At 64.0% G+C, this 54,627-nt stretch carries 57 protein-coding genes (1 of these 57 only partly in view); 31 read left to right on the top strand and 26 right to left on the bottom strand.

What is annotated here, in order from left to right; genetic code table 11:
- Window positions 1-206: 206 nt before the first annotated feature.
- Window positions 207-1,571 (bottom strand): guanine deaminase, encoded by a 1,365-nt coding sequence (guaD, locus tag FJ977_RS11340; RefSeq protein WP_140771430.1) that lies wholly within the window; start codon window positions 1,569-1,571, stop codon window positions 207-209.
- Window positions 1,572-1,706: 135 nt separating this feature from the next.
- Here guaD and FJ977_RS11345 point away from each other — a divergent pair, with 135 nt between their 5' ends.
- The 5 genes from FJ977_RS11345 (at window position 1,707) to FJ977_RS11365 (ending at window position 6,076) form a co-directional block, all read left to right on the top strand.
- A complete protein-coding gene (locus FJ977_RS11345; RefSeq protein WP_140771432.1) occupies window positions 1,707-3,041 on the top strand; it encodes a solute carrier family 23 protein in 1,335 nt (444 codons plus the stop codon).
- A gap of 65 nt (window positions 3,042-3,106) precedes the next feature.
- Window positions 3,107-3,895: an APH(3')-II family aminoglycoside O-phosphotransferase gene (locus FJ977_RS11350; protein ID WP_140771434.1), complete on the top strand. Its 789-nt coding sequence runs from the start codon at window positions 3,107-3,109 to the stop codon at window positions 3,893-3,895.
- Between the two features lie 153 nt (window positions 3,896-4,048).
- Complete coding sequence (gene corA, locus FJ977_RS11355; RefSeq protein WP_140771436.1) at window positions 4,049-5,023, top strand: magnesium/cobalt transporter CorA; 975 nt, start codon at window positions 4,049-4,051, stop codon at window positions 5,021-5,023.
- Between the two features lie 124 nt (window positions 5,024-5,147).
- On the top strand, window positions 5,148-5,618 hold the full coding sequence (locus tag FJ977_RS11360) for a MaoC family dehydratase (protein WP_140771438.1): 471 nt from the start codon (window positions 5,148-5,150) through the stop codon (window positions 5,616-5,618).
- Complete coding sequence (locus tag FJ977_RS11365; RefSeq protein ID WP_140771439.1) at window positions 5,615-6,076, top strand: MaoC family dehydratase; 462 nt, start codon at window positions 5,615-5,617, stop codon at window positions 6,074-6,076. The genes FJ977_RS11360 and FJ977_RS11365 overlap by 4 nt, the downstream gene beginning before the upstream one ends.
- Before the next feature lie 176 nt (window positions 6,077-6,252).
- Here FJ977_RS11365 and FJ977_RS11370 read toward each other — a convergent pair whose 3' ends face one another.
- The 4 genes from FJ977_RS11370 to petA form a co-directional block, all read right to left on the bottom strand.
- Window positions 6,253-6,798 carry an adenine phosphoribosyltransferase gene (locus tag FJ977_RS11370; RefSeq protein ID WP_140771441.1) on the bottom strand — a complete coding sequence of 182 codons (546 nt, stop codon included), beginning with the start codon at window positions 6,796-6,798 and terminating at the stop codon, window positions 6,253-6,255.
- A gap of 96 nt (window positions 6,799-6,894) precedes the next feature.
- Window positions 6,895-7,767 carry a cytochrome c1 gene (locus tag FJ977_RS11375; protein ID WP_140771442.1) on the bottom strand — a complete coding sequence of 291 codons (873 nt, stop codon included), beginning with the start codon at window positions 7,765-7,767 and terminating at the stop codon, window positions 6,895-6,897.
- Window positions 7,768-7,794: 27 nt separating this feature from the next.
- Window positions 7,795-9,096 carry a cytochrome b N-terminal domain-containing protein gene (locus tag FJ977_RS11380; RefSeq protein ID WP_140771444.1) on the bottom strand — a complete coding sequence of 434 codons (1,302 nt, stop codon included), beginning with the start codon at window positions 9,094-9,096 and terminating at the stop codon, window positions 7,795-7,797.
- A 16-nt stretch (window positions 9,097-9,112) separates the two neighbouring features.
- Window positions 9,113-9,673 carry a ubiquinol-cytochrome c reductase iron-sulfur subunit gene (gene petA, locus FJ977_RS11385; RefSeq protein ID WP_140771445.1) on the bottom strand — a complete coding sequence of 187 codons (561 nt, stop codon included), beginning with the start codon at window positions 9,671-9,673 and terminating at the stop codon, window positions 9,113-9,115.
- A 315-nt stretch (window positions 9,674-9,988) separates the two neighbouring features.
- On the opposite strand from petA, the gene FJ977_RS11390 reads away from it, so the two are divergent.
- Window positions 9,989-10,333, top strand: a complete 345-nt coding sequence (locus FJ977_RS11390; protein WP_140771447.1) for a cupin domain-containing protein — start codon at window positions 9,989-9,991, stop codon at window positions 10,331-10,333.
- A gap of 3 nt (window positions 10,334-10,336) precedes the next feature.
- On the opposite strand, the gene FJ977_RS11395 is transcribed toward FJ977_RS11390, so the two are convergent.
- From FJ977_RS11395 to FJ977_RS11415, 5 genes are read right to left on the bottom strand one after another with little or no spacing between them, the layout of a single operon-like run.
- A complete protein-coding gene (locus FJ977_RS11395) occupies window positions 10,337-10,648 on the bottom strand; it encodes a DUF6665 family protein (protein ID WP_140771449.1) in 312 nt (103 codons plus the stop codon).
- A 1-nt stretch (window position 10,649) separates the two neighbouring features.
- A complete protein-coding gene (locus tag FJ977_RS11400) occupies window positions 10,650-11,144 on the bottom strand; it encodes a GNAT family N-acetyltransferase (protein WP_140771451.1) in 495 nt (164 codons plus the stop codon).
- 4 nt (window positions 11,145-11,148) lie between these two features.
- Window positions 11,149-13,032 carry an ABC transporter ATP-binding protein gene (locus FJ977_RS11405; RefSeq protein ID WP_140771453.1) on the bottom strand — a complete coding sequence of 628 codons (1,884 nt, stop codon included), beginning with the start codon at window positions 13,030-13,032 and terminating at the stop codon, window positions 11,149-11,151.
- Window positions 13,029-14,915 carry an ABC transporter ATP-binding protein gene (locus FJ977_RS11410; RefSeq protein ID WP_140771455.1) on the bottom strand — a complete coding sequence of 629 codons (1,887 nt, stop codon included), beginning with the start codon at window positions 14,913-14,915 and terminating at the stop codon, window positions 13,029-13,031. Before FJ977_RS11410 ends, FJ977_RS11405 begins: the two co-directional genes overlap by 4 nt.
- A gap of 29 nt (window positions 14,916-14,944) precedes the next feature.
- Window positions 14,945-15,502 carry a hypothetical protein gene (locus FJ977_RS11415; RefSeq protein ID WP_181179787.1) on the bottom strand — a complete coding sequence of 186 codons (558 nt, stop codon included), beginning with the start codon at window positions 15,500-15,502 and terminating at the stop codon, window positions 14,945-14,947.
- Between the two features lie 284 nt (window positions 15,503-15,786).
- Between FJ977_RS11415 and FJ977_RS11420 the strand changes: the two genes are divergently transcribed.
- From FJ977_RS11420 to FJ977_RS11430, 3 genes are all read left to right on the top strand, one after another.
- Window positions 15,787-16,245, top strand: a complete 459-nt coding sequence (locus tag FJ977_RS11420) for a tRNA (cytidine(34)-2'-O)-methyltransferase (protein WP_140771457.1) — start codon at window positions 15,787-15,789, stop codon at window positions 16,243-16,245.
- A 159-nt stretch (window positions 16,246-16,404) separates the two neighbouring features.
- The gene (soxR, locus tag FJ977_RS11425; RefSeq protein WP_140771459.1) at window positions 16,405-16,848 is read left to right on the top strand and encodes a redox-sensitive transcriptional activator SoxR; all 444 of its coding nucleotides are present in this window, start codon (window positions 16,405-16,407) and stop codon (window positions 16,846-16,848) included.
- A gap of 32 nt (window positions 16,849-16,880) precedes the next feature.
- Window positions 16,881-17,081, top strand: a complete 201-nt coding sequence (locus FJ977_RS11430) for a hypothetical protein (protein ID WP_140771461.1) — start codon at window positions 16,881-16,883, stop codon at window positions 17,079-17,081.
- A 6-nt stretch (window positions 17,082-17,087) separates the two neighbouring features.
- On the opposite strand, the gene FJ977_RS11435 is transcribed toward FJ977_RS11430, so the two are convergent.
- Entirely contained in the window at window positions 17,088-17,345 is a 258-nt protein-coding gene (locus FJ977_RS11435) for a hypothetical protein (RefSeq protein WP_023770299.1), read from the bottom strand.
- A gap of 209 nt (window positions 17,346-17,554) precedes the next feature.
- On the opposite strand from FJ977_RS11435, the gene hemF reads away from it, so the two are divergent.
- Window positions 17,555-18,469, top strand: a complete 915-nt coding sequence (gene hemF, locus FJ977_RS11440) for an oxygen-dependent coproporphyrinogen oxidase (protein WP_140771463.1) — start codon at window positions 17,555-17,557, stop codon at window positions 18,467-18,469.
- 165 nt (window positions 18,470-18,634) lie between these two features.
- On the top strand, window positions 18,635-18,820 hold the full coding sequence (locus FJ977_RS11445; RefSeq protein WP_056578017.1) for a DUF1059 domain-containing protein: 186 nt from the start codon (window positions 18,635-18,637) through the stop codon (window positions 18,818-18,820).
- Window positions 18,821-18,979: 159 nt separating this feature from the next.
- Here FJ977_RS11445 and FJ977_RS11450 read toward each other — a convergent pair whose 3' ends face one another.
- Genes FJ977_RS11450 through FJ977_RS11460 form a run of 3 tightly spaced genes read right to left on the bottom strand, consistent with a single transcriptional unit; the run spans window position 18,980 to window position 21,503 of the window.
- Window positions 18,980-20,245 (bottom strand): CCA tRNA nucleotidyltransferase, encoded by a 1,266-nt coding sequence (locus FJ977_RS11450; RefSeq protein ID WP_140771465.1) that lies wholly within the window; start codon window positions 20,243-20,245, stop codon window positions 18,980-18,982.
- A complete protein-coding gene (locus FJ977_RS11455) occupies window positions 20,242-20,874 on the bottom strand; it encodes a CoA pyrophosphatase (RefSeq protein ID WP_140771467.1) in 633 nt (210 codons plus the stop codon). Before FJ977_RS11455 ends, FJ977_RS11450 begins: the two co-directional genes overlap by 4 nt.
- Window positions 20,874-21,503: a DUF1285 domain-containing protein gene (locus tag FJ977_RS11460; RefSeq protein WP_140772749.1), complete on the bottom strand. Its 630-nt coding sequence runs from the start codon at window positions 21,501-21,503 to the stop codon at window positions 20,874-20,876. The genes FJ977_RS11455 and FJ977_RS11460 overlap by 1 nt, the downstream gene beginning before the upstream one ends.
- 142 nt (window positions 21,504-21,645) lie before the next feature.
- Here FJ977_RS11460 and FJ977_RS11465 point away from each other — a divergent pair, with 142 nt between their 5' ends.
- The 4 genes from FJ977_RS11465 to FJ977_RS11480 are packed head-to-tail and all read left to right on the top strand — an operon-like array spanning window position 21,646 to window position 28,492.
- Entirely contained in the window at window positions 21,646-22,650 is a 1,005-nt protein-coding gene (locus tag FJ977_RS11465) for a MoxR family ATPase (RefSeq protein ID WP_056578023.1), read from the top strand.
- Window positions 22,650-23,591 carry a DUF58 domain-containing protein gene (locus FJ977_RS11470; RefSeq protein ID WP_140771469.1) on the top strand — a complete coding sequence of 314 codons (942 nt, stop codon included), beginning with the start codon at window positions 22,650-22,652 and terminating at the stop codon, window positions 23,589-23,591. The genes FJ977_RS11465 and FJ977_RS11470 overlap by 1 nt, the downstream gene beginning before the upstream one ends.
- Complete coding sequence (locus tag FJ977_RS11475; protein WP_140771471.1) at window positions 23,588-26,410, top strand: DUF4159 domain-containing protein; 2,823 nt, start codon at window positions 23,588-23,590, stop codon at window positions 26,408-26,410. Before FJ977_RS11470 ends, FJ977_RS11475 begins: the two co-directional genes overlap by 4 nt.
- Window positions 26,411-26,413: 3 nt before the next feature.
- A complete protein-coding gene (locus FJ977_RS11480; protein WP_140771473.1) occupies window positions 26,414-28,492 on the top strand; it encodes a hypothetical protein in 2,079 nt (692 codons plus the stop codon).
- Between the two features lie 176 nt (window positions 28,493-28,668).
- Here the strand turns inward: FJ977_RS11480 and clpS are convergent, their stop codons facing one another.
- The 4 genes from clpS to FJ977_RS11500 all read right to left on the bottom strand — a co-directional run bounded on the left by clpS (window position 28,669) and on the right by FJ977_RS11500 (window position 30,179).
- Window positions 28,669-28,974 carry an ATP-dependent Clp protease adapter ClpS gene (gene clpS, locus FJ977_RS11485; RefSeq protein WP_140772751.1) on the bottom strand — a complete coding sequence of 102 codons (306 nt, stop codon included), beginning with the start codon at window positions 28,972-28,974 and terminating at the stop codon, window positions 28,669-28,671.
- 139 nt (window positions 28,975-29,113) lie between these two features.
- Entirely contained in the window at window positions 29,114-29,428 is a 315-nt protein-coding gene (locus FJ977_RS11490; protein WP_056578033.1) for a hypothetical protein, read from the bottom strand.
- 162 nt (window positions 29,429-29,590) lie between these two features.
- Window positions 29,591-29,842 carry a hypothetical protein gene (locus FJ977_RS11495; RefSeq protein ID WP_140771475.1) on the bottom strand — a complete coding sequence of 84 codons (252 nt, stop codon included), beginning with the start codon at window positions 29,840-29,842 and terminating at the stop codon, window positions 29,591-29,593.
- A gap of 37 nt (window positions 29,843-29,879) precedes the next feature.
- Window positions 29,880-30,179, bottom strand: a complete 300-nt coding sequence (locus FJ977_RS11500) for a hypothetical protein (protein ID WP_115142115.1) — start codon at window positions 30,177-30,179, stop codon at window positions 29,880-29,882.
- Between the two features lie 270 nt (window positions 30,180-30,449).
- Between FJ977_RS11500 and FJ977_RS11505 the strand changes: the two genes are divergently transcribed.
- Both FJ977_RS11505 and FJ977_RS11510 read left to right on the top strand, forming a co-directional pair.
- Window positions 30,450-31,166 (top strand): response regulator transcription factor, encoded by a 717-nt coding sequence (locus FJ977_RS11505; protein WP_140771477.1) that lies wholly within the window; start codon window positions 30,450-30,452, stop codon window positions 31,164-31,166.
- Window positions 31,163-32,572 (top strand): ATP-binding protein, encoded by a 1,410-nt coding sequence (locus tag FJ977_RS11510; protein WP_140771479.1) that lies wholly within the window; start codon window positions 31,163-31,165, stop codon window positions 32,570-32,572. Before FJ977_RS11505 ends, FJ977_RS11510 begins: the two co-directional genes overlap by 4 nt.
- A gap of 36 nt (window positions 32,573-32,608) precedes the next feature.
- Here the strand turns inward: FJ977_RS11510 and choV are convergent, their stop codons facing one another.
- The 3 genes from choV to FJ977_RS11525 all read right to left on the bottom strand — a co-directional run bounded on the left by choV (window position 32,609) and on the right by FJ977_RS11525 (window position 35,714).
- Entirely contained in the window at window positions 32,609-33,790 is a 1,182-nt protein-coding gene (gene choV, locus FJ977_RS11515; RefSeq protein WP_140771481.1) for a choline ABC transporter ATP-binding protein, read from the bottom strand.
- Complete coding sequence (gene choW / locus FJ977_RS11520; RefSeq protein WP_140771483.1) at window positions 33,787-34,641, bottom strand: choline ABC transporter permease subunit; 855 nt, start codon at window positions 34,639-34,641, stop codon at window positions 33,787-33,789. Before choW ends, choV begins: the two co-directional genes overlap by 4 nt.
- 137 nt (window positions 34,642-34,778) lie before the next feature.
- Window positions 34,779-35,714: a choline ABC transporter substrate-binding protein gene (locus FJ977_RS11525; RefSeq protein ID WP_140771485.1), complete on the bottom strand. Its 936-nt coding sequence runs from the start codon at window positions 35,712-35,714 to the stop codon at window positions 34,779-34,781.
- 277 nt (window positions 35,715-35,991) lie between these two features.
- Between FJ977_RS11525 and FJ977_RS11530 the strand changes: the two genes are divergently transcribed.
- Window positions 35,992-36,603 carry a thymidine kinase gene (locus FJ977_RS11530; RefSeq protein ID WP_140771487.1) on the top strand — a complete coding sequence of 204 codons (612 nt, stop codon included), beginning with the start codon at window positions 35,992-35,994 and terminating at the stop codon, window positions 36,601-36,603.
- A gap of 22 nt (window positions 36,604-36,625) precedes the next feature.
- Here the strand turns inward: FJ977_RS11530 and FJ977_RS11535 are convergent, their stop codons facing one another.
- A complete protein-coding gene (locus FJ977_RS11535) occupies window positions 36,626-37,522 on the bottom strand; it encodes a DMT family transporter (RefSeq protein WP_140771489.1) in 897 nt (298 codons plus the stop codon).
- Between the two features lie 99 nt (window positions 37,523-37,621).
- On the opposite strand from FJ977_RS11535, the gene FJ977_RS11540 reads away from it, so the two are divergent.
- The 8 genes from FJ977_RS11540 (at window position 37,622) to FJ977_RS11580 (ending at window position 48,122) form a co-directional block, all read left to right on the top strand.
- Window positions 37,622-38,479: a LysR substrate-binding domain-containing protein gene (locus FJ977_RS11540; RefSeq protein WP_140771491.1), complete on the top strand. Its 858-nt coding sequence runs from the start codon at window positions 37,622-37,624 to the stop codon at window positions 38,477-38,479.
- 118 nt (window positions 38,480-38,597) lie between these two features.
- On the top strand, window positions 38,598-38,987 hold the full coding sequence (locus FJ977_RS11545; RefSeq protein ID WP_140771493.1) for a cytochrome c family protein: 390 nt from the start codon (window positions 38,598-38,600) through the stop codon (window positions 38,985-38,987).
- A 310-nt stretch (window positions 38,988-39,297) separates the two neighbouring features.
- Complete coding sequence (locus FJ977_RS11550; protein WP_140771495.1) at window positions 39,298-40,386, top strand: hypothetical protein; 1,089 nt, start codon at window positions 39,298-39,300, stop codon at window positions 40,384-40,386.
- Window positions 40,387-40,426: 40 nt separating this feature from the next.
- Entirely contained in the window at window positions 40,427-41,572 is a 1,146-nt protein-coding gene (locus FJ977_RS11555) for a hypothetical protein (protein WP_140771497.1), read from the top strand.
- Between the two features lie 24 nt (window positions 41,573-41,596).
- A complete protein-coding gene (locus FJ977_RS11560; RefSeq protein WP_140771499.1) occupies window positions 41,597-43,507 on the top strand; it encodes an ATP-binding protein in 1,911 nt (636 codons plus the stop codon).
- Window positions 43,508-43,516: 9 nt separating this feature from the next.
- The gene (locus FJ977_RS11565) at window positions 43,517-44,821 is read left to right on the top strand and encodes a DUF6638 family protein (protein ID WP_140771501.1); all 1,305 of its coding nucleotides are present in this window, start codon (window positions 43,517-43,519) and stop codon (window positions 44,819-44,821) included.
- A gap of 103 nt (window positions 44,822-44,924) precedes the next feature.
- Window positions 44,925-46,049, top strand: a complete 1,125-nt coding sequence (locus FJ977_RS11570; RefSeq protein WP_140771502.1) for a DUF2333 family protein — start codon at window positions 44,925-44,927, stop codon at window positions 46,047-46,049.
- 393 nt (window positions 46,050-46,442) lie between these two features.
- On the top strand, window positions 46,443-48,122 hold the full coding sequence (locus FJ977_RS11580; RefSeq protein WP_140771504.1) for a formate--tetrahydrofolate ligase: 1,680 nt from the start codon (window positions 46,443-46,445) through the stop codon (window positions 48,120-48,122).
- Between the two features lie 67 nt (window positions 48,123-48,189).
- On the opposite strand, the gene FJ977_RS11585 is transcribed toward FJ977_RS11580, so the two are convergent.
- Window positions 48,190-48,834, bottom strand: coding sequence for a cysteine hydrolase family protein (locus tag FJ977_RS11585; protein WP_140771506.1), 645 nt, complete (start codon window positions 48,832-48,834; stop codon window positions 48,190-48,192).
- Between the two features lie 125 nt (window positions 48,835-48,959).
- On the opposite strand from FJ977_RS11585, the gene FJ977_RS11590 reads away from it, so the two are divergent.
- Window positions 48,960-49,955: a helix-turn-helix domain-containing protein gene (locus FJ977_RS11590; protein ID WP_140771508.1), complete on the top strand. Its 996-nt coding sequence runs from the start codon at window positions 48,960-48,962 to the stop codon at window positions 49,953-49,955.
- 52 nt (window positions 49,956-50,007) lie between these two features.
- Here FJ977_RS11590 and FJ977_RS11595 read toward each other — a convergent pair whose 3' ends face one another.
- Together FJ977_RS11595 and FJ977_RS11600 are read right to left on the bottom strand one after the other, a co-directional pair.
- On the bottom strand, window positions 50,008-50,568 hold the full coding sequence (locus FJ977_RS11595) for a cytochrome b/b6 domain-containing protein (RefSeq protein ID WP_140771510.1): 561 nt from the start codon (window positions 50,566-50,568) through the stop codon (window positions 50,008-50,010).
- 5 nt (window positions 50,569-50,573) lie between these two features.
- Window positions 50,574-50,840: a PepSY domain-containing protein gene (locus tag FJ977_RS11600; protein WP_140771512.1), complete on the bottom strand. Its 267-nt coding sequence runs from the start codon at window positions 50,838-50,840 to the stop codon at window positions 50,574-50,576.
- Between the two features lie 168 nt (window positions 50,841-51,008).
- Here FJ977_RS11600 and FJ977_RS11605 point away from each other — a divergent pair, with 168 nt between their 5' ends.
- Together FJ977_RS11605 and FJ977_RS11610 are read left to right on the top strand one after the other, a co-directional pair.
- On the top strand, window positions 51,009-51,668 hold the full coding sequence (locus FJ977_RS11605) for a response regulator transcription factor (protein WP_140771514.1): 660 nt from the start codon (window positions 51,009-51,011) through the stop codon (window positions 51,666-51,668).
- Window positions 51,665-52,996, top strand: a complete 1,332-nt coding sequence (locus FJ977_RS11610; protein ID WP_140771516.1) for an ATP-binding protein — start codon at window positions 51,665-51,667, stop codon at window positions 52,994-52,996. Before FJ977_RS11605 ends, FJ977_RS11610 begins: the two co-directional genes overlap by 4 nt.
- Window positions 52,997-52,998: 2 nt before the next feature.
- Here the strand turns inward: FJ977_RS11610 and FJ977_RS11615 are convergent, their stop codons facing one another.
- Window positions 52,999-53,556, bottom strand: coding sequence for a sugar O-acetyltransferase (locus FJ977_RS11615; protein ID WP_140771518.1), 558 nt, complete (start codon window positions 53,554-53,556; stop codon window positions 52,999-53,001).
- Window positions 53,557-53,696: 140 nt separating this feature from the next.
- On the opposite strand from FJ977_RS11615, the gene FJ977_RS11620 reads away from it, so the two are divergent.
- Window positions 53,697-54,158 carry a DUF4126 domain-containing protein gene (locus FJ977_RS11620; RefSeq protein WP_140771520.1) on the top strand — a complete coding sequence of 154 codons (462 nt, stop codon included), beginning with the start codon at window positions 53,697-53,699 and terminating at the stop codon, window positions 54,156-54,158.
- Window positions 54,155-54,627: the beginning of an FAD-containing oxidoreductase gene (locus tag FJ977_RS11625; RefSeq protein WP_140771522.1), read on the top strand. 904 nt of this gene lie beyond the right edge of the window; 473 of the gene's 1,377 nt are visible here — the first part of the coding sequence; it begins with the start codon at window positions 54,155-54,157; its stop codon lies beyond the right edge, outside the window. Before FJ977_RS11620 ends, FJ977_RS11625 begins: the two co-directional genes overlap by 4 nt.

A 54,627-nucleotide genomic window follows, 5' to 3' on the forward strand; every position in this document is an offset into this window, starting at 1 on the left:
CTCGTATGCCGCCCCCCTGTTCTCGGTGATCGTGCTGCTGCTGGCGGGCTTCGGCGTCTTCCACTGGTCCGTGGCACTCGCTTGCGCGCTGATCACCGTTGGCGCGCTGATTGCCGCCAAGGACATGTTACTCAAGCCGAAAAGAGCGGCCGCAGCCGAGACAGCAGCGCGCGCCTAGTCCAGGTCGATTCGAGCGACGCCACGCTTCATCGCCCCGCCACCATCCGGCCGCTCACCCAGACCGAGGCGATATTCGCCCGCGTCGCGTTGAGCACGATCTTCTGGAAGACATCGTCAAGCGTGTCGTCGGCGGCGTTGATGTGGATGTTCGAGGCGCGCGCCCCGGTATCGATCAACAGCGCGTCGAATTCGTGCCCGACGCGAAAACTGCCTGTCGGCAGGTCGAGCGCTTCGGCACCGCCCGCGGTTGCCAGCCAGAACGCCTCCTGATGCGTGATCGGCTCGCCGGGCGCGCCGCGCTGCTCGGGCGGCAGGCCGGCATGCACGCCGCTTTGCAGCGTCCTCGACGCCGACAGAGCATGCCGGCAGCCGTCCAACAGGGACGGGCTGTAGCCTCCCGAAATATCCGTTCCCAACCCGACATGCATCTGCCGGTCGAGCGCCGCGCGCAGCGGAAACGCCGCATTGGCGAAGTAGACATTGGAGAGCGGGCAATGGGCGACGCCGGCACCCTTCTCCTTGATAAGGTCCATGTCCTGCCCGTCGATGAAATTCGAATGCGCCAGGATGGTGTGCCGGGTGAGCAGGCCGAAACCGTCCAGGCTGGCCGCATCGGTCTGACCGAAGCGCTCCTCCACGAATTGCTTTGCCCAGTCACTCTCCGAGCAATGCGTCTGCACATGGCAGCCGAATTCGGTCGCGAGTTCACCCAGCCCCTGCAAGGCCGCATCCGTGCAGCTCGGGATGAAGCGCGGCGTGATCACCGGCTGGACCAGCGGCCTCTCGCCAGGATCCAGTGACTGGACCGCCACGATGAAGCGCCTGGTGTCCGAAACGGCACTCGCCGCATCGGCGTCGCGGTAGAAGGGCGGGCACTGCTGGGCATCGTCCATCGCCACCTTGCCAACCAGGGCGCGCTGGCCCTTTTCCATGCAAATCCCGGCAAGCGCCAGGCTCGCCTCGACATGGATGGTGGCGAAATAGAGCGCGGTGGTGGTGCCGTTGGCCAGGAGATTGTCGACCAGATCGGCATAGACCTCGCGGGCATAGTCGACGTCAGCGTAGCGGGCCTCGAGCGGAAATGTATATTTCTGCAGCCAGACTTCGAGCGGCACATCAAGCGCCTTGCCCATCTGCGGCCATTGCGGCGCATGGATGTGCAGGTCGACCAGGCCGGGCAGCAGGAACTGGCCGTCAGCAAGCCGCACCAGCCTACCGGACAGGCGGGCATCGCTTTCCCGCACCGCATGGTCCGGATGGCCGGGCGCCAGGATCTCGGCGATCCGCCCCTGCGCATCGATGCTGAAGAGATGATCTTCCAGCACCTCCAGCCTGCCGCGCTCCGGCGTGTGGAAGGCAGTGCCGAGCAGCGTGAAAGGTTCTCTTGTCATCTGTCGCTCCGGTTGCGCTGGCGCGTGAGACCGTCACTGCGTGGCCCACTAAAAAGCAGTTGGCAAACCTTTGTGCCGCTGTCCTTTGCCGGCGACTGATCACATGATCGTGTAGAGATTTCCAGAGGGGACATCATGGAACGCGTTGCGCCAGAAATCACTTTGATCGCCCAGCCGGACGATCCGTTGCCCCTGGGCAAGGCCGCCCTGCTCGGCCTCCAGCATGTGCTGGCGATGGACGTCTACATCGTGCCGTTCATCATCGCATCGGTGCTCGCCTTCAGCGTCGGCGATGCCGGCGCCTTCATCCAGTCGGCCTTCGTGGCGGCGGGCATCGCGACGCTGATCCAGTCGCAGCTCCTGATGCGGCTGCCTGTGGTGCAAGGACCCTCCTTCGTCCCGATCGGGGCGGTGCTGGCGATCGCCTTCGGCGCCGGCGGCGGCATTGGCGGGCTGTCGGCGGTGATCGGCGCGCTCATTCCCGGCGCCATACTGGTCATGCTGCTCGGATCGCCGACAAGGATCTTCCATCGCCTCGTCAACCGTTTCGTGCCGCCCATCGTCGGCGGCGCCATCATCATCGTGGTCGGCGTCGCCTTGATGCCGGTGGCACTCAAGGAAAGCATCTTCGCCGTCCACGGCCCCGCCACCGTCGGCGGCAACATCATCCTCGCCTTCATTGCCGCGGCGGTGCTTGTCGGCTGCATGCTGACCGGCATGGCACTCGGCGCGAAAGGCGCGTGGCTGCGCCTGCTTTCCGTCATCATCGCGCTTGTGGCCGGCAGCGTCGCAGCCGCCTTCATGGGCCAGCTGGACATGACGGGTGTTTCCGCCGCGACCTGGTTTTCCATGCCGCGCATTGCATTCCTCAACCTCGACGTGACCTTCTCGCTGTCGGCGACGCTGACGATGCTGATCGTCTACATCGTCGTCCTTGCCGAGACCACCGGCACCTGGTTCGCGGTCGGCGCCGTCATCGACAAGCCGCTGTCGGATGAGCAGCTCGACAGGGGCGCCACCGGCGAAGGCCTCGGCTGCCTGATCAGCGCCCTGCTGTGCAGCACGCCGGTCACCGGTTACTCGTCCAATGCCGGCATCATCGCCATCACCGGCATCGCCAGCCGCGCCGCCTTTGCCGCGGCCGGCATCTTCCTGGTGCTGTTCGGGCTGATCGGCAAGCTCTCGGCGGTCATCGCCTCGATCCCGGGGCCGGTCATCGGCGGCGTCTTCGGTGTTCTCTGCGTCGTCATCGCCATGAACGGTTTTCGCGTGGTGCGCGGCACGCCGCTGACCGAGAGGAACATGCTGGTGATCGGCCTGCCGATCCTGATGGCACTGTTTGCCACGCTGGCGCCACCGGATTTCGTCAAGACGCTTCCGGATATCGTGCAGTACATTCTGGGTTCATCCATCGCCTTCGGCGCCGTCTGGGCCATCGTGCTCCACCAGATCCTGCCGAACGCCCGATAGAGAGACCGGGAGGCCGGGCACCAGAGGCCCGGCCTCCCCAATCCCCGGCCTCCCGATCCTTGTCGATGAACTTCGCCCCCGAAAATGAACTGCCGCAGGAGCTGAAGAACAGGCTCCCCGGCTATCGCTGGCACCGGCAAACCATCGGCAGATCACAGGCCGGCGTGTTCCGGCTGGTAGCCGACGACAAGTCGGCCCTGTTCCTGAAATGCGAGCGGAACGGTCCCTTTGCCGAACTCGCCGATGAAGCCGCGCGGTTGCGCTGGCTTGCCGGGCAAGGCATCGCTTGCCCCGATGTGATCGCCCTGGAAAGCCATGCCGGTCACGACTGGCTGCTGATGTCGGCCGTCGCCGGCGAGGATTTGGCGTCGGCGCCGATCGATCCGGCTGATGTCATCGAGATCATGGCCAGCGCGCTTCGCGATCTGCACGCGCTGGATATCGGCTCCTGTCCCTTCGACCATCGCCTCTTCAGGCGGATCGCGGCCGCGCGATCCCGCATGGAGGCCGGCGAGGTGGACGAAAGCGATTTCGACGATGAGAGGCAGGGCTGGACCACCGCAAAAGCCTTCGCCGAGCTTGAGGCGTTGAGGCCAACGACCGAGGATCTCGTCGTCGCCCATGGCGATGCCTGCCTGCCGAATGTCATGGCTGCCCGGGGCCGTTTCAGCGGTTTCATCGATTGCGGCCGGCTGGGCGTCGCCGATCGCCACCAGGATCTGGCGCTCGCCTGCTCGAGCATCCGCTATAACATCGGCGAGACCTGGATAGAGCCCTTTCTCGAACGCTACGGACCACCGCAAGCGGAGCCGGCGAAGCTCTCCTGGTATAGGCTCCTCGACGAGTTTTTCTGAGCGGCCGATACCAGCCTGTCCCTGGTGGGGCTTGTCTTGATTTTGTCATGTCACGGGTCTAAGCGGCTGGCACACGGTCGCGCACACGACGAAGAGCCGTGCAATCCGACACGACGCGCAATCCGAACGCACCTTCGCAGGGGAGATCTGGCGATGATCAAGGCATTTGTCGTGGACAATGATCGCCTGCGCGTCGTCGACGACCTGCTGGCGGATGGTGACAGGGTCGTCTGGGCCGACCTGGTCAATCCGACCAAGGAGGAAGAGGCCACCATCGAAAGCTGGCTCGGCGTCGCCATCCCGAGCCGCGAGGAGATGGAGGAGATCGAGATTTCCAGCCGCCTCTACATCGAGGACGGCGCCTACTTCATGACCGCCACCTTGCCCGCGCAGACCGAGGTCGACGATCCCCTGATGTCGCCGGTCACCTTCGCGCTGGCCGGCAACAGGCTGATCACCATTCGCTATCATGAACCCAAGGCGTTCAAGACCTTCCCGCAGCGCGCCGAGAAGGTGGCAACCGGCTGCACCAGCGGCGACACCATCCTGATTGGCCTGCTGGAGGCGATCGTCGACCGTCTCGCCGACATCCTCGAGCGCGCCGGCCGCGACATCGAGGGGGTTTCGCGCGACATATTCCAGGCACGCTCCACCAAGGTGTCGAAGCGCAACCGCGACTTTCAGGAATTGCTCAAAGCCATCGGCCGCAAGGAGGATATCGCCTCTTCCGTGCGCGACAGCCTGATCTCGCTGCAGCGCCTTGCCGGCTTCCTCGCCCATGTCGCCACCCAGACCAAGATGAGCAAGGACGTGCGCGCCCGCATCAAGACCTTGTCGCGCGACGTGCTGTCGCTCGCCGACCACGCCACCTTCCTGTCGCAGAAGATCTCCTTCCTGCTCGACGCCACGCTCGGCATGATCTCGATCGAGCAGAACGCCATCATCAAGATCTTCTCGGTCGCAGCCGTCATCTTCCTGCCGCCGACGCTGGTCGCCTCGATCTACGGCATGAATTTCGATATCATTCCCGAACTGAAATGGGAGCTTGGCTATCCCTTCGCCATCGGCCTGATGATCCTGTCGGCGATCCTGCCCTTCTGGTATTTCCGCCGCCGCGGCTGGCTCTGACCGCTGCCGCCGGCAGCCTTTCCCTGACGCTGGCTTACCAGAAAGGACTTGACCAAATCGCCCGTGGCCTGCATCCGGGTTTGCCGATCCATGCGGGTCGCGCGTTCCGCAGGGATTGCAGACCATGACCGGAAAGACATGGGCCTATGAGGATTTCGTCGAGGGTGCCTCGTTCGACCTCGGCACCAAACAGGTAACCGCCGCCGAGATCATCGAATTCGCCAGCGAATTCGATGCCCAGCCCATGCATCTCGACGAGGAAGCCGGCAAGGCCAGCATCCTGGGCGGCCTCTCGGCCTCCGGCTGGCATACCTGCGCCATGTTCATGCGCATGTGGTGCGACACATTCCTTTTGGACTCCACCTGCCAGGGTGCGCCCGGCGTCGACCAGGTCAGGTGGAAGAAGCCGGTCCTGGCCGGCGACAGGCTGGTCGGCACCATGGTCGTGCTTGCCAAGCGCCTGTCGAAGTCGAAGCCGCATCTCGGTTTCATCACCTTGCGCAGCGAGCTGGTCAACCAGCGTGGCGAAAGCGTCTTCGAGCTTGAGAACTCCGTCATGTTCCTGACGCGTGACGCGGCGGGGAATATGGCATGACCCTGGACGAATTCTTCCGCATCGGCACCACCGTCACGCTCGGCTCACACAAGTTCGAAGCCGAGGCGATCAAGGCGTTTGCCCGCAAATACGACCCTCAGATCTTCCACATCGACGAGGAGGCGGCCAGGAAAAGCCTGCTCGGCGGGCTTTGCGCCTCCGGCTGGCACACCGCCGCCACCTGGATGAAGCTCAACCTCGAAAGCCGGATGGGCGCCGAGTGGACCGGTCCGGGCCCGGCGCCCGAATTCGGCCCTTCGCCCGGCTTCAAGAATCTGAAATGGCTGAAACCGGTCTTCGCCGGCGAGACCGTCACCTTCACCCGCACCGCGCTGTCCCACCGTCCGGTCTCGTCGCGTCCAGGCTGGCGGCTTTTGTCGCTGCGCTCGGAGGCTTTCGATTCGACCGGTGACAAGGTGCTGGAGTTCGAGAGCGCCGTGCTGGTGAAGGTGGAGTAGTGGCAACGCTTCCTCCTTCTCCCCCTGTGGGAGAAGGTGGATCGGCGCGTTAGCGCCGAGACGGATGAGGGGTGTTCCAGCGGAGTGAGACGTTGATGTTCTCTGGAACACCCCTCATCCGACCTCGCTTCGCGAGGCCACCTTCTCCCACAAGGGGAGAAGGAAGAACCGCTCCCTTAATGTCCCTCGAACCCGATCAGCGTCCTCACCGGAACACCCAGCGCCTCGAGCTTGGCGCGCCCGCCCAGATCCGGCAGGTCGATGACGAAGCATGCCGCCAGTATATCGGCGCCGATCTGGCGCAGAAGCCTGACCGCCGCTTCCGCCGTGCCGCCGGTGGCGATCAGATCGTCGACCAGGATCACCTTTTCGCCCGGTGAAACGCCGTCCTTGTGCATCTCCATCTCGTCCAGCCCGTATTCCAGGCTGTAGGCGACGCGCACCGTCTCATAGGGCAGCTTGCCCTTCTTGCGGATCGGCACGAAGCCGGCCGAGAGCTGATGGGCGACGGCGCCACCCAGGATGAAGCCGCGGGCCTCGATGCCGGCGATCTTGTCGATCTTCTGCCCGGCATAGGGATGCACCAGTTCGTCGATGGCGCGGCGAAAGGCGCGCGCATTGCCGAGCAGCGTGGTGATGTCGCGAAACAGGATGCCTGGCTTGGGGTAATCCGGAATGGTGCGGATGGCCGAGAGCAGCGTCTCTTCTAGGGAGGATTTCATGGGCAATTGTTCCGTTGCCTTACAGTTTTGCCGGTAAGCGGCAGAAAAGAAAAGGGCGCCTTTCGGCGCCCTTGCATTTTCAGGTGCCGGCGCTGCTTAGTGCGCCACGCCTTCCCACACCTTGCGCTTGGTCATGTAGACGAGCGCGCCGAACAGAAGCAGGAACACCAGCACGCGGAAGCCCATCTTCTTGCGGGCTTCCATGTGCGGCTCGGCTGCCCATGTCAGGAAGGCCGCCACGTCGCGGGAATACTGGTCGACGGTCTGCGGCGAGCCGTCATCATAGGTCACCTGGCCGTCGGAGAGCGGCTTGGGCATCTTCAGCGACACGCCCGACATGAAGTACGGGTTGTAGTGCGTGCCTTCCGGGATGACCATGCCGGCCGGCGGCGTCTGGTCGTAGCCGGTCAGCAGCGAATGGATGTAGTCGGGACCGCCGGCGTCATACTGGGTGAAGATGTCGAAGACGAACTGCGGAAAGCCGCGCTCGACGCCGCGCGCCTTGGCCAGCAGCGACATGTCTGGCGGGGCAGCGCCGCCATTGGAGGCGGCAGCGGCTTGCTCATTGGCGAACGGCGCCGGGAAATGGTCTGACGGCTTGCCGGGACGGTCGAACATGTCGCCGGCATCGTTGGGGCCGTCATGGATGGTGTATTCGGCCGCCAGCGTCTTGATCTGCGCGTCGTTGTAGCCGAGGTCCGACAGCGTGCGGAACGCCACCAGGTTCATCGAATGGCAGGCCGAGCAGACTTCCTTGTAGACCTTCAGGCCGCGCTGCAGCTGCGCCTTGTCATAGGTGCCGAACGGACCGGTGAAGCTCCAGTCCATTTCCTTCGGCTCGTTGATCGGGAAATGCGTCGGAGCCGCCGCATTGTGCGCCTCCTCGGCCGCGAACGCCCAAGTACCTGCAGCCACAGTACCGGCGGCCACAAGGCCGACCAGCGCAAGCGAGGTGAGAATCTTTTTCATGCCAAATCCCCTTAGATTCTCTACCGCTCAGCCCTTGGTCTGTGGTGCGGCCGTGGCGCCCGCCGGATGCCCGCTGCCACCCTTGTTCTTCTCCAGCACCGCCTCGGTAATCGAGTTCGGCAGCCTGCGCGGCGTCTCGATCAGGCCGAGGACCGGCATGATGATCAGGAAGAAGGCGAAGTAGAACAGCGTTGCCATCTGCGCCATGAACACATAGCTGCCTTCCGCCGGCTGCGAGCCCAGCCAGCCAAGCAGGATGGCATCGGCCACGAACAGCCAGAAGAACAGCTTGTACCAGGGCCGGTAGACGGCCGAGCGCACCTTGGAAGTGTCGAGCCACGGCACCAGGAACAGCATGGCGATGGCGCCGAACATGCACAGCACGCCGCCGAGCTTGGAGTTGATCGGCCCGATGTTGAAGGTGATGGCGCGCAGGATCGCGTAGAACGGCAGGAAGTACCATTCAGGGACGATGTGGGCCGGGGTCTTCAGCGGGTTGGCGACCGTGTAGTTGTCCGGATGGCCGAGATAGTTCGGCAGGTAGAAGACGAAATAGGCGAAGAAGAACAGGAACACGATCATGCCGAACGCGTCCTTGATCGTCGCGTAAGGCGTGAAGGCGACGGTGTCGGTCTTCGACTTGACCTCGATGCCGGTCGGGTTCGACTGGCCCACGACATGCAGCGCCCAGACGTGCAGCACGACAACGCCTGCGATCATGAACGGCAGCAGATAGTGCAGCGCGAAGAAGCGGCCGAGCGTCGGATTGTCGACGGCGAAGCCGCCAAGCAGCAATTGCTGAATCCACTCGCCCACCAGCGGTATGGCGCTGAAGAAGCCGGTGATGACGGTGGCGCCCCAGAAGCTCATCTGCCCCCAAGGCAGCACATAACCCATGAAGCCGGTCGCCATCATCAGGAGGTAGATGATGCAGCCCAGGATCCACAGCAGTTCGCGCGGTGTCTTGTAGGAGCCGTAATAGAGGCCTCGGAAAATGTGGATATAGACGGCGACGAAGAAGAACGAGGCGCCGTTGGCATGCATGTAGCGCAACAGCCAGCCGGAATTCACGTCGCGCATGATCTTCTCGACCGAATCGAAGGCGAGCGTGGTGTCGTTCGAGTAGTGCATGGCCAGCACGATGCCGGTCAGGATCTGCGCCACCAGCATGATCGACAGGATGCCGCCGAAGGTCCACGCATAGTTGAGGTTGCGCGGCACCGGATAGGCGACGAAGCTGTCGTAAACCAGCCGCGGCAACGGCATGCGGGCGTCGAACCAGCGTCCGAGACCGGTTTTGGGCGTATAGGTCGAGTGTCCCTCGCTCATCGAAATATCCCCTGCCTCAACCGATAAGGATTTTGGTATCGGAAATGAACTTGAATACCGGCACAGCCATGTTCTCTGGCGCCGGGCCTCTCCGGATGCGGCCGGCGGTATCGTATTGCGAACCATGGCATGGGCAGAACCAGCCGCCGAAGTCGCCTTCCTGGCCGAGCGGGATGCAACCCAGATGCGTGCAGACCTGAACCATCACCATCCAGGCTTCCTTGCCGGGCGTGGTGCGGTTGGCATCGGTCGCCGGCGCGTCCGCCGGCAGATTGGCGTTGCGGGCGATCGGATCCTTGAGATCGGAAAGGTTGACGGCTTCGCCGTCCTTCATTTCCTTTTCGGTGCGATTGCGCACCACCACCGGCTTGCCGCGCCACTTGACGATCAAGGACATGCCCGGCGTCAGCGAGGCGACGTCGACTTCAACCGAGGCGAGCGCCAGCGTCGAGGCATCGGGGCGCATCTGGTCGATGAACGGCCAGGCGACGGCACCGGCTCCGACCACGGCCGCCATGCCGGTGGCGACGTAAAGAAAATCTCGACGATTGGGATCGTGGATGTCGGTTGCGCTCACGGGTGCCTGATCCTTTCGCCTCTTCCGCGCCGGTGGCCGAGCCTTGTTCCCCGCTCAATCACGCCAACCCGACAGCGCATGGCGAACAGGCTAGCGAATTCCTCCGGCATTTGGACTTCGGTTTATGCGTGAAGCCCGTTTTTGTCCAGACGGGTCAAGGCACAAGGGCAGATTGTCGCGGGGACAAAATCCCCTATTGCGCGGCAAGGCGGGCAACGGCCGCGAAAGGAGGCTAAACAACCGGGAAATATCAGCAAAATCCGGCGTCCTTGTTTACCTCGACACAGGACACCGGTGTGATCTATCTTCCCTGGCATGGCGCACGTCATCGACCGCGAGGAATGGGCCGTTCGTTCCGACCGCTGGAAGGGCGAGCTGCAATGCGGTGCCTACGGCTCCAACTCCTGCCTGATCTTCAACTACCTGCCCGATGTCGGCGGCGGCCCGCGGCTGCACTCCCATCCCTATGCGGAGATTTTCATCATCCGCCAGGGCACCGGCCTGTTCACCATCGGCGACAAGGAAATCGAGGCCTCCGCCGGCCAGATTGTCATCGTGCCACCTCACACGCCGCACAAATTCACCAATCTCGGTCCGGGGCCGCTGGAGACCACCGACATCCACGAGAACGGCAGCTTCATCACGAAATGGCTGGAGTGATCCCTACATCGCGCCAAGCCTGACCAGCACGGCTTTGGGGATGTCGTATTCGCGGATCACGGCGTCGTGCTTTCGCAGGCCGCACAGTTCTCGCTGGATGAAATAGCCATGCACCGCGGCGGCCGCCTCCTTGAGCAGAAGGGGGCGCAACTGCTCGTCGCCATTGTCGCGCAGTCTGGCCAAGGTTTCTTCCACGCGCTGTCCGGCACGGCCGAGCGCGGCCGCCTTCTCGGCCAGGACCTCATGGCCAAGCGCGTCGAAGGCCGCTTCAGCGGCCGAGGTGCCGGCAAGATGAGATGGCGGACGCAAGGACATTTCAGTTCCCCTTTCCGAACACCATGCGGTGGGTGACGAATTCTTCGCCTTCCACGCGCTGAAAGCCAAGCCGTTCATAGAAAATGAAGGCTTCCGGCGGCGCGCGGGTGTTCAACACGGTGAAATAGCGGCGTGCCCGATCGATGACGGTCTCGACCAGCATGCGGCCAAGGCCGGCGCGACGGTGGGGCGCGCCGACGAACAGGTGCCGGACCCGGCCATGCTCCCTGCCCTCGACATAAGGATCGATGTTCAGCCCGCACACACCGGCGAGTTCGGTGCCATGCCATGCCCCGAACAGCGCCTCGCCTCGCTTCAGGAACTTGTTGCGGCCGCCAGAGCTATTCCCCCGTGTCCAGCCATCCGCCAGCCGCACCAGCATCCAATAGCCTTCCAGCCGGCTCTCGTCCTTCAGCCTGTCGAAGGCCGGCGTGGTCGGCCGCAGCCGCTTGATCTTATAACCGATCCCTGGGCTGACCCTGAGCGTTCCACCCATGCGCCTACTCCGCCGGCCGCGTCTCTTCGAGCACGCTTTCCTCGTGATAGAGGAAGCCGCCGGACTGCCGCTTCCACAGCCGCGCATAGAGCCCGTCGAGCGCCACCAGTTCGTCATGCGTGCCTTGTTCGACGATCCGGCCGCCATCCAGCACCACCAGGCGGTCGAGCGCGGCGATCGTCGACAGCCGGTGGGCGATGGCGATGACCGTCTTGTTCTCCATCAGTCGGGTGAGGTTCTCCTGGATCGCCGCCTCAATGTCGGAATCGAGCGCCGAGGTCGCCTCGTCGAGGATCAGGATCGGCGCGTCCTTGAGGAAGACACGCGCGATCGCCACCCGCTGGCGCTGGCCGCCCGACAGTTTCACGCCGCGCTCACCGACAAAGGCCTCGTAGCCGGCACGGTCCCGGTTGTCCCGCAGGCCCAGGATGAAATCATGCGCCTCGGCCTTCCTGGCCGCCGCGATCACCTCGGCATCGGTCGCGTCGGGCATGCCGAGCTTGATGTTGTCGCGCAGCGAGCGGTGGAACAGGGCGGTGTCCTGGCTGACGACACCGATATTGGCGCGCAACGAGTTCTGCGTCACCTGGGAAACATTCTGGCCATCGATGGTGATGGAGCCGCTTTCCAGGTCGTAGAGCCGCAGGATCAGATTGGCGAGCGTCGTCTTGCCCGCACCCGACGGCCCGACCAGCCCGACCTTCTCGCCCGGCCGCACGACAAGGTCGATGCCGTTCAGCACCCCGAACCCCTTGCCGTAGTGGAACTCGACATTCTTCACGTCGATGCGCCCGCCGGCGACGACGAGCTCCTTCGCATCGGGTGCGTCGGTGAGCCCGAGCGGCTGCGAGATCAGCGCCTTGGAATTCTCCAGCACGCCGAGATTCCGCAGAATGCTGTTGAGCTGCATCATCAGCCGCCCGAGCAGCATGTTGAGCCTGAGCACCAGCGACAGCGTGAAGGCGACCGCGCCGACTGTGATCGAGCCCTCGACCCAGAGATAGACGGCAAAACAGCCGATCGCCGTGATCATGATGCCCGACAAGGTCGTCAGCGCCATGCGCACGCCGGTCAGCCTGCGGGTGAAAGGACGCAGCGCGTCGAGATAGATGTCGAAGCCGTTCCTGATGTAACGGTCGTCGCCATCGGCCGCGAACAACTTCAGCGTCTGCACGTTGGAATAGGAATCGACGATGCGCCCATTGATCATCGAGCCCGCCTCGGCGGTCGCCTCGGCGTGCTTGCGGATCGCCGGCAAATAGAGCCTGGCCAGCCAGCCAAAGGCCACGATCCAGATCACCACCAGTGCCGCCAGCCTGAGATCGAGCCCCGCGACCAGCGCCAGCGTCGTGACTGTATAGACGAGCATGAACCAGACGACCTCGATGAAGCTCTCCATCAGGTCGCCGGTGGCCTGGCCCGCCTGCCAGACCTTGGTGGCGATGCGGCCGGCGAAATCGTTCTGGAAGAATGCGTAGGACTGGCGCGAGACGTGGCGATGCGCCTGCCAGCGCACCAGATTGTAGAAACCGGGCGTGATGGTCTGCTCGTCGACCAGCGCCGACAGGCCGACGACGATGGTGCGGATGACCAGCACCACCACGACCATGAAGACAAGCTCCGGGCCGGCGGCGGTCCACAGCGCATGCCAGCTGCGCTCGCCGGGAAGCTGGTCGAGAATATCGACCAGCCGCCCGACGAAGTAGAACAGGCCGGCTTCGACCAGCGGCGCGATGCCGCCGATGACCAGCATGGCGAAGAAGGCGAATTTCGCCTGGCCGACATAATGCCAGAGAAAACCGCCGACGCTCGCCGGTGGCCGAAGATTCGCCGGCTCCCTGAACGGATAGACCCAGTTCTCGAACCAGCGATAGACGGCTGTCATCATTCGGCAGCTTGGCCCTTTGCAATTGCGTCGTTGGCGACTTCGGCCGGTATATCCTCGAGCAGGAACCCGCCCGACTGGCGTTGCCAGAGCTGCGCGTAAAGCCCGCCCTTGGCGACCAGTTCGTCGTGCGAACCTTCCTCGATGACACGACCCTGATCCATCACCACAAGCCTGTCCATCGCCGCGATGGTCGACAGCCGGTGCGCGATCGCGATGACGGTCTTGCCCTGCATGAGCTTGTAGAGATTCTCCTGGATGGCCGCTTCGGCCTCGGAATCCAGCGCCGACGTCGCCTCGTCAAGGATAAGTATCGGTGCATCCTTCAACATAACGCGAGCGATGGCGATGCGTTGCCGCTGGCCGCCGGACAATTTGACACCACGGTCGCCGACATAGGCGTCAAACCCCTTGCGGCCATTGTGGTCCGAAAGTCCGCCGATGAAGTCCAGAGCCTCTGCCCGCCGCGCCGCCTCGACGAGCATCTCGTCGGTGGCGTCGGGGCGGCCATAGAGGATGTTCTCGCGCACCGAACGATGCAAAAGCGAGGTGTCCTGCGTGACCATGCCGATCTGGGCTCGCAGCGAATCCTGTTTCACACCGGCGATCTCCTGGCCGTCGATCAGGATCCGGCCGCCCTCCAGGTCGTAGAAGCGCAGCAAGAGATTGACCAGCGTCGACTTGCCGGCGCCCGAGCGGCCGACAATGCCGACCTTCTCGCCGGACTTCACCGCCAGCGACAGGTTTTCGATGACGCCTTTCTGCTTGCCGTAGTGGAAGCGGATATCCTCGAAACGGATCTCACCCTTGGAAACGGCGATCTCCTTCGCATCCGGCCTGTCCTCGACAAGGCGCGGCAGCGAGATCGAGGCGATGCCGTCATGCACCGTGCCTATGTTCTCGAACAGGCCCGACATTTCCCACATGATCCATTGCGACATGCCCCACATCCTGAGCACCAGGCCGATGACCACGGCGACCGCGCCGATCGTCACCACTTGCCCCATCCACAGCCACAACGAGATGACGGTGACCGAGAACAGGAGCAGCGCGTTCAGTATGTAGAGTGTGCCGAAAAGTACCGTCACCAGCCGCATCGACCGGTAGACCGTGTCGAGGAAGCCCATCATGCCTTCCCTGGCGAAAGTGGCCTCACGGCGCGCATGGGAAAACAGCTTGACCGTCTGGATGTTGGAGTAGCTGTCGACAACGCGGCCGGTCATGATCGAGCGCGCATTGGCCTGCTCCTCGCCGACCTTGCCCAGCCGGGGAATGAAGAAGCGCAGCAGCAGTATGTAGCCGACCAGCCAGACGCCCAGCGGCGCGGCCAGCCGCCAGTCCGCCGAACCGACGATGAACAGCATGCCGAGGAAGTAGACGATGACGTAGTTCAGGACGTCGATCACCTTGATGACGCATTCTCGCACGGCGAGCGCCGTCTGCATCAGCTTGGTGGCGATGCGGCCGGCGAACTCGTCCTGGTAAAAGCTCATCGACTGCTTGAGCAGGTAGCGGTGCACCTGCCAGCGGATGCGCATGGGATAGTTGCCCATCAGCGTCTGCTGGTTCAGCAGCGAATGCAGCCACACCGTGCCCGGCAGCGCGAACAGCACGATGAAGGCCATGCCGGCGAGCTTCCAGCCCTCCGTCTGCAGGAAGGTTTCGCGATTCTGCCCCGACAGCCAGTCGACGATGCGGCCAAGGAAGCCGAACATCCACACTTCCGCGATGGCGATCGCCGTCACCAGCACCGCATCGATGAGGATATAGGGCCATGCCCCGCGCGTATAATGTAGGCAGAAGGCAACCAGGGTCTTGGGCGGCTCGACCGGTTCCGCTGCGGGGAACGGATCGAGCCTTCTTTCAAACCAGCTAAACAACAACATAAGTCATGCCTGTAAAATCTGTTTTCCGCTTACGCGGCTTGGCGACGTACGAAGTCCCCGGCCCGCATGGCGCCGAGGGCCGACGGTCCGGAATCACCCGGACCGTCGGCCCTGCTTCGCGCTATATAGGGGTTCGCGGGCTTTTCGCCGACAGGCTCGTTTGCCGATCCTGACGGCGCGGTATCGACAAGCCGGATTTTCGCACCCGGTCGGATCAGCCGGATGATCCGGCGCACCAGCGAAGGCCGGCTCGGATCGGGAACCGCGCGCGAGAAATCGACATCCGGCAGCATGCCGCGATGCGGGCGGCGGCGGACTTCGGCATGAACCGCCGACGAATAGGTGTCGCCGATCAGCAGCGCCCAGGTCGGCAGCCGGTGGATATGCAGGCTCCTGGAGCCCGGTATTCTGTAGGGATCGAACATCGGTCCGTCCTCCGTGTGAAAATAGAGATAAAAAGGCGAAGCAACATCCTCCGCCGGCATTCGGCCGGAGGCGTGGGTTGCGTCGGTCTGGACACGACGCCAGGCATCGGTCTGGACATGTTCAGATTGGGCGTTCAGCCCTTTTGACTTTTTGAAAAACATCGCAGGATTCCTTCGAGAGCCGAAAAGGTGTTTCGGCGGGAATCGGTGCGATCAAGTCTTAGAGAGTCAGGAGAATCGTCGTACCGAAACCGCCGGCAGGCGTACAAGCCCACGAGAGGGGCGCTGGATGTGCATGGTCATCATGAATTACCCCTCCATCGGTTCGGGTTGACAATGCTGGCCGTATACCCGACTTCGCAAAATATGGCCACCCGCAGGTCCAGGAATTTCCAAAACCGAGAGGCCCCTGTGGCCGATCTGCCACTTATTAGAAGGACGCGGAAATGAACCGTCGTCTCCGCATCGCGCTCTACCAGCCTGACATTGCCGGCAATACCGGGACAATCCTGCGCTTCGCCGCTTGCCTCGGGCTTGGCGTCGACATCATCGAGCCGGCCGGCTTTCCGCTCTCCGACAAGGCGCTCAAGCGCGCCGGCATGGATTATCTCGAAATGGCTGCCCTGACCCGCCATGTCGACTGGCAGGCCTTCGAGGATTGGCGCAAGGCCGGCGCGCACCGGCTGGTGCTGTTGTCGACCAAAGCCACGGCCGCCTACACCGGCTTTACCTTCGCCGACGGCGACATCCTCTTGTTTGGCCGCGAATCCGCAGGCGTGCCGGATCCTGTCCATCAGGTGGCGGATGCGCGGCTGACCATCCCCATGCAGGGCACCGCGCGCAGTATCAACGTCGCGTTGTCCGTCGCCATGGTGGCGGGCGAAGCCATCCGGCAGCTCGGATAGCACCCGTGGCCCATCGACAACGCCCTTGCCGTCGCCGACGACAGTGGTTTCTCCGGTCATTCTCACCCAGGCGCACATCGCCTTCTCCTGTCATTTGCCCGATCAGCATTTCTTCGCTACAAGCTCAACTTAACTTGAGGTCAAGCGGAAAAGTCGGAAATGGCTCCAGTAACGGAATTGACGGTCGGCCAGGTGGCCATGCGCAGCGGCGTCGCGGTGTCGGCGCTGCATTTCTATGAAGCGCGCGGGCTGATCCGCAGCCATCGCACGTCGGGCAACCAGCGGCGCTACGGCCGCGACGTGCTGCGGCGGGTGGCGATCATCCGGATCGCCCAGGAGGTCGGCATCTCGCTCGCCGAGATCGGCGAGGCACTGGCATCCCTGCCGGAAGGCCGCACGCCAACGCGCGACGACTGGAGCCTGCTTTCAACAGCCTGGCGCGATGGGCTCGACCACAAGATCGCTCAGTTGAAGAAACTGCGCGACGGGCTGACCGACTGTATCGGCTGCGGCTGCATGTCTATCGACAAATGCCCGTTGAGGAACAAGGGCGACCGGCTGGCAAGGGAAGGCACCGGCGCGAGACGGCTGGTGGCACGCTGAGTGGAATGCGGCGCGACACAGGAGGTAGGTGAGTGCTGGGACATCTGATTCAAGCAGAGGAAGGGACGCGGCTGATCACGATCTACCGGGTCGACTCCGGCGGCATGCCAACCCTGTACACCTCAGTGAGTTTCGAGGAGGCGCGGAACATGGGGTTCGAGAAATTCGGCCGGCTGCTTGGCGAGAACCTGATCTTGGATTCTCCAGGATTGCGCGACCTGTTCTCGTTGTGACAGCAATCAATCCGCCGCCGGCAACCGCCTGATGGTGAACTCGATCAAATCACCCGGGCGCTCGAACCAGCTTTCGATCTCGGTCCAGTAGGCTTGCTTGGGAAAGCGCTCGAACCATTCCTTGGCCTTGAGCCGCGCATCCGAGCGCGGCAGGACGAAGGTCTCGCGCAGGAAACCGTCGCGCGGCATGCGTGCGCGCTCGGCCCGGCTTTGATCGAGCCTTTTCTTCAAGCCATCCAGCGGCGGTCTAGCCGGGGTGCGCACGAAAAAACTCCTTGCACCGCAGCGCATGATCCGAAGCCAGGTTTCGGAAAGGATCACGCGCAAAACTAAAGTCCCGCAGCCTTCCCTGCGCGTCCAATAGACGCGCGGCGCCGCAGCGGGACTTGACCCTGTTCCTCAAGAGATTAGGGATCGCGCCCGGAAAAGACGAGTCTTTTGTCGACTCACCGCCCCGCAATCGGAGACGGCACTTGGAACGACCCGAAATACCTGCCGGCCTGCCCGCCGACATCGAAGAAAAGAAGATGAAGGCCCGCTTGTGGTTCGAGGCGCTGCGCGAACGCATCTGCGGCGCCTTCGAGCAGATCGAGCAGGATCTCCAGGGTCCACTGGCCTCATGGTCCCCGGGCCGTTTCGAGAAGACGCCCTGGGAGCGTGACCAGGGCAAGGGCGGCGGCGGCACCATGTCGATGATGCATGGCCGCGTCTTCGAGAAGGTCGGCGTCCACACCTCGACCGTTTATGGCGAGTTCTCGCCTGAATTCAGGAAGCAGATGCCCGGTGCCGAGGAAGACCCGCGCTTCTGGGCGTCCGGCATTTCGCTGATCGCGCACCCCTGGAATCCCAACGTGCCGGCCGTGCACATGAACACGCGCATGGTGGTGACCTCGCGCCAATGGTTCGGCGGCGGCGCCGACCTGACCCCGGTGCTCGACCGCCGCCGCACCCAGGACGATCCCGACACCGTCGCCTTCCACCGCGCCATGCAGTTCGCGTGCGAGAAGAACGCCGGCGTCGCCGACCACGCGAAATTCAAGACCTGGTGCGACGAGTACTTCTTCTTAGCCCACCGCAATGAGCCGCGCGGCACCGGCGGCATCTTCTTCGACTGGCTGCATTCGAGCGAGGACAAAGGCGGCTGGAATGCCGACTTCAACTTCGTCCAGGATGTCGGGCGTTCCTTCCTTGTCGTCTACGGCCACCTCGTGCGCGCCAACTTCAACGAGAACTGGACCGACGGCGACCGCGACGAACAGCTCATCCGCCGTGGCCGCTACGTCGAATTCAACCTGCTTTACGACCGCGGCACCATCTTCGGCCTGAAAACCGGCGGCAATGTCGCCTCGATCCTTTCCAGCCTGCCGCCGGAAGTCCGCTGGCCGTAAAGGTCGGGTAAGCGCAAGGCGCACGGAGCTTTGATGCAACCAGACCGCCGCTTCCGTGTTATCGTCTTTGCCCCGCTCATGGTCCAAAGGCCTCACTTGTAATCGACCGTGGGCCAAAGAGTGGCGGAGCCTTGACCGGCTCCACGGAGGAAAAGGAGAAATCCGATGAAGCAATTCCACTGCGGGTCGCTCGTTCCCGGCTGTGACTGGCACACCCGTGCCGACGAGGAAGCCGAAGTGATGCGCCGTGCCGTCGAGCATATGCGCGAGACGCATGGCGAGACTGTCATCCGCGAAACGATGATCGAGGCGATCCGCTCGCGCATCGAAAAAGTCCGCGACGCAGCCTGACTTGAAGCATTCCCCGAGGAATCGCTGCTAGAGCAATTCCAGGAAAAGTGTGAGCGGTTTTCCCCGGACAAGCGCGTAGCGCTTGCCCCTTGGGAATTGCGTCAAAACAAGGGGTTAGAGCGGTTCGCCGTTTCCGTGAAACGGTGAAATACTCTAACCCTATCCGGCGTTCAGGGCTTGCGCGGCGCGTTCGAGCAGCGCGCCGCGGTCCGGCGCAAATCCGGCATCGATCCATTCCGCCTCGAGGTTCTTGAGGATTTCGCCCAGCTTCGGCCCTGGGGTCGCGCCGAGCGCCGTCAGATCGGCCCCTTTCAGCGGAAACACCGGCTTTTCCCATTTGAGCGCGAAGGCCAGCAGGCGGGAAAAGCCGCCGGCCTCCAGCAGCGCGTCATTGTTCTCGACAGCGCGCACCCGCGCCGCCGCAAGCGACAGCCGCAGGCGATCGACAAACCCTTTCCGGTCGCCGCGATAGAGCCGCTTGGCCAGTTCGCCTTCGGTGATCTTCGGCTCGACGGCGGTCGTGAGTGCCCAATGGCGCAAGCGGTGTGCTTCATCAGTCGAAAACCGGAGCCGCTCGGCAAGCGTTTGCATACGCGCGGCATCCGGCGGCACGATCGCCTCCAGCCGCAGCAGCGGATCCGCCGCCCAGCCGAGATCCTTTTCGGCCTTGGTCAGCCCATGGATGGCATCGATGCCCCATTTCTCGCTTTCCGGCAGCGCGGTGGTCAGCACACTTGCCTGCCGCATCCACAGCAGCGCCCGCGACGGGTCAGGTGCCGACAAGAGCTTCTTCAGCTCGGACCAGACGCGCTCCGCCGAAAGCTGGACCAAGCCCTCCTTCAGCCGGGCGCAGGCCTTCAGCCCTTCGGCGTCCGGCCGGCCCTCGCCATACCAGGCGAAAAAGCGGAAGAAGCGCAGGATGCGCAGATAATCCTCACGGATGCGCGCCTCCGGATCGCCGATGAAGCGAAGAAGGCGCGCCTCGATGTCGGCGATGCCGCCGACCAGGTCGACGACCGAGCCATCGGCCTCGGCATAGAGCGCGTTTATGGTGAAGTCGCGCCGCTCTGCGTCCAGCTTCCAGTCGCGTCCGAACGACACCTTGGCGCGGCGGCCGTCGGTCTCTACATCGGCGCGCAAGGTGGTGACTTCATAGGGCTTGCCGCCGGCGACGACGGTGATCGTACCGTGCTCGATGCCGGTTGGCACCGGCTTGAAACCTTCCGCCCCGGCGCGGCGGATGGTTTCCTCGGGTAAACAGGTGGTGGCGATGTCGACGTCGGCGACCGGTTGGCCCATCAGCGTGTTGCGCACCGCGCCGCCCGCGACACGCGCCTCTTCGCCCCCTTCAGCGAGGGCGGCAAGCAGGCGCTGCAAATGCTTGTCGGTGAGCCAGTCGGCCCTTCCCGCGATCGAAACACTCACGCATAAAGCCTTTCATAGAGCGTACGGATGATGCCGGCGGTGACGCCCCAGATGCGCCGGTCGCCATAGGGCATGTCATAGAAGAACCATTCGAGATCGTTCCACATGCGGCTGTCGCGCTTGTGGTTCAACGGGTCCATCAGGAAGTGCAACGGCACTTCAAAGGCGGCATCGACCTCGTCGGCGTTCAAGGTCAGCTGGAAGCCCGGCCGGACGATGCCGAGCACCGGCGCGATCCTGTAGCCGCTGCCGGCGACATAGTCCGGCATGCGGCCGATGATCTCGATGCGGTCCCGGCCAAGCCCGATCTCCTCGAAAGTCTCGCGCAGCGCCGCCGCCTCCGGGCTTGCGTCGGTCGGGTCGATGGTGCCGCCGGGAAAGGCCACCTGTCCCGAATGGCTGCGCAGCTTTTCGGCCCGTTTGGTCAGGAGAACCGTGGCCTCACCATCATGATCGACCACCGGGATCAGCACCGCCGCATTGCGCAGCGCCTTGCCCTGGCTGAGGCGCGGATGGCCCGGATTGAAGCGATGGTCGCCATAGTCGTCACCGGCATGCGCTTGCGGCTGCGCGGCAAAGCGCGCGCGGAAATCCGCCGATGAAAACGGCGCCGGTGACACCTGGTCCATCATGCGCTCAGCCGCTTCAGCTGGCCAGCCGGCATGATTGGAAACACGGCACCCTTCGAGCGGACCGCGAACATGGTCTCGCCGCCGACCTCGCTCTCCTCGCCATGCCCGACCAGTTCGTACATGACAGGCCGCGCCACCAGCGCTTCCAGCCGGCCGCGTACCAGCACATAGGGCTTCAGGCCGCCGGTCTCGTTCTCGTCGACGAAGCGCAGCGGCCGCTCTGGTCCGGCCTCGACCACGTCGCCGACATTGGTGCGGAAGGTGATGACCTGTTCCTTGCCGCTACCCGAAACATCCAGTTCGACGGCGATGAACGGCGCGTCGGCGACGCGGATGCCGACTTTTTCCACCGGCGTCACCAGATAGGTCCTGCCGTCCGCGTCCTTGCGCAGCACCGAGGAGAAAAGCTGCACCAGCGGCATGCGGCCGATCGGCGTTCCCAGGTAAAACCAGGTGCCGTCGGCCTTGATCTCCATGTCGAGATCGCCGCAAAAGTCGGGATTCCAGCGTTCGACGGGGGCCGCGCCCTTGCCGGCCCGCGCCGCGCGCGAGATCAGCGCCTCCAGGCCGCGTGCCTCGGTTGCCTGCGTAAGGCTTTGTTGGCGATGTTCGTCGTGTTCCGTCATCGTCACGAAATAGTCACTGTTGTTCCGCTTGTCAGCCTAAGTCTGTGATTTAAGTTCGACCATAGGCGCTACGCGAGGCCGAATCGCGGCAACCTATGATATGGTGCGGGCCGGTATTTCCAACCAAAGGGATCGATACGACATGAGCGTGATGGTCAAGGAAAGCCCGATCAGCGAAACGGACATGATCGCTGAGGCCGAGAAGGCGCTGGCTGACATTTCCAGGATCCGCGACGGGGTCGGCCGGGTGATCTTCGGCCAGGAGAACGTCGTCGAGCGCACTCTGGTGGCGCTGCTGGCCGGCGGCCACGCGCTGCTGGTCGGCGTGCCGGGCCTTGCCAAGACCAAGCTGGTCGAGACGCTGGGCGTCGTGCTCGGCCTCGATTCGCGCCGCATCCAGTTCACGCCCGACCTGATGCCATCGGACATTCTCGGCTCCGAGGTGATGGAGCAGGACGAGACCGGCAAGCGCTCCTTCCGCTTCATCTCAGGGCCGATCTTCGCCCAGTTGCTGATGGCCGACGAGATCAACCGCGCCTCGCCACGCACGCAGTCGGCGCTGCTGCAGGCCATGCAGGAATATCACGTCACCATCGCCGGCGCCCGCTACGATCTGCCCGCGCCCTTTCACGTGCTGGCGACGCAGAATCCGCTGGAGCAGGAAGGCACCTATCCGCTGCCCGAAGCCCAGCTCGACCGCTTCCTGATGCAGGTCGACATCCTCTATCCCGAAATCGAGGCCGAACGCCGCATCCTCCTGGAAACCACCGGCATCGAGGACGCGAAGGCCCAGAACGTGCTGCAGCCGGCACGGCTGAAGGAGATCCAGACGCTGATCCGCCGCATGCCGGTGCCCGAAAGCGTCGTCGAGGCGATCCTGACCCTGGTGCGCTCGGCGCGTCCGGGCCAGGGCAATGCCGAGACCGACAAGCATGTCGCCTGGGGCCCCGGCCCGCGCGCCAGCCAGGCACTGATGTTGTGCACGCGCGCCCGCGCGCTCTACGATGGGCGGCTGGCGCCTTCGATCGACGATGTGCGGGCCCTGGCCGAGCCGGTGCTGCAGCATCGTATGGCACTGACCTTCGCCGCCCGCGCCGAGGGCACCAGCGTGCGCGATGTGGTGGCGAAGCTTGTGAAAGGGATTTGATGACGCGTATCGGCGAGGTCCAGGCTCCGGCAGCGACGCGCGACGCGCTCGCCCGTGGCCGGTTGCGGGCTTCGCTTGTGCCCGACCTGCTGGTCGAGGCGCGCCGCATCGTCAACACCGTGATCGCCGGCTGGCATGGCCGCCGCAAGCGCGGCATCGGCGAGAATTTCTGGCAGTTCCGGCCCTATGTCGAAGGCGATTCCTCGCGCATCGACTGGCGCCGCTCGGCGCGCGACGACCACACCTATGTGCGCGACCGCGAATGGGAAGCCGCCCATACGGTGTGGCTGTGGGCAGATCCCTCGCCGTCCATGCTCTACAAGTCGACCGGTGCCAGCGTTTCCAAGCAGTCGCGCGCGTTGGTGCTGGCGCTGGCCATGGCCGAGTTGTTGTCGCGCAGCGGCGAGCGCATCGCCTGGCCGGGACTGACCGATCCATTCACGGCCCGCAACGGCGCCGAGCGCATAGCCGCCCAGTTGATGCATGCCGGCGACCTGCCGGCCAAGCCTGATCTGTCGGACATCAGGCGATTCTGCGACATCGTCATCGCCAGCGACTTCCTCGATCCGGTCGAAGAGACGATGGAATGGCTCGACGTGCTTGCCCGCCACGGCGTGCGCGCGCATCTGATCGAGGTCGCCGACCCGGCCGAGGAAACCTTCCCCTATGCCGGCCGCACCGAGTTCACCGATCCCGAGACCGGCGAAAAACTGACCGCCGGGCGTGCCGAAATGCTCGGCGACGAGTATCGCCTGCTCTACACCGCCCGCCGCGCGGAATTGGCCGGCTGGTGCAAGCGGCTCGGCTGGAGTTTCACCGTCAACCACACCGATCGGCTGGCGTCCGACGCACTGGTGCGCCTGCACATGGCGATGACCGCCGATGGCTCCTTTACCGGGCTGAACGCAGGCAGTGGTCAGCCGGGGAAGGCTGTCGCATGAGTTGGCTGCCGCTCTCCTTTGGCGCTCCGATGGTGCTGTGGGGCCTGCTGGCATTGCCGGTGATATGGTGGCTGCTCAGGCTGACGCCGCCCAAGCCGCAGAGCGAGATCTTCCCGCCGCTGAAGATCCTGGCGCGGGTGCTGAAGCGCGAGGAGACGCCGCAGCAGAGCCCATGGTGGCTGACGTTGCTCAGGCTGCTGATGGCCGCGCTCATCGTCGCGGCATTGGCCGAACCGGTCTTCAACCCGCGCGAGAAGTTGCCGGCCGAGGGTGCAGCCCTTGCGCTGGTCATCGACAATGACTGGGCCAGTGCCGCCGACTGGAACAAGCGCGTCGCCACCGCCGAACGGCTGATCGCCGACGCCGGCTCGAACGGCGTGCCGGTCATCATCGCCTTCACCGCCGAAAAGGCCAATGCGGAGATCGGCCCCTTCGATGCCGCCGCCGCACTCGACCGCCTGCGCGCCGCCAAGCCGCGGCCAATCCCGACCGATCGGCCCGCCGTCTATGCCCGCGTCGCCGGCGTTCTGGAGGGCCTGCCCGGCGCCAGCGTCGCCGTGCTGGCCGACGGCCTGGCGGCCAAGGGCGACGAGGCCGCCTTCAACACGCTGTTGTCGAAAAATGCCGCCCGCATCGTCTGGGCAACCGCCGACCGGCTTTCGCTGACCGGCCTGACCGCCGCCGACAACCAGGTCGACGGCTTTGCCCTCACCGCCATCCGCGCCCCGGGCGACCCGGCCCCCGCGCAGGTCACCGCCGGCGCCTTCGACGACAAGGGCCGCCGCATCGCCGATGCGACGCTGACCTTCGCGCCCGGCGAAGCCACCGCCACCGGCACCATGGCGGTGCCGTTCGAGCTGCGCAATGATTTCGCCTCGATCGCGCTCGACGGCGAGCGCCAGGCGGGCGCGGTGCGCGTGCTCGACGAAAGCTCCAAGCGCCGCCGTGTCGGGCTGCTGTCGCAGGCCGAGGCAGACCAGGCGCAGCCGCTTCTGTCGCCGCTCTACTACATCAGGCGCGCGCTGCAGCCTTTCGCCGACCTGGTCGAACCCTCCAGTGCCGATCTCGCCGACGCCATTCCGCAGATCCTCGACCAGAAGCCGGCGATGATCATCATGGCCGACATCGGCACCATTCCCGCACAGGTCCGGCAAAGGCTGGTCGACTGGGTCGACAATGGCGGCACGCTCGTGCGTTTCGCCGGCTCGCGGCTGGCGGCCGCCGGCAATGATGACGATTTGCTGCCGGTTCGCCTGCGCATCGGCGAGCGTTCGCTCGGCGGCGCGTTGTCATGGACGTCGCCGCAGCCGGTCACCGAATTCCCCAAGGCCGGCCCCTTCGCCGATCTGGCGCCTCCCACCGAGGTCACCGTGAGCAGGCAGGTGCTGGCCGAGCCGACACCCGACATCGTCGAGCGCACTTGGGCGGCGCTCGCCGATGGCACGCCGCTGGTCACCGGGCTGAAGAAAGGCAAGGGCACGCTGGTGCTGTTCCACGTCACGCCCGAGGCGACATGGTCGAACCTGCCGATCTCGGGCAGCTTCGTCGAGATGCTGCGCCGCATCGTCCAGCTGTCGCGCAACCAGGGCGCGGCGATCGCCAATGCCGAAGCCGCCGCCACCTCGCTGGCCCCCTACCGCATGATCGCGGCCGACGGCTCGCTGGTGCCGCCGACGCCGGATGCGCGGCCGCTGGTGCCGGGAGCCGGCCCGCTGCCGGTCACCTTCGAGAACCCGCCTGGCCTCTATGGTTCCGAGACCGGCGTCTTCGCCCACAATCTGCTTGATGCCGCAACCACGTTCGAGCCATTGGCGCGCCCGCAAGTCGCCGTTCCGGTCACCACGATCCAGTATGCTTTCGACGAATCCCGCAACCTGAAAGGCGCGCTGGTCGCAGCCGCACTGGTGCTGATGCTGCTCGACACGCTGGCGGTATTCTGGATGGGCGGCCTGTTTTCACGCCGGCCGCGCCGTGCCGGCGCCGTGGCCACCACCGCGGCAGTCCTGATTGCCCTTGGCGCACTGTTCGGCCATGCCGACTACGCCCGCGCCGACGATGCCAAGCCGGGCGACGAGGCAGCGATCGCGGCGATCTCCAAGACCCGCATCGCCTATGTGCTGACTGGCGTGCCGGGCGTCGATTCGATCAGCCGCGCCGGGCTCGAGGGCCTGACGCGCTTCCTGATCGAGAAGACCGCGCTCGAACCGGGCGCGCCGGCCGGCGTCGATATTTCGAAGGACGAGCTATCCTTCTATCCGCTGATCTACTGGCCGATCGATCCGGCGGCACCGATGCCGAGCCAGGCCGCGATCGCCCGCATCGATGCCTATATGCAGCAAGGTGGCACGGTGCTGTTCGACACGCGCGACCAGTTCGCCAACGGCATCGGCGCCGATTCCACCAGCCCGGCGACCGAGCGGCTGCGCGACATCCTCGGCAACCTCAACGTGCCGCCGCTGGAGCCGGTACCGTCGGACCACGTGCTGACCAAGTCCTTCTTCATCCTGCCCGAATTTCCCGGCCGTTTCGCCGGCAGCCCGCTCTGGGTCGAGGCATCGCTCGACGCCAGCAACGCCGATAACCGGCCGGTGCGCACCGGCGACGGCGTCTCGCCGATCATGATCACCGCCAATGATTTCGCCGGCGCCTGGGCGGTCGACGAGAATGGCGACCCTCTGCTGCCGACCGTGCCGGCCGATCCGATGCAGCGCATCTACGCGCTGCGCGCCGGCGTCAACATCATGATGTACATGCTGACCGGCAACTACAAATCCGACCAGGTGCATGTGCCCATATTGCTCGAACGATTGGGGCAATAGCGGATGAACTGGTCCATCTCCCTCGAACCGCTGATCTCCTGGCCGCTGCTCGCCTTGGTGCTGGTGCCTCTGGCACTGCTTGCGCTCATCGGCCTGTGGTTTCGCCAGCGCGGCGGCGTCCTGCGCTTCGTCGCCCTGCTGGCGCTTGCTGCCGCTTTGTTCAACCCGGTGTTCCTCAATGAGGAGCGCGAGCCGCTGAAGAGCGTCGTTGCGCTGATCGTCGACCGCAGCCAGAGCCAGGACATCGGCGACCGCACCAGGCAGACCGATGAGGCGCTGGCCGGGCTGCAGCAGCGTCTTGGCCGCTTCAAGCAGTTCGACGTCCGCGTCGTCGAGGCCGGCAAGTCCGATGCCGCCGAGGAGCGCACCGAAACCCGGCTGTTCGGCGCGCTGGAAGGCGCCTTCCGCGACGTGCCGCCCTCGCGCATCGGCGGCGCCATCATGATCACCGATGGCGAGGTGCATGACGCGCCTTCGGGCGCGCCCGACTTCAACGCCCCGCTGCACGCGCTGATCACCGGCAACGACCACGAAAAGGACCGCCGCATCCGCTTCGAGAACGCACCGCGCTTCGGCCTTGTCGGCAAGCCGCTCGACATGACCTACCGCGTCATCTCGACGGAAAACGAGGCCGGCCCGGTCGATGTGCGCGTTTCCGTCAATGGCGAGCAGGTCGCCGTCGAGCATGCCACTGTCGGCCAGACCATGCCGCTCCAGGTGACCATTCCGGGCGCCGGCCGCAACATCATCGAACTCGCCATCGACCGCGAACCGGGCGAACTCACCGACACCAACAACCGCGCCATCGCGCTGGTCGACGGCATCCGCGAGAATTTGCGCGTGCTGCTGGTTTCCGGCGAGCCGCATGCCGGCGAGCGCACCTGGCGCAACCTGTTGAAATCCGACGCCTCGGTCGATCTCGTCCACTTCACCATTCTGCGGCCGCCGGAGAAGCAGGACGGCACGCCGATCAACGAATTGTCGCTGATCGCCTTCCCGACCCGCGAGCTGTTTGTCGAGAAGATCAAGGATTTCGACCTCATCATCTTCGACCGCTACCAACACCGCGACGTGCTGCCGATCCTCTATTACGACTACATCTCCGAATATGTCGAAAAGGGCGGCGCCCTGTTGATCGCCGCCGGCCCCGAATATGCCGGCGAGGCTTCGATCGCGCGCACCCCGCTGATGTCGGCCCTGCCCGCCATGCCGACCGGCGAGGTGGTCGAGAAAGCGTTCTATCCGCGCCTGACCGACCTTGGCCAACGTCATCCGGTGACGCGCGGCCTCGACGGTTCGGCCACCGAGCCGCCGCATTGGAGCCGCTGGTTCCGCACCATCGGCGTACAGAATCCGCAAGGCGAAGTGGTGATGAAGGGCGCCGACAACCGGCCCCTGCTCCTGCTCGACCGCAAGGGCGAAGGCCGCGTCGGCATGCTGTTGTCCGACCAGGGCTGGCTGTGGGCGCGCGGCTTCGAGGGCGGCGGCCCGCATGTCCAGCTCTACCGGCGCATCGCCCACTGGCTGATGAAGGAACCGGAGCTCGAGGAAGAGCGGCTGACCGCCGAGGGACGCGGCATGGTGCTGGAGATCCGCCGCCAGACGATGGCCGACGATCCCGGCCCCGCGCAGATCATCACGCCCTCCGGCAAGACCGTGACCGTCAAGCTCGACAAATCCGAGCCCGGTGTCTTCCTTGGCAGCGTCCAGACCAATGAGATCGGCCTGTTCCAGGTCGCCAATGGCGATCTCACCGCGCTTGCCCATGTCGGACCGGTCAACGCCCCGGAATTCGCTGACGTCATCTCCACCGAGGACCGGCTGAAGGCGCCGGCTGAAGCCACTGGCGGCAGCGTGCGCCGGCTGGCCTCGTCCACGGCCCCCGGCGGCGGCGTGACTCTGCCTTCCATCGTGCCGGTGCGCTCGGCCGGCGATGCCTCCGGCAGCGACTGGATCGGCCTGCGCACCACCGACGACAGCGTCCTGAAGGCCGTCTCGCGCGTGCCCCTGTTCGGCGGCTTCCTCGGCCTCGGCCTGCTGCTCCTGGCGATGGGCTCGATGTGGTACCGCGAGGGACGGTAGCGGCGCCTTTTTCCTTCTCCCCTTGTGGGAGAAGGTGGATCGGCGCGCAGCGCCGAGACGGTTGAGGGGTGTTCCAGCGGAGTGAGGCGTCGGTGTTCCCTGGAACACCCCTCATCCGACCTCGCTTCGCGAGGCCACCTTCTCCCACAAGGGGAGAAGGGAAGAACCCCTCCTCCTCACTCTTCCGGCTCCGTCGTGAACATCAGGGGATAGCCCTTGGCCTTGCCTGCATCGGTGGCCCGCGTCGCCTTGGTCTCGGCGACATCCTTGGTAAACACCGCGACCACGCAGACACCGCGCCGGTGCGCGGTGATCATGATTCGGTGCGCCTGGTCTTCGCTGAGCTTGAATTCGCCCTTCAGCACCGTCACCACGAATTCGCGCGGTGTGAAATCGTCATTGATGAGGATGACCTTGTAGAGCTTTGGCCGTTCGGTTTGCGGCTTGACCTGGACGCGCGGTTTTGTGGTGATCTCTGGCATCGGAACCGACAGTCTCGCCATCTGGCTTCGCCGCGTATTTTGCCACGGGCGGCAGCGATCGTCCATTTTGATTGGCGTGCGGGCCGCCCGCGGGCGGGCCCGGTCATTCACAATCATGTGGGAGATCGTCGGTCGCGGTTCAACGGCCCTGGCGGCCGAAGACGCGGCGGTTTGCGCCGGCGTCCGCCCGGCGTTCCATCCAGGCCGCGATCGGCCATCCGGCAACGCAGACCAGCGTCACGGCAAGAAGCACGATCAGCAGCCACGCCTGGACAGGTGTGATGTAGTCCCAGTTGCTGGAAATTATCGGCGCGAACAGCGAGGGCTCGGTGCGGCCACTGGCAGGATCGGGCACGGGGCTCGCGGTGAGCAGAATCAGCGCCCTGGCGACACCGGTGGCAACCAGGCCGCCAATCACCATTGAACGCAATATGGACGAAAGCCGCTTCTTCATGCGGATTGTCCTACACGGCCGGCGTTGAAAACGGGTTAAGTCAGATCGAGATTGCTGGCCGTGGGCCGCCGGTGCTCAGCCGCTCGATCGGGTGCCTGACAGAAGGCCGCTCCAGCCAGTGCGGCTGGAGCGGCCTTGATAGGAAGTGTCGTCGGACCCGGATCAGGCCTTCGGAGCAGCCTTGTCCTTGGCCTTCTTCACGGTCTTCTTGGCAGGAGCCTTCTTGTGCTTGACCTTCTTGACGACCTTCTTCACCGGGGGCTTGGCGGTGGCGTCAGCAGCCGGAGCGGTGGTGGTCGTCGTGGTCGAGGCAGCCGGAGCAGCGGTCGTGGTGGCAGCGGCGTTGCCGAGAGCGGGCATCGCGAAAGCCAGGGCAACGGCGAGACCGGTGGCGGACAGGATGGACTTTTTCATGGCTTCATTTCCTTTTTATGCGGGTCGATTCTGAGTGTCACTGGACCGGGTCGTTCGGTGCCACTCCAAGCAGCTTCAAAGCATTGGCGAGCATCCGGATGCCCTGTGCCTGTTTCTTGGCGGCGCAGTACCGGTTGCCCTTTCTCTGAAGTGCCTTTGCCGCGGTGACCTGCGTTGCCGTGGCGTGGGTTTCGAGGGCTTCATCAAATTGGTGGCTGAGATTGGCGCACCGTTCGCTCCGGGTGAGCGGCGCCTTTGCGTCCGATTGTCCAACAGCGGCAGTGACCAGGCCAAGACCCAGCAACGCACCCAACAAACTGATCGACAACCTTGGCATCGGTTTTTCCGTAAACCCGGAGATTAGCGTCGCAGCCGATAACCTGACCGCCACGGCACCGTTATGCCGCCTTACCTTTTCAGGAGTTTTTCCCGATTGTAGAATTTTGTTTCTGGATTGTGTCTGCCGGGACCCCACCGCTTTCCATGTGGAGAAGGCGGAATTCGTTCTCCCTTGAAATCCAAGGCACTGGCCAACATATGGCCCGAATTCTATCGTGTGGCTCACCTGCTAGGAATGGCTTGGCCGGCAACCGGGACAGGGTACCTCGTGAAATCCGACGCACACATACTGATCGTCGACGACGACAAGGGCATCCGCGACCTGCTTCAGGAGTTCTTCCAGAAGCGGGGCCTGCGCACTTCGGTTGCCGCCGACGGCACCGAGATGGAGACCATCCTGCGCCGCTCGCAGGTGGACCTCATCGTGCTCGACGTGATGCTGCCCGGCAAGAGCGGGCTGGAATTGTGCCGCGACCTGCGCGCTCAGTACACGACGCCGATCATCATGCTGACCGCCGTGACCGAGACCACCGACCGCGTGGTCGGCCTGGAGATGGGCGCCGACGACTATGTGCCCAAGCCCTTCGATCCGCGCGAACTCCTGGCCCGGATCCGTGCCGTGCTGCGGCGCAATGGCGCCGCCGAGCCGAAACGCGCCGCGACCAAGCAGATCTACCGTTTCGCCGGCTGGACGATGGACTGTTCGCGGCGACGGCTGACCGCGCCCGACGATGTCAGGGTCGAGCTGACCATGGCCGAATTCAACCTGCTGCAGACCTTCGTCAAGAGCGCCCAGCGCGTGCTGACCCGCGACCAGCTCATCGAGCTGTCCGGTGGCGACAGCGACTATTCCTTCGACCGCAGCATCGACATCCTCGTCAGCCGGCTGCGGCGCAAGATGGAAGATGACCCCAAAACGCCCAAGCTGATCCTGACGGTGCGCAGCGGCGGCTACCAGTTCCTGCCCGAGACGACCTCCGAATGAGACGTCTCCTGCCGCGGACCTTGCCTGCCTGGGTGCTGCTTATTGTCATTGCCGGCCTTCTGATCAGTCAGGTCGCAACCCTCTATATCGTGTCGCGCGACCGCGCCGCCGCCAACGACGTGGTCGACCTCTACCGCCTCAACGACCGCGCCTTCTCGCTGGTGCAGCTGATGAGCGGCGCCACGCCCGAGGAGCGCAAGGCAACCGCGGCAGGCCTGTTCAACTCGACTTACGCCCTTACCGTCTCTGACACGCCCGCCGTCACCTCCTCGATCGCCGGCGACGACGAGCTGGCCGAACTCGAGGACATCCTCGTTGGCCGGCTGTCGAAGTTCGGCGTCACCGACGCGCGCGTGCGGCGGGACCCGGCGACGCGCGAGGCCGACGACGCCAGCGGCACCGCATCCGGCCCCGATATCGGCCAGGTGGAGCGCGACCTTCTGGTGCTCGCCGCCGATTTCGCCCAGAGCGACAAGCTAACGGCCTCCTTGCGCTTCGCCGACGGCCAGTGGCTGAACTTCACCGAGCCGATCACGCCGATTGGCCCGATCCTGAGCTTCGACAGCCTGCCGCTCTATGCGCTTATCGCCGGGCTGGTGGTGATCATGTCGATCTGGTCGCTGCGCCGGCTGACCGCGCCCTACCGGATGATGGAAACCGCCGTGAACAGGATCGGCAAAGACCTGAAGAGTCCGCCGATCGCCGAAAGCGGCAGCCGCGAGGTTCAGGCTGCCGCGAGAGCAATCAACGCCATGCAGGCCAGGCTGCGCGAATATGTCGAGGACCGCGAGCATCTTGCCGCCGCACTGGCGCACGACCTGCGCACGCCGATGACGCGCATGCGGCTGCGGCTGGAATTGTTGCGCAAATCGGCGGTTCGCGAGGCGCTGGCGCATGATCTTGCCGATGTCGAGAGCATCGCCAGTTCGGTGATCGACTTCGCTACCTTCGAGGTGAACGAGGAAAAGACCGAGCGCATCGACTTCTGGTCGCTCGTGGAATCGATCGCCGACCCCTATCCGGAGGTCTCGTTCGACAATGACGACACCCGTTCGCGCGGCCTGATCTGCATCGCGCGGCCGGTCGCGCTCAGGCGCTGTGTAACCAATCTGGTGCAGAACGCCGTCACCTACGGCAAGAAGGCGCATCTCAGCCTGCACCGCTCGGACGGCACGATCACGCTGACCATCCGCGACGAAGGACCTGGGATACCGCAGGCCCAGATCGATGCCGTGTTCGGCTCCTTCGTGCGCCTCGAACAGTCCCGCAACCGCCAGACCGGCGGCCTTGGCCTGGGCCTCACCATTGCCCGCAACATCGCGCGCGCCGCCGGCGGCGAGATCCGCCTGTCCAATCATCCGGACGGCGGATTGCTGACAGAGCTGCGCCTGCCGCTGGCGGCCTGACGCGGGAATTGCGTCAAACAGGAGATTGCGAGGCGCCTACCGACGCAACACCGCGCTCAGCACGTCGCGGATGCCGATGGCGCCGACGAAGCGGGACTGGTCGTCGAACAGCGCTACCGGTGCGGTCTGCGAGCGGTGCATGGCCAGCATCACGGTTTTCAGCGACGTGCCGGGGGTGGCCCAGAAGACTTGCGCCGCTTCCTCCGACTGGGTCTCGACATCGGCGCAAGATACCCACACCGCCGGCTTGCCGTCGCGCTCGGCCGCCGCCACCAGCCCGTGCTCGTCGATCTTGAAGCGCGTCGTCTTGCGCCGGTCGAGCCACACCCAGCCGTCCTTGCCTTCTTCGAGGTCTCGGCGGTCGCGCATCACGTTCCAGGCGGTAAGCACCGAGAGCGGGTTCACATTGGCGATGAAGTCGCGGACATAGTCGTTGGCGGGCCGCAGCACGATGTCTTCCGGCGCGCCGGTCTGGACGATACGCCCGCCCTCCATGATGGTGATGTGGCTGCCGATCTTCAGCGCCTCCTCGAGGTCATGGCTTACGAAGATGATGGTCTTCTTCAACTCGGCCTGCAGCTGCAGCAATTCGTCCTGCAGCTTGGTGCGGATCAGCGGGTCGAGCGCCGAGAACGGCTCGTCCATCAGCAGGATCGGCGCCTCGGTGGCGAAGGCGCGGGCGAGACCGACGCGCTGCTGCATGCCGCCGGACAGTTCATGCGCGTATTTCTTCGACCACTGGTCGAGATTGACCAGCTTGAGCTGCTTGTGCACGCGTTCCTTGCGCTCGGCTTCCGGCACGCCGGCAAGTTCGAGGCCAAGCCCGACGTTTTCCTCGACCGTGCGCCATGGCAGCAGGCCGAACTGCTGGAAGACCATCGCCACCTGCTTCTGGCGCAGGCGCCGCAAGGTCGGCTCGTCGCAAGTGACCACATCGACAATCTTGTCGCCGTCCTTGACCAGAACCTGGCCGCGCGACACCACGTTGAGCCGGTTGACGGCCCTGAGCAGCGTCGACTTGCCGGAGCCCGACAGGCCCATCAGCACCGAGATTTCGCCCTCATGCACCGTCAAGCTGGCGTCGGCGCAGCCCAGCACATTGCCGGTCTTTTCGAGGATTTCGGCGCGCGTGGCGCCCTTGTCGATCATCGCCAGTGAACCGGCCTGGTCGGCGCCGAAGACGATATCGACGTTCTTGAAATCGACGGCGACGGTCATTTCTTGCCTCCAACGCCAATGCGGGTCATTCGGTCGAGCACGATGGCCAGCACGACGATCGCCAGGCCCGCTTCAAGCCCGAGGTCGATGCGGCGCGAGCCGAGCGCGCGGTTGATTTCGGTGCCCAGGCCGCCGGCGCCGATCAGGGCCGCGAACACCACCATCGACAGCGACAGCATGATCGACTGCGTCAATCCCGCCATGATCGTGGGCAGCGCCGAGGGCAGTTCCACCTTCCACAGAAGCTGCCTCTTGGTCGCGCCGAACGCCTCGCCGGCCTCGATGATCGACTTCGGCACCGAAACGACGCCGAGATGCGTGAGCCGGACCGCGGTCGGGATGACGAAGATGATGGTGACGATGAGGCCGGGCGCGTTGCCGAGGCCGAACAGGGTCAACACCGGGATCAGGTAGACGAAGGTCGGCAGCGTCTGCATCAGATCGAGCACCGGCAGCATGACGCGGTAGACCTTTGGCTTGTGCGCCGCCCAGATGCCGAGCGGCACGCCGATGGCCATGGCCATGGCGGCGGCGGCGACGACCAGCACCAGCGTCTGCACCGTCTGCTTCCACAGGTTCTGGTTGATGATGAAGATCAGGCCAAGGAAGACGCCGATGGCGAGCGGCCGCGAGCGCTGCAGCAGCCAGGCGATGACAGCGATGACCAGCGCCAGCAGCACCGGCGGCACCATCAGCAGGAGGTCGACCAGCCCGTCGAGGATGAAATTCAGGCCGTTGGAGAAGGCTCTGAAGATGGTGTCGAAATTGTCGGTCAGGAAACCGAAAAAGGACTTTCCCCAGGCCCCGATCGGGATCTTGTGATCGACCATGAATTTGGAAATCGGATCCATCTCACCCCTCTTCCACCGGAGCTCTGCCTTCGGCCCCGTGCTGTCGCAACGTCATCTTGTCACAGGATGTGAAAAAGGGCAGCCCTTTGTTAAACGGCTGCCCATCTTCATCCGGTCATGCCGGATGCAAAGTCGGCTCAGCTTCCGAGGGCGGTCTTGATGGCCGCTGCCGCATCGCCGCCGTCGAAGGTGGTCACGCCGGCGATCCAGGGCGCAATCGCGTCGGGATTCTTCTTCAGCCAGTCGGTGGCGACCGTCTGGGCGTCGCCGCCCTTGAGGATCGCGTCCATCATCTGGCCTTCCATGTCCAGATTGAACTTGAGGTTGGCGATGAACTTGCCGGCATTCGGGCATTCGGTGGTGTAGCCCTTGCGCACATTGGTGAATACGGTGGCAGCGCCGAAGCCGCTGTCGCCCATGCCGTCCAGATAGGTGATCTTCATGGCGCCCATCACCGGATGCGGCGTCCAGCCGAGGAAGGCGATCCACTCATTGTTCTTCATCGACTGCTCGGCCTGGGTCAGCATGCCGGCCTCAGAGGATTCGACCAGCTCGAAGCCGTCGAGATTGTCCTTCGGGTTCTTGATCATGTCGAGGATGATGCGGTTGCCGTCATTGCCGGCCTCGATGCCGTAGATCTTGCCGTTGAACTTGTCCTTGAACTTGCCAAGGTCGGTCAGCGACTTGACGCCAGCGTCCGCGACATAGGTCGGCACGACGATGCCGTAGCCGGCACCGGTCAGGTTCGTGCTGATGGTCTCGACCGAACCATCGGCGGTGTAGTCCTTGATGTCGTTGGTCATCGACGGCATCCAGTTGCCGAGGAAGACGTCGAGGTCCTTGTTCTTGAGCGAAGCCATGGTCACCGGCACCGACAGCTGGATCACCTTCGGCTCGTAGCCGAGAGCGGTGAGCAGCACCGAGGCAACCCCGGTGGTGGCCTGGATGTCGGTCCAGCCGACATCGGAAAGACGCACGGTCTTGCAGCTTTCGGCGTCACCGGCGAACGCGGCGCTCGTGGACAACAGAGCCGCCAGCCCGAGGCCGGCGACGAAGGAATTCATACGCGACATAGACAGTCTCCCATTGTGATTCTTTGGCGAAGCGTAGTTACGGTTTCTCTGCCCGCCTTGTTTCGTCAGCCAAACACCATTCTGTTTTGGATTCAAGCGTCAAGGCAATCACGATCAACGGCGCGGACTGGCCAATCAGCGACACGGTTGACGCTTTTATCGTGCCAAGTGTTTTTTTGAGAGGCTTGGCATCTTTTTCGGAAGCGAGCCGGCTTTTTCAGGGGAATGCCGCGGCGGCCCCTCCCCGCACCGAGGCAACTCGGCTTAAAAGAGCGGCATGGCCAAACTCTACTTCAACTACGCAACGATGAATGCGGGCAAGACGACGATGTTGCTGCAGGCATCGTACAATTATCGCGAGCGCGGCATGACCACGATGCTGTTCGTCGCCGGCCACTACCGCAAGGGCGACAGTGGCCTGATCTCGTCGCGCATCGGACTGGAGACGGAAGCCGAGATGTTTCGCGATGGCGACGACCTGTTCGCACGCGTCGCCGAGCATCACGACCACACGACGGTGCATTGCGTCTTCGTCGACGAGGCGCAGTTCCTCGAGGAGGAGCAGGTCTGGCAATTGGCCCGCATAGCCGACCGGCTGAACATTCCGGTGATGTGCTACGGCCTGCGCACCGATTTCCAGGGCAAGCTGTTTTCCGGCTCGCGTGCGCTGCTGGCGATCGCCGACGACCTGCGCGAGGTGCGCACCATCTGCCGCTGCGGCCGCAAGGCGACGATGGTCGTGCGCCTCGGCGCCGACGGCAAGGTCGCCCGCCAGGGCGACCAGGTGGCGATCGGCAAGGACGTCTATGTCTCGCTCTGCCGCCGCCACTGGGAGGAAGAAATGGGCCGCGCCGCGCCCGACGATTTCATCGGCTTCATGGAACCCTGAACGTCCTTCCCTGTGATCCGCGTCAGGCCGCCGAGACACGCCGTCGCGGAAACCGCCAGCCCAACCGGACACCGAGCGTCGCCACTGCGATCAGTACCATGCCGGCGGCCTGTGCCGGCCCAAGCGGATGCCCGTAGATCGCCCAGTCGATGATGATGGCAACGACCGGGTAGATGAAGGTGATGATGCCTATCACCGGCGTCGTCAGGCGCGGAAACGCCGAATTCATCAGCACATAGGCAATACCGGTGTGCAGCACGCCAATGCTGACCAGCCAGCCCCATGAATGCGCGGGAATAGGCTGGCCGATCCCGGCGAAGGGCGCGAGCATGACAATTCCGACGATCGTCTGGCAAAGCACGGTGACTTCTGCGCGCTGCTGGCCCAGACCCTTGGCCAGGATCGTCGCCACCGCATAGAGCAGCGCGGCGACCAGCGTCAGTGCGATGCCCAGCGCCCATGCCGTGCTGGCTTGCGCATGGGAAACCACCAGCCCGCTGGCCAGCACCACGCCAAGGAACGCGCCGAGCATCCACAGCATCTGGTCAAGCGAGATACGCTCCTTCAGGAAGATCACCCCGATGATGACCACGAAGAAGGGTTGGACGTGATAGACGATCGTCGTCGTGGCGATCGACGTCATGGCGAAGCCGGCGAAGAAGGCCGTCCAGCTCAGCACCATGCAGGCCCCGGCAAGCGCTGCCAGCGCGAGACGGGACAAGGACAGGGTGCGGTCCGGCAGATAGCCACGCAGAAGGCACCAAGCGCCGAGGAACGCGGCGCCGAACACGCATCGCCAGAAGACGACGGTGACGGGATGCAATCCCGATTCAGTGACGAAGGCGCCGACCGTGCCGGCGATCGTCATCGCAAAGGCGAGACTCGCGGCCGGAAAACGGGAAGCTGACAGGTCCTTCATCGACGTTTCCTCAAGCGCGCGAGCCCCATCTGGCCAGCAATACAGCTTTCAAACAAGCGAATAGATTTGGAGCAACCTATTCGATATGCTGATAGCACCATGGCCGCTCCGCTTGACCTCAACCTGTTGAAAACCTTCGTCGCCGTCGTCGAGAGTGGCAGCTTGTCCAATGCGGCACCGCGGGTTGGCCGCAGCCAGTCAGCCGTCAGCATGCAGATGCAGCGGCTGGAGGAGATGGTCGGCAACCAGCTTCTGGTGCGCGGTCCCCGAACCGTCACGCCCAACGCGATCGGCGAGGATTTCCTGATCTATGCGCGTCGGCTGCTGAAATTGTCGGACGAGGCATGGGCGAGCGTCACCCGGCCAAAGGAGACAGGCAGCGTGCGCCTTGGCGTGCCGGACGACTATGCCGCGTTCCTGCTGCCACCCGTCCTGTCACGCTTCGCCGAGGATCACCCGCTGGTGACGGTGGAACTGATCTGCGAACAGTCGACCGCACTGGTGAAAACCCTGGCGGAAGGGCGGCTCGATCTGGCGATCGTCACCCGGCTGCCGGAGCAGCCGCTTGACGTGATCCGGCTGGAACGCTTCGTCTGGGTCGCCTCGCCAAACCACGTCGCCTGGCAGACCGATCCCTTGCCCGTCGCTTTGTTCGAGCCGGGCTGCGCCGCCAGGATGAGTGTCCTGCAGGCGCTTGGCGACGCCGATCGCGCCTATCGTTGCACCTATTCCAGCGCCTCGCTGCTGGGCCTGGTCGCGGTCGTGCAGGCCGGCCTGGCGGTCGCCGGTTTGGCGCAGCGCAGCGTGCCGCCGTCGCTGCGCATCATCGGCGGCAATGAAGGGCTTCCAGTACTGCCGGATCTCGAAATCGGCATCCTGCGCAACCCGCTGTCGACGACGCCGGCGGTCGATCGGCTGCACGATTTCCTGCGCCGCGATCTGGCGCGGCAGGCCTGAGGTCATCGTCCGGTTGCGGGAGATCGGCCGGAGGTCCGCCTTGCCAACCCGCCACGATGCAGCGTTTGTTAAGGCCTCGGTCCTATAAGGCCGTCAGCCAAGCTCTTCGGGGTCAGCCATGCTTCGAGCCGTTTCCACAGCCAGTCTTCTTCTGCTTGCCAGCTCCATTGCCGCCCATGCCGGCGGCGACCCCGCGCAGGGCAAGCACGTCTTCAACCGGTGCATCGCCTGCCATGAAGCGGCCAGCGACCGCGACAAGGTCGGCCCGCATCTCATGGGTGTGGTCGGCCGCACCGCCGGTACAGCCGAGAGCTTCCTTGGCCATTATTCCGAAGCGATGAAGAGCGCGGGGGCTGCCGGTCTCGTCTGGGACGAGGCAAATCTTGCCGAATATCTCAAGGCTCCCAAGCTCAAGGTTCCTGGCAACAAAATGGCTTTTGGCGGCCTGACCAACGACGACGACATCGCCAATGTCATTGCCTACCTGAAGGCCGATCCGAAGCCCTGAATGCGCGCCGGCGCGGCTGCGGCCGCGTCGATCTGTTTGCCTGCAACCGGTTAAATTCCCTGTCGAATTCAGCATTTCCACGCCGGCGGGGGCTGACTGTTTTGCCTGCATGAAAGTTCAATGACAGTTGAACCAGTCCCGACGGACCGGCTAATCACGCCATGACCCCACCTGCATTGTCTTTCAAGGCCTTGGCGGATTCTTTTGTTTTCATGCAAGCCTTGTCTTGACGTCTTTCAATCCCCGGAAGCCCCACATATATTCGCCGCTGTTCGCAACCAGCGACCGGAAGCCGAAGCGGGAGGCCCCTATGGCGACATTGCAGAATTTCGACGCCGAAATTGCCAAGACCAAGCAGGTCGTCCAGGATATGCGAACCAAGATCGAGCAGTCCGGCACCGTGCTCGACACACTCGCCACCGCCGACAAGAAGATCGGCGATGCCAATTTCGACATCGAGAACGCCCGCATCGAGGACGTGCTGAAGCAGCAGAAGGTGATGGAAGGCAACATCGCCGACCTGATCATCAGCCTCGAGGATGCCACCAACGTCTTCGGCGCCGAGTTCGAGAGCATGAAGAACTATTCCGGTTGGGAAAATTTCGTCGGCATCTTTTCCGCGCAGCGCAAGCAGCGCCTGCGCACCGACCGCGTCCGCAACATGTCGCTGGCCGGCAATCTGCAGGAATTGCTGGCCAAGTCCGACACCATCGTCGGTATCCTGAAGGCGCAGAAAGAGGTCCTCGACCAGCGCTACAAAACCTCCGAGGCCAGCCTGTCGCAGGTCATCGAGCGCCGCAAGACCACCATGTCCAACCTCGAAGCCGTGCAGAAGCGCATCGAGGAGCTCAACCCGATGCTGCTCGACATCGAAAACAAGATCTCCGTCTCGACCAATCAGAAGGACCGCACGCAGCTCGAGGGCGAGCGCTCGGTGCTCGCCACCGAATACAACGAGAAGCAGGCCAAGGAGCAGGAACTGCTGGCGGAGAGCCAAACGCTGGAGCGCTACACCTCGATGTTCCAGACCTTCGTCGATTCGCTCAACAACCAGATCGCCGCGCAGTCGACGCTGATCAACAAGCTGACCATCGATACCGAACAGCGCATCGTGCTCTACAAGGCGCTGGAAGATTCGCTGAAGACGGCGGCCCAGCAGGATGTCGCCCACAAGATCAACACGCTGGGCAGCCAGGTCGACAACACGGCGGAAGAAACCATGGCCGGCATCGGTGCCGCCTCGCAGAAACACATTGGCGACCTGCTCGAGATGCATGAGAAGAACATGGTCGCCAGCGCCGATATCCAGCGCCGCAAGAAGCTGGCCGACGACGCCTTTGCCCGCCGCTTCGATGAAGTGCTGAAGAAGCACAATTCGGCCAACTACGTGCAGTCATAATTGCCGCGCGCACCGGTGCGACAATCCCAGGGCTGACAGCATGACCCCCGAAAACGACGCGGCGGCGCGGTATTTCTCGGCAATAACGGCCGCGCTCAGCGGCCTTGAAGTGTTCATGCGCGACGACCGCTCGCCGCTCTACCGGCACGGCATCGTCGCCAAGATTGTCGCCGAATATATCGCCCGGCTCGACAAATCCTTCTCCTGCTGGCGCAACCGGCTGGGCTTCATGGACACGTTCCGCATTTCGCGCGCCGAAAGCGGTTTCCCGGTGTTCCAGAACCTGCTCGAACTGGAGAACGACCGTCGGCAGGCTGATGCACGCCTTGCCAACATCCCGCTGGCGGGCGAGCTGCGCGAGGAGATGGCCGACTTCATCCTGCGCCACAAGGAATTCCCCGAAGCGTTGCAGAAGTCGATGGCCGAGCGGCTTTACCTCGAGGACGTCAAGAGCGAGCAGACCTTCAGTCCCTTCACGCTGGCGCAGACCGCCAAGGTCTCGGTCAATCCGAAGACGGCACGGCCCTATTATCTCGTCCATTGGGCCACCTTCGACGGCAGCGCCAACCTGCCGCTGGTCTACATGGTGACAGTGGAGGATTCTTCTGAAAGCATGATCCGCCAGCTCGTCGACCGGGACGGCAAGCTCAACGAAAAGGTCGACATCCCGCTGCCGGTCGACGGCCTGCTCAATCCCGAGCTTGCGCACCGTTTCGACGATTTCACCGAGAAGAATTCCGCCTACACGCTGTCGCCGGCGACGATCGCGGTCAATCTCGACAAGGATTTCGAGCCCCTGCACCCCAAGCAGTTGCGCCGTGTCGTGCTCGGCCCCTTCTATTCCGCGGGGATTACCGACAACAATTCGACGGTGACGGAAGTGCTGGCCAAGGTGCGCAAGCCGGAAAACGCCTGGCTGCTGACCTGGACCATCCAGGAGGTCTATTCCAAGGGTGAGAAGCCCGGCCGTAAAGGGCTGTTTTCCAGCGAGAAGACGACGCAGGAATTCTTCATCAACACCGACGACCTGGAAGCCGCGCGCCAGGGCGTGTCGAGTTACGAGAACCACGCGCTGATCCCGCACGAGGCCTACCAGGCGCTCTACGCCGCCGGCGAGGCACAGAAGATCTTCGGCGGCTACAAGGTCCACATCCTGTCCAACGGACAGGTCATCTCAGACGTCTGACCGTAACACCACGGAGCATCCTTCATGGACACCGGCCTGACCACCATCCCGGAAGCGGCGATCGAGAAGCACCGCGCCACCGCGCAGAGCTTCATCACCCGCATCGTCGTGCTGGAGGATCCCTCGCGCGAATCCGGCACGGCATTGGCCGGCACCAATCGGCGCTTCGTCTCCACCGTCTCGGTCGGCTCGGTGCGCCGCACGCGCGAGGTCGAGCTGTCGAAGACCGTCGGCGCCGTCCATCCCGACGACCAGTTGCTCACCATCCCGCAGCACACGCTTCTGTTTCGCGCCCGGCGCGGCACGGCGATCGCGCTCGCAGTATCGGATGTTTTCGCCGAAGGCTCGGACCTCGAAAGCCTGCAGGCGAAAAACACCCGCGCCCCGCTCGAGGGCGACGAGGCGTCGGCCTTCAAGAAACTCCTGTCGGCCTCGGCTTACATCTCGGCCTTCAGCCTCGCCTCCTATCTGTTCCAGCTTATCGACAGCGATGGCGAGGCGCCCAACGACATCCCCGAGCCGGATTTTCTCTTCGACACGCCGCAGGATGCGGTGAAGTCGATCCTGGCCGGCCTCGACAAGGCGATAGCGGGCTCGAAGGACGATGCCGACCTGGTGACGCGGACACGCGCCTTCGCCCGCGTCGCCATCGATGGGTTGCTGGCCCGCAAAGGCCGCTTCGACGGCATAGGCCCGTTCGAGAACGCCCATATCCGCATCGACGCCGACGACTTCACCCTCGACGGCTTCGACGTCGCGCCCGGCAAGCGCTCCAAGCCGCTGGTGATGACCTTCAAGAGACCGGAAGAGGTCGTCGGCAACCACATCGCCAAATACCAGTCGGTCAAGCTCGCCAAGATGCTGATGGCCTATGATTTCGAGCGCGAGCTGAACCCGTTCGTCGAGCTCGGCGGCTTCCTGTTCACCTTCATCGGCGACGGCGCGCCCGGCACCGGCAAGACGACGCTGATCCAGATGATCGCCGGCCTCGTCAACGGCTACTGCCAGGTCGCCGGCTATCCCTTCGCCTATGAGAATTTCGGCGTCGACCAGATCTCGTCCTACCAGGGCAAGTCAGGCCAGAACTGCCGGCAGTTCATCAACAATGTCTTGAACCCGCGCGTCATCGGCTTCGGCACCATCGACGACATCGACCAGGTGGCGGCACGCCGCTCCGACGACCGCGCCTCGGCCGGCCAGCAGGAGATCACCGGCGTCCTGATGGACGCCTTCGCCGGCGCGGCTACAGTTGTGCGCGGCAATTGCTCGTTCGGCATGTTCTCCAACTATCCCGAAAACGTCGATGATGCGCTGCGCCAGCGCGCCGGCGCCCGCTGGCTGGTCGACGGCCCGCAGACCCGCGACGACTATATCGACATCTTCGTGCTGCTCGCCGGCAAGAACCACAAGATACCGCTCGGCGACCACGAACTCTACGCCGCGCAGGAGATCCAGCGCGCCGTTACCGAGGCTTATGAAGAGCACGAGAAGCCGCAGGAAGACGGGCTGATGAAGGTCTATGAGCGCTACATGAAGGAAAACGGCGCGCCCAAGACGATGGCCGACATCGGCACCTATCTGCACCTGATCAAGGATGCCGAGCCACGCTTCACCGGCCGTGCCATCAAGAACGTCACAGACGCCATCAAGATGCGCGCCATGGACATCGAGCTACCCGACGACTGGTTCGAAAAGCCTGAAGCCTTCATGCACAAGGGCTACGATGAGAAGAAGGCGATGATCGAGGAACTGCGCGGTCCGTTCTCGATGGACATGGTCATGCAGGAGATCAACCGCTACGCCGACTCGGAGTTCCGCTATTCCGACAAATCGGATGATGCAGCTGTCGAAAAGCTGCTGCGCGACGCCCGCCTGCGCGAGAGGGCGGCACGCGAGATGGAGGAGATGAAGAAGAAGGGCAGTTGGAATGCCTAAAGGTACGCAATGACCCCCGCCAAAAAACCCGACCTCCTTCGCGACAACGAGCTGATCTACGGCCGGCTGCTCACCGTCGACGAGCCGCATCTCATCCAGCGCTACAACAAGGCGCTTGCCGCCTTCGGCCTCAAGCCGACCAAGCTCAAGAGTTTCCAGATCGACCGCACCGGGTTCTCGCCCGAAGTGGCCGAGGAATGCGGCGACTACGATTATCTCGACCCCAACGAGGTCAATCGCCGCTTCATCATCCTGACGCCGTCGCAGATCGAACTGCCGGTGGTGCACACCGCCTTCTCCAACACCTCGCAGCTGATGTTCGAGTTCATGTCCAAGAACCAGCGCGCCATCGACGCGCTGACCATCAAGGACGTCATCTACGGCGAGATCGAGGACTCCGTTCCCAAGGTCAACGACATCGAGGACTTGCTGTCGATCAACCAGGTCGAGTTCAAGGTGCTGTCGGCGGAGGATGTGCTGGGCAAGGCCGCCGAACTCGGCAAGCTGGTCGACCGGCTGAAGCAGGAGCCGGACGCCTGGCGCGACAATGCCATGCTGACGCGCATGGTGGACCTGGCGAAGATCTGCGGCGATATCCGCGAGAACGCGCTGGTGCCCGACCAGGTGATCTTCCGCCACAATGCCTACTGGACCAGCCATTTCGGCGGGCTCTACGTGTTCGTCGATCCCGACATGACGACGGTGATCAGCGATCCTGCCGCGCCGGGCTTCCGCCGCTCGCGGCCGTGGCAGGTGAGCTATCTCTCGATCAAGGACGCCGACAAGGTGTTCAAGTTCCTGGCCAGCACCGGCCGCATCGAACTGCCGCGCGCCTCCTGGATCGAGGCGTCGGGCTATCTCGAGCACCGGGCAGAGATGGTGGTGCGTGCACTGATCCGCGACGCCGAGCCGAACCGCAATTTGACCGATGTCGACAAGGTCTGGCTGCAGACCTGGATCCAGAGCCATGCCGACCTGATCACCAGGGACGGCAACTTTCCCTTCCTCAACGCCGCCAAGCGGGAAATCGCCCAGCTTGGCCATCTCAAGATCGAGGATGTGTTCCCGCAGCAGCGCTTCCTGGTGATCCGCGCCAAGCCGGACCATCCCGACGCCTGGCTGACCAACCGGCTGATCTCGGATTTCGTGCCGACCGACTTCGTCTCGCGCTACATCTTCAACAAGCAGGGCTTCTACAAAGACTATGACGGCTTCAGCGACGCCTGGCGATCGCATGTTGTGGACGTTCTGAAAACCACATATTTGAAGGACAAGGTGGCGTTTCGCACACGCCTCTACGGCCTGACTGACTAGAACGAAATGAACCCGTCATTTCGTTCTGACTTATTGTTTTGGCGCATGATGTTATCCAAAAAGTCTGCAACTTTTTGGCATCATGCTGGGGGGTGACACAGCCATGCTCGATCCGATCGTCAATTTCTTCACCCGGATTTTCCAATGGATCGGCCGCGGCATCGGCCTTTTGATCGGCGTCATCCTGTGGCCTTTCATGTGGGCCGGACGCTGGTATACGCAACGCGGCTGGATCCTCAAGGCGGTGGTCGGCCTGGCCCTGCTGGTCTTGATCGGCCTCTACGCCAACTTCTTCTACGCCACCCAGTGGTGGAACAATTTCAACCCCAACTATCCGGACACCTACACTTTCGAGAAGCGCAACGTTTCCGCCGGTGAGCAGGTGACCGCGGGCACCGGCACCGACACGGCCAAGACTTGCGGCAACTCGGGCATTGCCCAGGTGGCCGCGGACCTGACCGACTTCAACGTCAACCAGAATGCCTGGATCTCGTCGATGATCCTCTACAAGCTTGGCCTGTTCGGCATCGACTGGGACAACACGCCCTGGATGGACAACAAGGCCTCGTTCCAGCGTGGCATCAATCAGGCGGTGCGACGCACGGCGACCGAGCTTGCCGACAATCTCGGCCGCGTGCGCACGACCTCGCAGATCGATGCCGACCTGCAGGACGCGCGCGGCAATCTGCAGTTCGACGAATACACCTGGTATTTCGGCGTAAGCCCGTTCGGTCCGAAGACGCCGACGCCGAGCTATTATCGTGACGCCGTGCGCAAGCTGCGCTCGTTCAACGCTCGGCTGGCCACTTGCCAGGCCACTTTCGATGCCCGCGCCGACAATCTGAAGCAGTATATCGACCGCATCGCATCGGATATCGGCTCGACTTCCGCCATCCTGAAGGAGCGCGCCGAGAACCACAACAATGGCTGGTTCGACACCCGCGCCGACGACCGCTACTGGTTCGCCTACGGCCAGCTCTATGCCTATTACGGGCTGATGAAGGGCGCCCAGGCCGATTTCGAGGACGTCCTCAAGGAAAAGCACCTGCAGAGCCTGTGGGACACGATGGACGCTCAATTCGTCTCGGCCCTGCGCATCCAGCCCTTCATCATCGCCAATGGCCGCGAGGATGGCTGGCTGCTGCCGACGCACCTGACGACGATGGGCTTCTACATCCTGCGCGTGCGCTCCAACATGGTCGAAATCAGCAACGTGCTGACGCAGTAGCCTTCGCCAGCCGCAATGCATGTCGCCCAAAAGTGGTCCCGGTTTCGGGAGAACGACATGCGCAAGACAAAAGGCTGAAGCGCGAAGCGCTTTAGTCTGGCGATGGCGAATTTGCGCCGTCGCTTCTGTCGCATTCCGTGCATTGTGCGGCTGTTTTGAGACGGCGGAAGCGCCCCTGCTCTGGCTTCTATACGGCGCGGCAAGCGGAGCCAGAAAGAACCGAGAGCAGGTCGGCCGACCGCAGAGGAATTTTCTCTATAGGAAACATAGTTGCATGAAAGTTGACGCCACGGCAGCGACAGGGTTAGAACATGCCCGCGCTCCCGGTTCCAACCTGCGTGCGATAGAGATCAACCCCGTCCCCTCCACCGTCCAATCCAGAGGAAAGCCGTCATGGCCGAAGTGAAGTCCGACATCGAGATCGCGCGCGCCGCCAAGAAAAAGCAGATCCAGGAGATCGGCCAGAAGATCGGCATCCCGACCGAGCACCTGCTGCCCTATGGCCACGACAAGGCCAAGATATCGGCCGAGTTCATAAAGTCGGTGAAGGGCAACAAGGACGGCAAGCTGATCCTGGTCACCGCCATCAACCCGACCCCGGCCGGCGAAGGCAAGACCACCACCACGGTCGGCCTCGGCGACGGCCTCAACCGCATCGGCAAGAAGGCGATCGTCTGCATCCGTGAAGCCTCGCTTGGCCCGAATTTCGGCGTCAAGGGCGGTGCCGCCGGCGGCGGCTACGCACAGGTGGTGCCGATGGAGGACATGAACCTCCATTTCACCGGCGACTTCCATGCCATCACAACGGCGCACAATCTGCTTTCGGCGCTGATCGACAACCACATCTACTGGGGCAATGAGCTCGGCATCGACACCCGCCGCGTGGTGTGGCGCCGCGTCATGGACATGAACGACCGGGCGCTGCGCGAAATCATCTGCTCGCTCGGCGGCGTCGCCAATGGTTTTCCGCGCGAGGCCGGCTTCGACATCACCGTCGCTTCGGAAGTCATGGCGATCCTGTGCCTTGCCACCGACCTGAAGGATCTGGAAAAGCGTCTCGGCGACATCATCGTCGCCTACCGCCGCGACAAGTCGCCGGTCTATGCCCGCGACCTCAAGGCCGACGGCGCCATGGCCGTGCTTCTGAAGGACGCCATGCAGCCCAATCTGGTGCAGACGCTGGAGAACAACCCGGCCTTCGTTCATGGCGGCCCGTTCGCCAACATCGCCCATGGCTGCAACTCGGTCGTCGCCACCACGACGGCGCTGAAGCTCGCCGACTATGTCGTCACCGAAGCCGGTTTCGGCGCCGACCTTGGCGCTGAGAAATTCTTCGACATCAAGTGCCGCAAGGCGGGCCTCAAGCCGGCGGCAGCCGTCATCGTCGCCACCGTGCGCGCCATGAAGATGAATGGCGGCGTCAAGAAGGAAGACCTCGGCAAGGAAAACATCGAGGCGGTGAAGAAGGGCTGCGCCAATCTTGGCCGCCACATCGAGAATATCAGGCAGTTCGGCGTGCCGGCGGTGGTTGCCATCAACCACTTCTATTCCGACACCGACGCCGAAATCCAGGCGATGAAGGACTATGTCGCCTCGATGGGCGAGGAAGCCATCCTGTGCAAGCATTGGGCCCACGGCTCGGCCGGCATCGAGGACCTCGCCAACAAGGTGGTGGCGCTGGCCGAATCCGGCGCCTCGCAGTTCGCGCCGCTCTATCCCGACGCCATGCCGCTGTTCGAGAAAATCAACACCATCGTCCAGCGCATCTATCGCGGCTCGGAGGCGATCGCCGACAAGTCGGTGCGCGACCAGTTGCACGCCTGGGAGCAGGCCGGCTACGGCAATCTGCCGGTCTGCATGGCCAAGACCCAGTACTCGTTCTCGACCGACCCGAACCTGCGCGGCGCGCCGACCGGCCACACCGTGCCGGTCCGCGAGGTCAGGCTTTCGGCGGGTGCGGGCTTCGTCGTCATCATCTGCGGCGAGGTCATGACCATGCCCGGCCTGCCCAAGGCGCCGTCCTCGGAAAAGATATTCCTCAACGAGGCCGGCCAGATCGAAGGCCTGTTCTAAAATCCTTCAATTCCAAATGGCAAAGGGCGCCGCAGCGATGCGGCGCCCTTTGTGTTTGCGGATATTCCTACGCGGCGTTGCGCGCCAGCGCCCGCTGATTGGAGGCGTAGATCGTATCGCGTTCCGGGAGGGCACCGGTCTTCAGGCACTCGGCCCATTCGGCGGTCTTCAGCACCGCGGCGAAGCGCGACTGCAGGATGATCGTGACCACGCGGTGGATCTCCTCCGCCGAGGCATAGCCGGCGCTGTTGGCATAGGGAACCGAGCCGGTCGCGTCGGACAGGAACTCGACGGCAAACCCCATATGCACGGCATGGATAATGGTCGACAGGTCGCAATTATGCGTCATGTAGCCAACCACCGTGATCGTATCGATGGCATTGGCGCGCAGCCAGTCCTCGAGGTCCGTACCGGTGAAGGCCGAGGGCAGCATCTTCTCGACATAATGGTCGCGGCCGCGCCTGTCGATCTCCGGATGCAGTTCGCCGCCATGGCTGCCCTTGGCGAAGATCGGTGACGTCTCGGGCGCCATCTGCTTGATAACAACCACCTTGACGCCGGCGGCGGCCGCGGCGTCCATGGCGCGCGCCACATTGACGACGCTGTCGCGGAACGGCGGATGCTGGATGGCCAGGTTGCCGCCATCGTAGTCGTTCTGGACATCCACGACGACGAGTGCGCGGCGCGGTGTGGTGTTGGCTCTGTCAGACATGGTGTTTTCCTTCGGGCTTGAATGCGATGGGCTGAAAATAGACCGGTCGACGAGCAGCCAAAAGTGGCCCGATTGACATCATTCGAAAGAATTGGGACAATCCAGCTTCCCACACTGGAAACGCTATGACCGCCCCGATCATTGCAGTGCTTGCCTTCGACGGCATCAGCCCGTTCCATCTCTCCGTGCCTTGCCTGGTGTTCGGCGCGGACCGCACCAGGCTCGGCCTGCCGCGCTTCGACTTCCGCGTCTGCGGGGCCGAGGCAGGCATGATCGAGACGGATGCCGGGCTGAGCATCCTTGTCCCGCATGGGCTCTCCGCGCTCGATGACGCCGACATCGTCATCATTCCGAGCTGGAAGGATCTCGAAGCCCCGCTGGCCAGGCCGATCAACGAAGCACTCGGCCGCGCGCACCGGCGCGGGGCGCTGATCGTCGGCCTGTGCCTCGGCACCTTTGCCATCGCCGCGGCCGGCCTGCTGTCGGGCCGCAAGGCGACCACGCATTGGGCCTATACGGACCAGTTGCAGGCCCTGCACCCCGACATTTCAGTCGATGCCGATGTGCTCTATGTCGATGACGGGGACATTGTCACCTCCGCCGGGGTCGCGGCCGGGCTGGACTGCTGCCTGCATATCGTGCGCGCCCGCTATGGCGCCGAGGCGGCACTGCGGCTCGCCCGGCACGTCGTGCTCTCACCGCACCGTCAGGGCGGGCAGGCACAGTTCATCGAACGCCCCGTGGCAAGAAGCGCGAATGCCGACCGCTTCACCCAGGCGCTTGACGCGGTGCGTACGACGCTCGGCGAAACGCACAGCCTCGACAGCGTCGCCGAATTGGCCGGCCTCACCCGGCGCACCTTTACCCGCCGCTTCCAGAAATCGATCGGCACCAGTTTTGGCGATTGGCTCACCAGCCAGCGCATCGAACTGGCGCAACGGTTGCTGGAAGCCACGGAGAAATCGATGGATATCGTGGCCTTCGAGGCCGGCTTCGGCAGCGCCACATCGCTGCGCCAGCATTTCGCTGCAAGGCTGAGGACATCGCCGGCGCAATACCGGCGGGAGTTTTCCAGACGGGCCGATCAGGACACGCGCGTGGCGCACGTCCTTTCATCCTGAACGGCAAAGGCGCCGTATCGATACGGCGCCTTTGCATTTCCAACCGCCGGGATCAGGCAACGTCTTCCGGCGATGGCGCACGCTTGCGGCCAGTGACCATGGCGCGAACCAGATTCTCGTGGTGACGCAGGCTGGCCAGCAGCACGCCGCCGACATGAAGCCCGATCAGCACCAGGATGCCATTGCCCAGGATCTTGTGCGTGCCCTCGACCCAGGCCACGCCCCACCAGGCATCGGTGGTCTGCATCCAGCCGGTCAGCGCGATCCCTGCCACGCAAGCCAGAAGGGCCAGTACCATGGCGCCGCCGGCAGGGTTGTGGCCTAGATAGCGCCTCTCATCACCCTGCGCCACGTCGGCGAGATAAGCACTCACCGCGCGCGGCCCGCGAACGAACTGACGGAAGCGCGTGTATCCCGATCCCGCCAACCCGGCGATCAAGCGCGAGGCTATCAGAACGCCCGCGCTGTAGCCCGCCAGCTCATGCACCTTCATGATCTCGCCGGAGGACAGCCACGCCACCGCGACGCACAGGACCAGCGACCAGTGAAAGAGGCGGACGTAGGGGCTCCAGACCTTGACCAATTGTTCTCGTGTCGAAACGGTGGCGTTCATGGCGATCAACCGTCGTCGGAATCGGCGCCGACCGACTCGAGCGTCTTGGGATTGAACACGCCTTCCAGCTTCTTGCCGTTGGCGTCGAGCGCCTTGGCTTCATAGCAGCCATTCTCCGTCTTGATGCTGCGAACCTTCCAACCCTCGCTTTCAAGCTTCTTCTGCAGCGCCTCGCGCGGCTGCCACTGATCGGTCGGCACATCGCATTTGTCCGCGGCGAAGGCTGGCCCGGCAACAGCCATCACCAGCGCGGTCAGGATCAAGGTCTTCATCTTGTTTTCTCCATCGGCCAATTCCGATGCCGCGGAACTTGGCTGTGGAACCTGACAGCCACCTGAACGCCCCTCGCCTCGTGCAAAAGCGGCGATTGGCTTTCGTTCAGCTTCCTGTCAGCCTTGTGCAGCATGAAGGCGGCGTGTTGCCGTGAACACGGAGGTAAGGTGCGCGTCCTGCTGATCGAAGACGACCCCGTGCTGGGCGAGGCGGTGCGCGATCACGTTGCCGCCGATGGCCATGCCGTGGACTGGAGCACGACGCTGGGCGAGGCCGGCGAGCACCTGCATGTCGTCTCCTATGAACTCATCCTGCTCGATCTCCATCTCCCCGACGGCAAGGGCCTCGAATTCCTGAAGACGCTGCGCCGCGGGGGCACCGATACGCCAGTCATCATCCTGACCGCGCGCGACCAGCTCTCCGACCGCATAGAGGGGCTGAATTCCGGGGCGGACGACTATCTGGTCAAGCCGTTCGATCTGGGCGAGCTATCCGCACGCCTGGCAGCGGTTGCGCGCCGCTACGCGGGAAACCCGAACCCTTTGCTCCGGCTTGGGCCGGTCGAGATCGACCAGGCATCACGCCGTGTTGTCGTCGATGGCGTGGAGGCCATGCTGACGTCCCGCGAATGGGCGGTGCTGGAGCAGTTCCTGCGCCGGCCCGGCATGACGGTCGGCAAGAACCAGATCGAGGACGCACTCTATGCCTTCGGCGCGGAGATCGAAAGCAACACCGTAGAAGTCTATGTCAGCCGCCTGCGCAAGAAGATCGGGCGTCAGACGATCACGACCGTAAGGGGGCTGGGCTACCGCTTGGCATCTCCATGAGGGTCCTCAACAGCCTTGCCGGTCGCCTCGTTGCCTCGCTGATCCTGGTCACGGTGGCCCTTGGCCTGATTGCCGCGGCCACTGGAAGCATCACCCTGCATCGGGAGATCAACGAAGCCATGGACAGCTCGATGCAGGAAGCAGCCCGCCGCCTGCTGCCGCTCGTCATCGACGATCTCTTCGGGCGCGACACGTCGCAATCACCGCGCGGGCTGGCGGAGGCCGTTCCGGATGATGACGGCGGCCGCATGGTCTATCAGGTCCGCGATGGCGCCGGCCGCATCCTGATGCATTCCTACGGTGCTCCAACCCAGCCGCTGACCGCCCGGTTGACGCAAGGGTTCTCGGAAGAAGCCGGCTGGCGCATCTACACCGAGCCCGCGGTCAGCGGCACGGTCTTTGTTCAGGTCGCCGAACTCGACACGCGGCGCAACGAGGAAACATTCGAAGCCGCGACCGGGTTCCTGGTGCCGATGATCATCCTCATCCCGTTGAGTGCAATCGTCGCTTGGCTGACCGTGGCGCGCTCGCTCAGGCCAATCGCCACACTGCGCCGGGAGATCAGCGCCCGCCACGGCGACAATCTGGCGCCCATCCACGCCGAGGAGCTGCCCTCCGAACTTGCCGCCATTGCCAAGTCGGTCAACAGCCTGATGCGGCGCCTCGACATGGCACTCGACGCCGAAAAAGAATTCACCGCCAATGCCGCGCATGAATTGCGCACGCCGATCGCCGGCGCGCTGGCCCAGACGGAGCGCCTGATTGCCGAAGCTCCCGACGAGGCCTCGCGAAAACGCCCACGCCAGATCAAGCGGGCCCTGTCCGACCTCGCCAACCTGTCGGAAAAGCTGATGCAACTGGCGCGCGCCGATGCCGGAGTGGCGGTCGCCGGCAAGCCAGCCGATCTTGCCGAGGTCGCGGCACTGGTGGTCGAAGACTTCGAGCAGCGCGGCCAGAACAAGAGCCGCCTTCGCCTTGAAACGCCGAGGACCAAGACATACGCCGCGATCGACACCGATGCGCTGGCCATCGTCCTGCGCAACCTCATCGAGAATGCCTTGCGGCATGGCGCCGAAGGCGGCGAAGTTGTCGTGCGCATCGACGAGGACGCCCGGCTCAGTGTGATCAACCAAGGCCTGGTGGTTCCGGCCCCGGAGAGCTTGATCAAACGGTTCGAACGCGGCGCGACTCGTGCCGAGGGGTCAGGCCTCGGATTGGCGATCGTCAACAAGATCCTGCAACAGATCGATGCGACGCTGGTCCTGAACTCGCCAGCATCCGGCCGGCAGGATGGTTTTGAGGCAACGATCCGGTTTCCCAAGGTGTAACGTCAACGGCGTTTGACCGGTCGCGCCGGATTGCCGACCACCGTCTCGTTCGCGGGCACATCACGCGTCACCACGGCGCCGGCGCCGACGATGGCGCCTTCGCCGATGCTGACGCCGCCAAGGATGATGGCGCTGCCGCCGATCCAGGCATGGGCACCGATCTCGACCGGCCTGGCGATCTCAAGCCCCGCCTGTCGCCCCGCAGCTTCCTTGTGGTGCTCGGCGCAATAGATCTGCACATTGGGGCCAAGCAGCGTTCCCTTGCCGATGCGCACGCTTGCCGTGTCGAGGATGGTGCAGCCGGCATTGAGGAAGACGCCGTCGCCGAGAACGATGTTGAAGCCGTAGGCGCAGTGGAACGGCGCCTCGATGCGGGCGCCCTCGCCCACGCCGCCGAGCAATGCCTTCAGGCCCGGCCCGAGATTGCCACGCTGTCGCGGCGGCAGGCAATTGTGCTCGAACACCGCTTCGCGCGCCGCGACGCGCAGCGCCTCCAGCTCGTCATCAAGGCAAGTGTACCATTCGCCGGCCGCCATCTTCGCGCGCTCGCTTCCAGCCATGGCGTGGTCTCCCATTGACGTCTTTGAAAAGCATGAGTGCGCCCAGCAGAAAAGCGCCAATCCCAGTACTGGTCAAATATCGGACCTATGGTAGCCTGTAGTCTCAAGGCCGTCCTGGCCAGTGATCGAGGGGGATCATCATGCTCTTGCTTCTTGCACTTCTGATCGGTGTCATTGCCGGCCTGCGCGCCATGACAGCGCCGGCCGCGGTCGCCTGGGGCGCGTATCTGGGCTGGCTGCCGGTTGCCGGCACCTGGGCCAGCTTCATGAGCCATTGGGCCGCTGTCGGCATCTTCACCATCCTGGCCATCGTCGAGCTCGTCACCGACCAGCTGCCGTCGACGCCAAGCCGCAAGGTGCCACAGCAATTCGGCGCACGCATCCTGCTTGGTGCTTTCAGCGGCGCGGTGATCGGTGCGACCGGCGGTTCCACCATAGGCGGCCTGATCGCCGGCGCCATCGGCGCGGTCATCGGCACGTTGGGCGGCGCCGAAGCGCGCGGCCGGCTGGCGGCCGCCTTCGGCAAGGATCCGCCCGCCGCCTTCATCGAGGACGCGGTGGCGATCATCGGCGGCCTGCTGATCGTGGCGGCGGTCGTATGACGGCAAAAACCTTCGACGCCATCATCATCGGCGCCGGCCAGGCCGGGTCGCCATTGGCGGGCCGCCTGTCCGCCGCCGGCATGAGCGTGGCGCTGATCGAGCGCAAGCTGGTCGGCGGCACCTGCGTCAACACGGGCTGCATGCCGACCAAGACCATGGTTGCCAGCGCCTATGCCGCGCATCTGGCGAGGCGTGCCGCTGACTATGGCGTCACGCTCGGCGGCCCGGTCGGTGTGGATTATCAACGGATCAAGGCGCGCAAGGACAAGGTCACCAACGACGCCCGCGGCAATCTGGAGACATGGATCGCCGGCATGAAGGGCTGTACCCTCTACCGCGGCCATGCGCGTTTCGAATCCGCCAACACGGTGCGTGTCGGCGACGACCTTTTGAGCGCCGAAAAGATCTTCCTCAACACGGGCGGCCGCGCGTCCGTGCCCGACCTGCCCGGCATCCACGACATCGACTA

Origin of the sequence: Mesorhizobium sp. B2-1-3A, assembly GCF_006442655.1 — a bacterium.
Lineage (GTDB): Bacteria > Pseudomonadota > Alphaproteobacteria > Rhizobiales > Rhizobiaceae > Mesorhizobium.

What these genes read in the sequence shown, in the direction of transcription:
- guaD (WP_140771430.1), bottom strand. Translation starts at nt 1,571, where the DNA reads ATGACAAGAGAACCTTTCACGCTGCTCGGCACTGCCTTCCACACGCCG.
- FJ977_RS11345 (WP_140771432.1), top strand. Translation starts at nt 1,707, where the DNA reads ATGGAACGCGTTGCGCCAGAAATCACTTTGATCGCCCAGCCGGACGAT.
- FJ977_RS11350 (WP_140771434.1), top strand. Translation starts at nt 3,107, where the DNA reads ATGAACTTCGCCCCCGAAAATGAACTGCCGCAGGAGCTGAAGAACAGG.
- corA (WP_140771436.1), top strand. Translation starts at nt 4,049, where the DNA reads ATGATCAAGGCATTTGTCGTGGACAATGATCGCCTGCGCGTCGTCGAC.
- FJ977_RS11360 (WP_140771438.1), top strand. Translation starts at nt 5,148, where the DNA reads ATGACCGGAAAGACATGGGCCTATGAGGATTTCGTCGAGGGTGCCTCG.
- FJ977_RS11365 (WP_140771439.1), top strand. Translation starts at nt 5,615, where the DNA reads ATGACCCTGGACGAATTCTTCCGCATCGGCACCACCGTCACGCTCGGC.
- FJ977_RS11370 (WP_140771441.1), bottom strand. Translation starts at nt 6,798, where the DNA reads ATGAAATCCTCCCTAGAAGAGACGCTGCTCTCGGCCATCCGCACCATT.
- FJ977_RS11375 (WP_140771442.1), bottom strand. Translation starts at nt 7,767, where the DNA reads ATGAAAAAGATTCTCACCTCGCTTGCGCTGGTCGGCCTTGTGGCCGCC.
- FJ977_RS11380 (WP_140771444.1), bottom strand. Translation starts at nt 9,096, where the DNA reads ATGAGCGAGGGACACTCGACCTATACGCCCAAAACCGGTCTCGGACGC.
- FJ977_RS11390 (WP_140771447.1), top strand. Translation starts at nt 9,989, where the DNA reads ATGGCGCACGTCATCGACCGCGAGGAATGGGCCGTTCGTTCCGACCGC.
- FJ977_RS11395 (WP_140771449.1), bottom strand. Translation starts at nt 10,648, where the DNA reads ATGTCCTTGCGTCCGCCATCTCATCTTGCCGGCACCTCGGCCGCTGAA.
- FJ977_RS11400 (WP_140771451.1), bottom strand. Translation starts at nt 11,144, where the DNA reads ATGGGTGGAACGCTCAGGGTCAGCCCAGGGATCGGTTATAAGATCAAG.
- FJ977_RS11405 (WP_140771453.1), bottom strand. Translation starts at nt 13,032, where the DNA reads ATGATGACAGCCGTCTATCGCTGGTTCGAGAACTGGGTCTATCCGTTC.
- FJ977_RS11410 (WP_140771455.1), bottom strand. Translation starts at nt 14,915, where the DNA reads ATGTTGTTGTTTAGCTGGTTTGAAAGAAGGCTCGATCCGTTCCCCGCA.
- FJ977_RS11415 (WP_181179787.1), bottom strand. Translation starts at nt 15,502, where the DNA reads ATGTTTTTCAAAAAGTCAAAAGGGCTGAACGCCCAATCTGAACATGTC.
- FJ977_RS11420 (WP_140771457.1), top strand. Translation starts at nt 15,787, where the DNA reads ATGAACCGTCGTCTCCGCATCGCGCTCTACCAGCCTGACATTGCCGGC.
- soxR (WP_140771459.1), top strand. Translation starts at nt 16,405, where the DNA reads ATGGCTCCAGTAACGGAATTGACGGTCGGCCAGGTGGCCATGCGCAGC.
- FJ977_RS11445 (WP_056578017.1), top strand. Translation starts at nt 18,635, where the DNA reads ATGAAGCAATTCCACTGCGGGTCGCTCGTTCCCGGCTGTGACTGGCAC.
- FJ977_RS11455 (WP_140771467.1), bottom strand. Translation starts at nt 20,874, where the DNA reads ATGGACCAGGTGTCACCGGCGCCGTTTTCATCGGCGGATTTCCGCGCG.
- FJ977_RS11460 (WP_140772749.1), bottom strand. Translation starts at nt 21,503, where the DNA reads ATGACGGAACACGACGAACATCGCCAACAAAGCCTTACGCAGGCAACC.
- FJ977_RS11465 (WP_056578023.1), top strand. Translation starts at nt 21,646, where the DNA reads ATGAGCGTGATGGTCAAGGAAAGCCCGATCAGCGAAACGGACATGATC.
- FJ977_RS11470 (WP_140771469.1), top strand. Translation starts at nt 22,650, where the DNA reads ATGACGCGTATCGGCGAGGTCCAGGCTCCGGCAGCGACGCGCGACGCG.
- FJ977_RS11475 (WP_140771471.1), top strand. Translation starts at nt 23,588, where the DNA reads ATGAGTTGGCTGCCGCTCTCCTTTGGCGCTCCGATGGTGCTGTGGGGC.
- FJ977_RS11480 (WP_140771473.1), top strand. Translation starts at nt 26,414, where the DNA reads ATGAACTGGTCCATCTCCCTCGAACCGCTGATCTCCTGGCCGCTGCTC.
- clpS (WP_140772751.1), bottom strand. Translation starts at nt 28,974, where the DNA reads ATGCCAGAGATCACCACAAAACCGCGCGTCCAGGTCAAGCCGCAAACC.
- FJ977_RS11490 (WP_056578033.1), bottom strand. Translation starts at nt 29,428, where the DNA reads ATGAAGAAGCGGCTTTCGTCCATATTGCGTTCAATGGTGATTGGCGGC.
- FJ977_RS11495 (WP_140771475.1), bottom strand. Translation starts at nt 29,842, where the DNA reads ATGAAAAAGTCCATCCTGTCCGCCACCGGTCTCGCCGTTGCCCTGGCT.
- FJ977_RS11500 (WP_115142115.1), bottom strand. Translation starts at nt 30,179, where the DNA reads ATGCCAAGGTTGTCGATCAGTTTGTTGGGTGCGTTGCTGGGTCTTGGC.
- FJ977_RS11510 (WP_140771479.1), top strand. Translation starts at nt 31,163, where the DNA reads ATGAGACGTCTCCTGCCGCGGACCTTGCCTGCCTGGGTGCTGCTTATT.
- choV (WP_140771481.1), bottom strand. Translation starts at nt 33,790, where the DNA reads ATGACCGTCGCCGTCGATTTCAAGAACGTCGATATCGTCTTCGGCGCC.
- choW (WP_140771483.1), bottom strand. Translation starts at nt 34,641, where the DNA reads ATGGATCCGATTTCCAAATTCATGGTCGATCACAAGATCCCGATCGGG.
- FJ977_RS11525 (WP_140771485.1), bottom strand. Translation starts at nt 35,714, where the DNA reads ATGTCGCGTATGAATTCCTTCGTCGCCGGCCTCGGGCTGGCGGCTCTG.
- FJ977_RS11530 (WP_140771487.1), top strand. Translation starts at nt 35,992, where the DNA reads ATGGCCAAACTCTACTTCAACTACGCAACGATGAATGCGGGCAAGACG.
- FJ977_RS11535 (WP_140771489.1), bottom strand. Translation starts at nt 37,522, where the DNA reads ATGAAGGACCTGTCAGCTTCCCGTTTTCCGGCCGCGAGTCTCGCCTTT.
- FJ977_RS11540 (WP_140771491.1), top strand. Translation starts at nt 37,622, where the DNA reads ATGGCCGCTCCGCTTGACCTCAACCTGTTGAAAACCTTCGTCGCCGTC.
- FJ977_RS11545 (WP_140771493.1), top strand. Translation starts at nt 38,598, where the DNA reads ATGCTTCGAGCCGTTTCCACAGCCAGTCTTCTTCTGCTTGCCAGCTCC.
- FJ977_RS11550 (WP_140771495.1), top strand. Translation starts at nt 39,298, where the DNA reads ATGGCGACATTGCAGAATTTCGACGCCGAAATTGCCAAGACCAAGCAG.
- FJ977_RS11555 (WP_140771497.1), top strand. Translation starts at nt 40,427, where the DNA reads ATGACCCCCGAAAACGACGCGGCGGCGCGGTATTTCTCGGCAATAACG.
- FJ977_RS11560 (WP_140771499.1), top strand. Translation starts at nt 41,597, where the DNA reads ATGGACACCGGCCTGACCACCATCCCGGAAGCGGCGATCGAGAAGCAC.
- FJ977_RS11565 (WP_140771501.1), top strand. Translation starts at nt 43,517, where the DNA reads ATGACCCCCGCCAAAAAACCCGACCTCCTTCGCGACAACGAGCTGATC.
- FJ977_RS11570 (WP_140771502.1), top strand. Translation starts at nt 44,925, where the DNA reads ATGCTCGATCCGATCGTCAATTTCTTCACCCGGATTTTCCAATGGATC.
- FJ977_RS11580 (WP_140771504.1), top strand. Translation starts at nt 46,443, where the DNA reads ATGGCCGAAGTGAAGTCCGACATCGAGATCGCGCGCGCCGCCAAGAAA.
- FJ977_RS11585 (WP_140771506.1), bottom strand. Translation starts at nt 48,834, where the DNA reads ATGTCTGACAGAGCCAACACCACACCGCGCCGCGCACTCGTCGTCGTG.
- FJ977_RS11590 (WP_140771508.1), top strand. Translation starts at nt 48,960, where the DNA reads ATGACCGCCCCGATCATTGCAGTGCTTGCCTTCGACGGCATCAGCCCG.
- FJ977_RS11595 (WP_140771510.1), bottom strand. Translation starts at nt 50,568, where the DNA reads ATGAACGCCACCGTTTCGACACGAGAACAATTGGTCAAGGTCTGGAGC.
- FJ977_RS11600 (WP_140771512.1), bottom strand. Translation starts at nt 50,840, where the DNA reads ATGAAGACCTTGATCCTGACCGCGCTGGTGATGGCTGTTGCCGGGCCA.
- FJ977_RS11610 (WP_140771516.1), top strand. Translation starts at nt 51,665, where the DNA reads ATGAGGGTCCTCAACAGCCTTGCCGGTCGCCTCGTTGCCTCGCTGATC.
- FJ977_RS11615 (WP_140771518.1), bottom strand. Translation starts at nt 53,556, where the DNA reads ATGGCTGGAAGCGAGCGCGCGAAGATGGCGGCCGGCGAATGGTACACT.
- FJ977_RS11620 (WP_140771520.1), top strand. Translation starts at nt 53,697, where the DNA reads ATGCTCTTGCTTCTTGCACTTCTGATCGGTGTCATTGCCGGCCTGCGC.